Origin of the sequence: Rossellomorea orangium, assembly GCF_019334305.1 — a bacterium.
Taxonomy (GTDB): domain Bacteria; phylum Bacillota; class Bacilli; order Bacillales; family Bacillaceae_B; genus Rossellomorea.
The window spans coordinates 230,687-288,357 of record NZ_JAHWGH010000025.1 but is presented as its reverse complement, the minus strand read 5'-3'; the positions used below and the strand labels follow the sequence as shown (position 1 = coordinate 288,357).

The window sequence follows — 57,671 nt, the reverse complement described above, 5'->3', positions numbered from 1 at the left end:
CCCTGAATGGCTGTCTTTTGCTGTGGGGAAAAAGGTCATCAGGTATTCTCGTTAGGTATTCAGACCGAAATGGACAAAATTTCTTCTACTCTTTCCGACCTCTGCATAAAGTTAACTATTAAATACTTTATATAGGGGTACTGATGATGTCGTATAAGTCTCGAAATAATAATAGCCTAGTCCCACTAGTGTTCGTTTCTATGAAAGCGGTCATCCGGATCATATTGATAGGGATCATCCTCATGTATTTAACGGTTTGGCTGATTTCTTCCACAGCCATTAAATTGAGGGTGGACAGCTTGTTTTATACTTCCGTATCCGAGCTTGTGCCTAAGGAAACATTCCTTATGCTGTTGTCACAGGAAATGACGGGATTACGCATCGAGAACAAGGATGCATTGGATCATGACTTTGATTGGTTGGAAAGCGTAACAAATGTATCACTCCTTGACCCAAGAAGTTTGTTTGGACGTGAGATACCGGGAATTGAGAACTACCATACCCACATCGCAGTTGCTGGTAAAGGAACGGATATTACCAATCTTCCGAACGAGTCGCCTGCGCCAACTGAAGACCAGCTAAAGGATCAGGAAATCGATCAGAATCAAATTGACCAGGCAAATCATAACTCAGGGGATGGAGTGGAAGAAATTGACGAGAAGTCTGTCTTTATCTATCACTCTCACAGTTGGGAAGCTTTCAGCCCTTTGATTAAAAACAATGATTCAAAAGACCCTGCGAGTACAAACGAAAAGGTGAACGTGATTGCAGTAGGATCAAAACTGAAACAAGAGCTTGAATCACGGGGAATCGGAGCTGTTCAGGACAAGACAGATGTAAATCAGGCATTGAAAAATAAATCATGGACCTATTTTGAATCCTATAAGTTAACAAGGGGACTGGTTCAGGAGGCCATCGCACAAGATCAGAACTTAACCTACTTAATTGATATCCATCGGGACTCCCAACCAAGAAATATAACAACCAAGACCATTAGTGGTAAAAACTATGCGCGTTTATTTTTTATCGTAGGCAAAGAAAATAAAAACTTTGAAAAAAATCTGAAAATCGCGAAAGAATTAAATGCTAAATTAGAAGAAAAATACCCAGGTATCAGTCGTGGAGTCTTCGTTAAAACAAAGGCGGAAGGGAATGGGGTTTATAATCAGGATCTAACAGAACGTGCTATGCTCTTGGAATTTGGTGGAGTCGAAAATAATTTGGTTGAATTATATAACTCTACCGAAGCTTTTGCGGAGATCTTTGCTGAATATTATAAGAAAGATGCTGTGGAAGTCAATGCGCAATGACTTTTGTGCATGTAAGGGTGAATAGGCAATAATATAAATAAAGATATGGGAAAGCACCAATCCATTTTCCTGGATTGGTGCTTTTCTGGCTGTTCTTTTAGATTCTTCCAATGGAATGAACCGGTATCACTGTGAGGATGACAATCTTAATGTATAGTAGGATACTCGTCCTCAAGTTCCTGTAAGCTCAGTACGAATAGTTGTTTATCTCCATTTTTAAAGAAGTTATGGACTATTAAATTGTTTACTAAATCATTTCTCAATGCAATGCTTGTGAAATTAGCACAGTGATCTACCGGATAGAATCTCTTGCTGAGTCTTCATCGGGACAGTTCCTCTGTTTTTCTGGATAAGTATTATAGGATGTAATGAAGAATCAGCCTACAAACCGGACCCGCACGAAGTCAGTATTATAAAATAAGAGAGTTCAATTGAACTCTTTTATTTTGTTCCGCTTTAGGATGAACCGATTGATAGAAGCTGCATGATTTTCTATTACATAGACCTACTATGGAATAAATAAAACTTTTTATTAATGTGATTTTTCGTATTTCTGTCAAAGATTTTTTTTGTATTCACTTTGAAACATGATAGTCTGTATACATAAACGCAATTAATGGAGTGAATGGAATGAAGAAAGTGGTCGTCGTAGGTGGGGGGATAACAGGTTTATCAGCCTTATATCACCTGAGTAAAATGTCAAGAGAACATAATTGTGAAATGGAGTTACTATTAATCGAACGGAATCACACGCTCGGTGGTAAGATCAGAACCGTAAAGGAAGGTGATTTCATCATGGAAGCAGGAGCAGATTCTATCGTTGCCCGTAACGAAGGAGTCCTTCCCCTGGTTAATGAACTCCATTTGCATGAAGAACTTGTATACAACGAAACCGGAATATCTTACATATACACAAATGGAGAATTGCATAAGATTCCCATCGATACAATTTTCGGGATTCCTATGAGTGTGGCGGCAGTCAATGAGAGCACACTAATTTCTGAAGAAGGAAAAAAAGCAGCGCTTCTGGATCTGGAGACCATTAATACACATTTCACGAAAGAAAGTTCTATCGGTGAATTTTTGGAAGCGTTCCTTGGAAAAGAAATGGTAGAAAATCAGATTGCGCCGGTTTTATCCGGGGTTTATTCGGGTAACTTGTACAAATTGACGATGGCCTCTACTCTACCATATCTACTGGACTATAAAAATGACTATGGAAGTATCATCAAAGGGTTAGCTGCTAATAAACAGATATTCAAAGGTTCCTCCAATAAAAAATTCATATCATTTAAAAATGGCTTATCTACGATCATTAATCGCTTAGAAGAAAAATGCAGTGATGCTACTATTTTAAAAGGTGCAGAAACGCAGAATCTTCGAAGGGTGGGTAACAAGTACGAGCTCACAGTCAATGGTCATGAAAGCATTCTAGCCGACTACGTCATATTGGCTTTACCCCATGATGTTACTCAGCGCATATTATCACATGAAAAATTAGAGCCTGAGTTCAATAAATTAAAAAATTCCTCCCTTATATCGATCTATCTTGGTTTCGATGTTCCTGATAAGGAATTACCTGCCAATGGTACAGGGTATATCGTCTCTAAAGGCAGTGAAGTAAAATGTGATGCGTGTACATGGACCAGTCGTAAATGGAAGCACACATCCAGGAACGAGAATCTCCTTGTGAGACTTTTTTACAAGAGCTCGAACGGTCATTATGATGAGTTAAAAAAATTGAACGAAGAAGAATTGATGAAAGTGGCACTTGGGGATATTAAGAAGAGCGTAGGAGTCGATGCAAGACCAATCTCGGTTGAAGTGACTGCTTGGGAAAATCTGATGCCCAATTATCACCTTGGACACAATCAATCCGTTCAGTCATTGAATGATGTCCTCTTAACCGAAATGCCTAATGTGAAATTAGCAGGAGCGTCTTACTACGGAGTGGGGATTGGAGCCTGTATTCAAAACGGTAAAAAAACGGCGGAATCCATTCTTGAAGATATTATTATAAAATGAACTCATGAGATTCAGTTATATTAGTTGTACAATGGATTGAAGGATCACAATTAATCGTGATCCTTCTTTTTTGTAGGAATGTAGTGTTGTAAAAAATGGAATCAGGCATGACGATCACATTCCTTCCATTTCGTAATCCTATCCTACACTTTTTGAACGATTTCCATTCCTAATTGATCAAGTGCATGGTTCACACCCTGTTGAAGAAGGGAAAAGCATGGAATGTGATTCATCCGATAACCACTTTGGGTCACTCTAATGCTTAGTTCAGAAGAGATTCCGACGAGTAAACAATTGGTCCCTAAAAGGGAGGCTGCCCCGACGAACTTCTGTATAAATGATAGGGTATAGTCATCGACACGGCTGAGACTTGTCAAGTCAATGATGAGGAACTCAGCCTTATAGCGGGGGAGATTGAGAAGTGTTTTATTCAACAATTCCTCAGCACGTATCTCGTCATAGCGACCAACAAGTGGAACGACAAGAATGGACTCTAGCACTGGAATAATGGGAGAAGAAATCTCTTTAATGATCTCAGATAAAATCTCAGTCCGCTGCTTCGTAACACGCTCTAATTCTTCCTGTGCTGCAATTGTTTGTTCCTCAATAAGAGCGCTGACGTTCAAAGAAGGGGAGATATCCGATGCGAAAAATTCATAAACACTACAATCATCACCCTGTATCTGACTCTTGAGTACCCGATACCACATTTTGGAACCGAATATACCAGTTAATACACCAGCCCAATGGCCAGGCATAAAGGTTCCTTCTATCTCTTTTCCCTGGGCGATGTTTACTTTGTACTCCCAGCCGTTACAGAATTGGACAACGGCTTTTCTCTCTTCAATTGAGTACGATAAAATTTCTGTGATTCCCCATCCGGCAGTTACGTAAGTGTTGGGTAATTTATCAAGAATCTCGTCAGGCTTTCCGATGGAATCAAGGTAAAAGTCACTTACGATAAGTCCTGTACGGTATCCGGCTGTTTCGAGCACCAGTCTCGCTTCCTTTTCGCCAGCGATTTCCTCAATGGAGTCAATTAACGTTTTAAAAGCAGTATTCACCCAAAATAAAACCACTTCGTCATTTTCAAATGTTATGGAACCTTTTTCTAAATCCCAATCAAATAGAGATCCATTCACATCAATATCAAATTTTTGCATGCCCTATACCCCCATCAACAACAGTCTCGAATTTGTTTATATGTACAAATAACTCAAATATGTTTCTTATACCCTGATGTAATGATGAATAAACCCATTCAATAGAGAAATTGAACTTTTTTACGTTTGATTTTGGAATGCTGATAGAACACCTGTCATGATTTCTTTTGTATCTTGTACAATTTTTCTATTTCTTTCGAATTGGGGAGCACGACGAAAAAAGCTCAGGATATATCCTGAGCTTAGAAAATATATTTATCTGGCAGGGAGATGGTCGGTATTATTTTCGTGATCTTTTAGCATAAGGATATAATGGGTCGACCAGACTGAACTCGTAAGTTTCACCATTCACAATCCCTACCACTTTGTCACTGTCATAAAGGTCCAGCATGAATTGTGCCATTTCCTTGGCAGTATGATATTGTGGGACGGTACCATTATATTCGAACTCGTTTACATCAAAGGAGCGTTGAGCAAACTCGGTTTCAGTCGCTGCCGGAGCCAAGACCTTCGCTTTCATATGTGCACCTTTTGAAGAAAGTTCTTGAGCGAGTCCTTCCGTAAAAGCACTTACATAGAATTTTGTTCCGCAATAAGTGACTGCATCTGCGACAATGGTGTACCCTCCTCCTGAAGAAACATTGATGAGCTGTGTGCCGGCTACATTTTCATAGTCCCGTACAAATAGGGAGGATAACACAGTCAATGATTCGATGTTAAGCCTAAGCATGCTTTGGATTTTAGAAAGGTTTTGATCCGCTACGGAATCGAAGTTACCAAATCCCGCATTATTGATAAACGTTTCAATTTCATAAGGTTTTAAGCTGTCATAAAATGAGTAAACGTTGCCGCTTATAGATAGATCTGCCGTTATTGTGACAACATCCACTTCTGGATAAATGGATGATATCGCTTTTTTCAGCTCGTTTAATTTGTCTTCCCGTCTTGCAACAGCAATAATATTTTTCCCACGGGCTGCAAATGCAAGTGCTGCTTCATATCCGATTCCCGAACTTGCCCCCGTAATGACTGTATAATTCATGTTTCATTCCTCCTAACTTGTTATGGTACAATTTAATCCTAAGGGTTAGAGTGGACTCTAAGTCAAGTGTTTATTCATTGGAGGAAACATACATGTATAGTATCAGCGAAGCATCAGAAGTGCTTGGGGTGAATCCACACACGTTGCGTTACTACGAAAAGGAAGGGATTATAACCCCTGACCGCTCCTCGGCAGGGATTAGAAGCTATACTGATTCGCACATAAAATGGTTGAATTTCGTGATGAAGTTAAGGGAAACACAAATGCCAATTTCCGATATTAAGAAGTATACACAATTGTTCCTGGAAGGACCCCAAACAACAAAAGATCGACTAACGTTATTAGAGGATCATCAGAAAAACATACAGGAACAGATTCAAGTCCTACTGTCTACAAATGAAATGTTGAGTAAGAAGATTGATGCATATAAAGGGCTTATTGGTGAGTGAAAACAAGGTTTAATCCCCTGATTTTGTACGGGTTGGGATAATGAAAAAGGAAATATGGCTAAATCATCGTTTACACATGAATCAGAAGGGGAAAATCTATCTGTAAAAGAATAAAGGTAGTGGTGTCAAAAAAATGAACAAAGAAATAGACAAAATGACAACTGATTGGTATCAAGTTATTGAACATTTCGACTGGTTGAACCTATTAATCTTTCTGGTATACGTTGCACTCATTTTCATTATCCGAATGATCATATTATCATTCACAAAAAGGATGAAGAATAGTGATAATAAATTTTTGTTCCAAATGGACTCCCTTGTACGTTATATCTTAAATTGGATCACGACATACGGGATACTGTTATTTATGTTATTTTACTTCTCAAATTCCTCTTGGATGTTTCGTGAAATAGTGTCCGTAGGCAATGTGAAAGTGACGTTCTTTTTACTGATTATTGCCATTCTCATTATTTCTATCGCCAATAGATCCTCTAATATCATGACGAAGTATTTACTTCCTAATATTTATCAACGCTACAACTTGGATAGGGGACTTCAATTCACTTTCGATAAGATCTTTCATTACAGCATTATGGTTTTAGCGATACTCATCAGTTTGACAACGGTGGGGATCGATTTAAGTGCTTTGACTGTATTTGCAGGGATAATTGGAGTTGGGATCGGCTTCGGTCTTCAGAATATCGCATCCAATTTCATATCAGGTATTATTTTATTATTTGAACGTCCCATTAAAGTGGGAGACCGTGTCATTGTTAACGATGTGATTGGGGATGTTGAAAAGATCAATATGAGAGCAACGATTATCAAAACTTTGGATAATGAACATATCATTGTGCCCAATTCATATTTTTTAGAAGAACAGGTAGTGAATCGCTCTTATTCTGATCCGAGACTTCGGTTGGTCATACCTGTCGGAGTGTCGTATGGTAGTGATGTTGAGCAGGTGAGAAATCTTTTATTGAAGGTTGCAGAAGAAGAAGAAATCGAATCCGACACCGTTCTGTTAGAGCCTAAACCTTTTGTGAACTTTGTTGGGTTTGGCAGTTCTTCTTTGGATTTTGAGCTCTTTGTGTGGATTACGAATCCAGATAAAGTCATTTTAATCAAGAGCAACTTACATTTTCGAATATACAAAACCCTTCAGGAACACGAAATTGAGATACCCTTTCCACAACAAGACCTTCATCTGCGGAGTATAGATGAGGAAGTGGTAAATGTATTAAAAAAACATTGAGCTTCCCCATTTTCGAATAAATGCTAATGGTGATGAATGATAGGAGAAGATGCCTTATACCGAAGGCATCTTCTCTTTTTGACTTCCAGTATTTAATCATTGTGGTAGTGAGGAAATAGAAGATGGGCATACTAAGGGCCAGACTAAAAGTTCGGGACAAAGGTAGGATTTGAAATGAAAAACATCTGGCGTATTTTCTCAAGAGATATGATAAATGTATCAAGAAACGGAGTTGCAGCCTTTTTGATAGGTGGATTGATGCTATTACCTTCTTTATATGCATGGTTCAACATCGAAGCTTCCTGGGATCCTTACAGCAAGACGGATAAGCTTCCTGTTGGAATTGTAAATGAAGATAATGGTGCGAAAATTAGAGAACAAGAAATAAATATCGGAAAGGATCTCGTAAAGGAATTGAGGAAAAACGACGACATGAACTGGCAGTTTGTTGATAAGAAGAAGGCGATGGATCGTGTGGAATACGGGGATTATTTTGCAGTTATCATCATTCCAGAAAATTTCTCCAGTAAGTTAGCCACTGTCATCGAGGATCAACCTGAAAAAGCCGGACTGGAGTACTACGTAAATGAAAAAATTAATGCCATCGCTCCTAAAATTACGGAATCTGGAGCAGGTGGTATAGTTGACAAAATCACCAGTTCATTTATTTCAACCGTAAACGGAACTATTTTCGAGTTGTTTAATGAGCTGGGTATCGAGATTGAAAAGGACCTTCCCGATATCAAAAGATTTGAAGAGTACGTATTTAAGATCGATGAGAAGCTACCAGAGATTGGTGACGTCTTAAATGAATCTTTAGCAGATGCCAAAAGTGCCCAAGGAATTATCGATGAAGCACAAAGAGGGATACCGGATGCCAAGCGTTTGACGAATCAAGGACTCGACACGATTGACCAGACAACCGCTTTTCTAAAGAAAGCTGAGGACCGATTAAATAAGGTCGCTCCCGGCATTCAAAAAGATTTGGAAAACGTACAAGATATGGCTGCTAAGGTGAACGACTTCGTCCAGCAGATACAATCATCCGAAATCGACCTTAGTGGAGCAGAAACCATTAATAATCAAATAAAAGAGAGGCTTTCAACTTCAATACAAACAATCGATACGATTGAATCTTCCTTAAAGTCTTTGCAAAATAATGAAGAAAATCAAAATCAGGAACAAATAAAACAAGCTCTCTCCCAGCTCGATATGGTCAAGCAGGAAATACAGACGGTTCAACAAGAAGGGCAGAAACTAAATGCCTTTCTTACAACAAAGCAACACGACGTGGACAATGTAATAACCAGCATCAAAGAACGTGCTGTCAAAACGAAATCTGAAATAGATGCCTTTATAAACGAATATAAACAAACGATTGAACCGGCAGTCCTGGATGAGGTAGCATCAGCCAAGGGAACATTGAATGAAGCAAGAAGGATTCTTCAAGACATCCAGAGTACGATTCCAAAAGTACAGCGCATTCTTTCTAATACAGAAGGTAATATCGATAAAGGAACTGAGACCCTTCAGCGCGTGATGCAACAATATCCCTATGTAAAAGAAAAAATCAGCCAGTTGGCCGATCGTATCAGGGACATTCAAGGAAAAACGGATATTAATGAAATCATTAGTCTCTTACAAAATGATCCAACGCTTGAGAAAAGCTTTTTTGAAGAGCCAGTAGTTCTAAACAAGAACAGTTTATTCCCGATCGAAAATTACGGAGCGGCAATGACACCATTTTATACCGTTCTGGCCATTTGGGTAGGTGCGCTCCTTCTGATTTCCCTTTTAGCTACAGAGGTGTTAGGTGAACATGAATTTTCAGAACCACAAACCTATTTTGGTAAGCTTTTAACATTTCTTAGTATAGGATTAATTCAAGCAATGGTCGTAACAGTTGGTGATATCTATGTTTTAGGAGTGCACATCGCTGAACCAATTTGGTTTATATTATTCGGATTATTCATCAGCTTCATTTTTATGATTGTCGTTTATACGTTGGTGTCTGTGTTTGGTAACGTCGGGAAAGCGATGGCGATCGTGCTGCTTGTTCTGCAAATTGCAGGGGCAGGCGGGACTTATCCAGTGGCTCTTTTACCAACATTTTTTCAAACGATTCATCCCTTTTTGCCATTCTCATATGCCATCGATCTCATGAGGGAAGCCGTAGGTGGTATCATTTGGGAGAGGGCGTATCGGGATATTTTGATACTTGGACTTTTTGGTGTGCTTGCTATACTCTTCGGAGCGTTCCTTAAGGGACCACTAAGTAAGCGTACTAAAGCATTTATGAGAAAATCGAAAGAGTCGGGCTTGTTTCATTAACCTAGAAATATATATGGGTAAACCTTTACTATTTAATAACTCTACTTTCGTTTCATTCCTTATGGAGAAGGATTGCTCTCTTTCCAAATAGGGTATACCTCAATTGAATACATACACAAAGGGAGGAACCATCGTGAAGCAAGCCATGCTCATTGTAAATCCATCTTCAGGGAAGGAACTTGGGAAACAGTATAGTGATCATGCTCTTAAGACCATGAACGAAATGGGATATGAAACAGAAGTACGGGAGACCAAAGGAGAAGGAGATGCTAAGGAATTTGCAAGGGAAGCGTGTGATGGCAAATTAGAATTTGTCGCAGTATTGGGAGGGGATGGAACAATCAGTGAAGTCATTAACGGAATGGCTGAACAGGAGAATCGTCCATTAATTGGCCTAATCCCACTCGGGACGGTCAATGATTTTGCACGTGCACTCAATATTCCAATGAATCCCGAAGAGGCAATTGATATCTTCAAACAGAATCATGTGCAGAGAACCGATATCGGAAAGATCAATGGGCGATTCTTCATCAATATTGTAGCCGTGGGTGCATTGGCTGAGGCTTCGTTCTCCACTCCCATCGAGCAGAAATCAAAGCTTGGTCCACTCGCATATATAATAGAAGGAATGAAGAAAATGAAAGAAAAACAGCCTTTCGAGCTAAGTGTTCAATCCGACCATGACTGGAAAGGAGATTCCCTATTGATGCTAGTGGCCCTCACTAATTCTGTGGGCGGGATGGAAACGATAGCACCAGATGCTGAAGTTAATGATGGAATGCTTCATGTATTTATCATTAAAGATATCGCATTGCCTCAATTCCTTATGCTCATTCCAAAGGTTTTGTCTGGTGAGTTAGCCGATAGTGAGCACGTCCACTATATGAAAACAACCAAACTGGAAGCATCATCCACCTATGAAATGATTGCAAATGTGGATGGTGACGAAGGGGATAAGCTTCCCGTAGAAATTGAGAATTTAAAGCAACATTTAGACATACTCATTCCATTAAAAGAGTAGGAGGAGATTCGAATGGATCTAGAAGTCACTCAGACAGCGAAAAAGAAATTAAACGAAATCCCCGAAGACAAAATCATTCAATTATCATTTGATAAAGGAAGCTGCGACATTGTCGATAATGTCTATGAAATGAAAGTAGTAGAACGAAGAGAACCAGCATCCTATGAAAAAATGATCAATTCCGAAAACCTTGAGTTTATCGTTGACGATCATTTCGAAGAAACATACGACCATGAACTGACGATTGACTTCAGAGATAATTTCTTTATATTTAAAAACAAGAATCAAACATTTAACAATCGTATCGGACTACGTTATTTATAAGGTGATTTTCGCTTTTTTTATCGTTAAGTGCAACGTTGTATAGTAATTCAAACCTTTATATGTTACCATTACCTCTTAGAGCAAACAAAGGACGTGAACATTCATGATTAAGATTCAAATCCCACAAGCGGATATATCCATAACGGAACGCAAACAGCCAAGAGGCTCAGAAGAACCAAAAATCAAAAGCATACAAGGCTTTATCGACCTTCATGAAATTCCAAGAGACAAGGGCGGAATCATCTTATTCTACAATATTAATGATGAGCTTTTATTCGTAGGTAAGGCCAGGAAGCTGAGACAAAGAGTCAAAAAGCATCTTGAAGATACAGTGTCTCCATTACGAAATCATAGAGGCGAAGTCTACCGTATCGATGTAGCCATAGTAGAGGACGCAATGGATCGCGACATATATGAGACATATATCATTAATAAATTACAAGCTAAATATAACGTAGATAAAGTTTTTTATAAGTGAAGAATAAAAAGGGACTCTGGTCTGAGCTAAGACCACGGTCCCTTTTTGAATGTATTCAGCAGGTGTTATTTCTTAATCATTCCACTCAGCATATTGCGGATTCCATTTCACAAGCAACTCTTCTTTCACCCCAAAGTACGTTGTATCCGTCCGATCTGTCACCCCATAATAAACCGTATAACCTTCATCGTCCCAAATGGTGTTGATGGATACGATAACAGAAGATCTCTGCACCCCTGCCACTTCGATATTGACCGACTGATTCAACCCAAATAGCGTTACATAGCTGATTTCAGATCTTCTAATCGAAGGAGGGGATGGGCAATCTTCAATATTCACGTATTTCTTTTTCCCATTAAGTATGTCATAGGTAATTAAAGATTTACCAGGTTTCATCCAATAAACTATCCGTACTATACGCCCAGCCTTCAGGGACGTGCTGTTATCCGTTCCAAGAAAGAGATCATCATACTTTATGACTTCATTCAGCCCAATGGGATTAATGAATCCCTCCACAAGGACACCTCCTAGGTATAACTATTGCATGTACTACAGTTATACTTACTGAAGGAAGGGCACAGATAGAACGAACAAATAAAAAAACAGCGGATAAAGGTTTAATGTTAAAATAAGGATATACCGGCGATTCAGATCAATATAATCTTCTATTAAAATGCTCTGCAGAGTATGATCAAAAAAACCCGTCTAATCGACGGGTCTTCAAGAGTAATTTATTATCTTTTATACGCCATCGAAAGGCTGAGGACATCGTCGGTCATTACAAACTGATGTACCTCTTCCAGTGCTAGTATCAAGGTATTCGACAGCCTGTTTTGGGAATAGGCGCAGACTGAAAGTAAGCCTTCCTGCAGAACATAATCATCAGCCGTTGATTCAAATTCTTTAAGGAGAGCTGTTTCAGGTTCTTTTGAAGTCCATTCGACGTGAGCCCATGTTCTAATAGAAGGATTGAAATTTTTTATAACGGTTAGATCCCTCTGGAAGTTCCTGAGAATATTTTGAGTGTTAAAATCACCATTTAAAAAGTAGTAGTCAAAGTTATCAACTAAGGAGATGGATGATACCTGTTGTGGTGTAAACAACATGTTCATTCTACTTTTAACTTTTGTGATATTCCTCATGCTTTCTATTATCAGCATATGTTGATTATTTTCCAAACCAGCGCGAATAAAAATCATAAGGTTCCGAATATAAGCATTATCTTCCTGAAATTGATAAAAGACATGACCTTTGTGCAACGTTTCCAATTTTTCATTTAACACTTCCATATATCCTCACCTCTCAATCGAATGGAAATCTTGGCCTCAGGGAATCATTTACCTTGTCCTTAAAAGGTTGGTTACATTTAGCATAACATAATCAATTGTCTAACTATACAGGTTTATTGCTGAGTAGTTGCACTATTAACATTCCATCCTTAAGAAAATAGGAGTTGTCAAAAAACCTCTGTTTCACGAACTGCCACTGATGGAAGCTATAGATAAATCAAAAGGAGGTAAAGTGAATGAAAGTTCATTTCAAAAAATTAGTTAATCCTGACACGGAAATCGTCAAGACATTGAATAAGTGGGATAATCATCCGGATTTAATTCACCTCATCCGCCCAAATCGAAACGGGGAGGAACTTGAAAAGCGGTCACATATGACATTGGATGAATTAAGAAGTCGACTGAATTCTCACCATATTTATCTTATATACTTGGGTGATAAGCTTGTGGGAGAAATGAATTACATGATCGATCCAGGTCACCTTCATAAAAAAGTGAAGGGAACTGCTTGGCTGGGCATTACAATCGGTGAACCCGAGGGAAGAGGTAAGGGTATAGGGTTTGAAGCTATCCAATATCTGGAGAATGAGATTAGAAAGGAGGGACTACTCCGGATTGAACTTGGAGTCTTTGAGTTTAATCGTAATGCACACAGGCTGTACGAAAAGCTTGGATACGAGGAGATAGCGAGAATACCTGGCTTTACTTATTGGAATGAAAAAATGTGGGCTGATGTACGCATGGAGAAAGACTTATTAAGATAGCTGAAAATCATGTATAAACAGACCAGGGAACAAGCGTCATTCTTTTATCTTATATAATGTTACGTTTGTGTAACAAATATGACAAAGTAAGAGTCCGATAGATTTTATCTGTCTCATTCAGAATGTCCAGATTGACTCTCAACGAATTAAAGGAAATTTGAATATATTCCCTTCAGCAGTATCTCCTTACTCCATATTGGGTCTTCTGGCTGTTTTAAAGCATAGACATACCTCATCTTTAATCTTGGGATTCTGCCAAATATAACTTTATTGTAAAAACGTCGTAACCTTCCTATTCTTGTCATAAAGTACAATGGAATTAGATTGAAAAGGAGGGAAATACATGCAAGAAACCATTCACCATTATGATGATTTATTGAGAATGCTGGATTCATTTTTACGGGAGCCGGCTCCATTTTGGGATGAGTTTTTTTCTGATCGTGAGAAATCCGTCCCTATATTTGTTAACGCACCAGACGAAAACCTGGCCTCTTATTTAAAGAGCGGAATCATCACCTGTGGCAGGGTACTTGAACTCGGTTGTGGACCAGGAAGGAATGCCATTTATCTGGCAGAAAACGGCTTTGAAGTAGATGCAGTTGACGTGTCAAAGACATCTCTTGATTGGGCTAAGGAACGAGCGGATGAAAGAAATCTTTCCATAAACTTTTTTCACCGAAATATTTTTGATTTTGAAATTGAGAATGGAAAGTACGATTTTATTTACGATTCAGGTTGTTTTCATCATATTGCTCCTCATAGAAGGATAAGTTACATAAACCTTATAGAAAGAGCATTAAGGCCAGAAGGATACTTTGGTATCACGTGTTTTCATCAGGGTGGGAGTTTAGGAGGTTCTGCTATATCAGATTGGGAAGTATATCGAAAAGGTTCTCTTATGGGTGGACTGGGATATACAGAGGGCAGGCTGACAGATGTCTTTCATTCGTTGAAACCCATAGAAATTAGAAAAATGATCGATCAAAACGAGTCAGAAAACCTTTTCGGTGCATCGGACTTACTGACTGGACTTTTTCAAAAAGGAATTAAATAAAGTGTAAAGTATACATTTAAAGAGAAGATATGCTCAGCCCGTTCTGATCATATCTTCTCTTTCTTTTATAACCTGAAACGAGACAGAAAACGTAATAATTCCTTTTGCACTCCATGTTGATATTTTAAGATGGCGTAAGTTTTAGCCACCGGCATGGGAAAAGACTTTGTTTCAACTTCCAAGAGTCTTCCTTCCAGCAGCTCTCTCCTTACTGTAGATGCAGGAAGATAGGAAATACCCAGTCCTTCTGTTATAAATCGTTTTGTGATATGTGTTTGCGACACCTTCATCATCCTGGTTTTTGGATAAAATTGTTTGATCGTATAACAAAGATCATCCCAATAAGCAGGATGATTATGGGTCAACAGGTAATTCGATGCCAATAACTCCTCTTCTTCCAACGGAGGTGCTGATTCAAAATCCCTTCCATCATGGGGAGCCACCATAATGACTTTATCAGTAAACAACAGAGTTTGTTCAAGCTCAGGACTAAAGCAGGGAAGACAGGAAAGACCGATATCGACCCTTTCTTCCAAAACAGCCTTCTCTATTTCATCCGACTCAATGATTTCAACCGATATTTCTACCTGGGGATGATTTTCTAAAAACTGTTTTAAGACAAAAGGTAAAACATTATCAGCAATCAGGGGGGATATAGCCATTTTAAGCGTTTTAGTATATCCCTGACTTATAGATTGCAGAGCAGTAATTCCTTCTTCATAGATTTCAATCAATCTTTTGGCATGTTTAAGATAGCTCCTCCCTGCTTCCGTCAACTTAATCTTCTTTCCTTCTCTTTCAAACAGCTTGACCCCAAGTTTCTTCTCAAGTTGTTTTATATGAACGGTAACCGTCGGCTGAGAGATGTATAATCGCTCAGCCGCTTTTCTGAAATGACTGAATTCAGCAGCGGAAATAAACGTTTTCACTACATTTAAGTCCATGTTTACACCCCCTTGATTCATTAATAACCGTAATCAAATAATTTAAATATATTTAATTTTCATAATTATATATCCATTATACAATAAATGTAACAAAGGAAAAAGGGGATGAAATGGATGTATAGCAAAGGATTAAAAGGTATTATCGCAGCACAAACATCGATCAGTCATATCAATGGCCAGGAAGGTGTCCTCCTATATAGGGGATATGATATAGGAGAAGTCAGTCACTTGTCATTTGAAGAAGCAGCCTTCTTATTATGGCACAGCCATCTTCCGAATGAGGAGGATGCAATGGAGATCCAAAAGGAACTGAGCACATACAGATATTTGACACCTGAGATGAAATCCATACTTCATGCTTTGCCAGAAGATATGGATATAATGAGTGTGTTAAGAACTGTCGTTTCTTCCGAGGGGTCAGCAGAATACAAATGGAAGCCCACGATTGAGCAGGCGATGAGATTGACGGCAGTCATTCCAGCCATTATTGCCTACCGATTTAATATGATAATGGATAGACCGCTAATCGATCCCGATCCACAGCTAAACCATGTAGAGAACTATCTATATATGCTGACAGGGAACAATCCGCCCAAAGCAGTTACAGAGGCATTGGAAGCATACATGGTGTTGACTCTGGAGCATGGAATGAATGCCTCTGCCTTCTCGGCGAGGGTAACAGCTTCAACGGAATCTGATCTAGTTTCAGCCATCACATCTGCCATCGGAACGATGAAAGGGCCACTACACGGGGGAGCACCATCCGGGGTCATTGACTTACTAACCGAAATTGGCACGGTGGAGAAGGCAGAAAATATTATTAGAAGAAAATTACTGAAAGGAGAAAAACTGATGGGATTTGGTCACCGTGTATATAAAACACATGATCCAAGAGCCATTGCCCTAAAAAAGCGACTTGTAGAAAATTCTGGGGATGATCAGTCACTGGATCTGGCACTCCATGTGGAGAAAAAGGCAGTCGAACTTTTAGCTGAACTCAAGCCGGGTAGATCTCTATATACAAATGTTGAGTTTTACGCAGCCGCCATCATGAAGTCGATCCATCTCCCTTCGGATCTCTTCACACCGACATTTACCGCCAGTCGCATCGTCGGATGGACAGCTCATGTAATGGAGCAGGCAGAAAACAATTCAATCTACCGACCGCAATCAGAGTATATAGGTAGACGACTAGGTTGAAAAAACGCTAGTAAAGAAACTGACAGGTAAACGCCTATCAGATAAGAGTGCTACGGTGGGACAAGAGTAAAATTCCTTCTGCAAGAGTATTCGACTTCGGGGAAGATGCTTGTCGTTTTAAAGATAAATAAAATAGCATAAAAAATATAGACAGCCCCAGACGTCATTTGATTTGGGGCTGTCTATATTTTCATTATACCAAATTATTTTACCCGGTGATGTTATTGAGAATCTTATTCGACTATGGTAGGGATGATGCAAATAAAGCACATTCAAGAAAATATCAGATCGATCTCAACAATTGAATGAATTGGAATTTTTTCAGTGTCATGGCTTCGGGTTTGTGTTCGAAGGAACCCCCTGTTTATGAAGGAACGTTCATATATATGGAGGATAATGGGATATTCTGTCGAAATAAATGTATAGGGAGTTATTATAAAAAGAAATATAGAAAAAGGAGAATAGCCTTGTTAAAACTTCAACATATTCATAAATCAATGGATTACAAGAAAGCGTTGATTACTCACCTGGTTGATCAAAAGCAACAATTAGACGAAGGATTGATTCCTGAAAAGTCGATTGTACTCACACAGTGCAGTCTTCAAGTCTTAACTCAAACTGCCTTGATTGAGGGTGAAGTCAATCTATTTGACGGGGACGAAGAGAAGCAGACATTTCTTGAATATGGGCTCGATCGATTCGGGGAAGAACTCCTTGAACTTCCACCTGAGATGAGGGCTGCTAATGTTACGGCTCCTATTCATATTAAAAATGTTCGATTTCGATCTCTTGCTGCCCCCGAATCTATTATGGAGATGCATGAAATGATTGTCTTTTCCGACCAGGTTGTTGGATTAACCATCATTTAATACATGTAAAGGAGAGGTACTATTGTTTGTAACCGAATTAGGAAAACCGAAAAGCGAGACATCCCCATATAAAATGAAGTACAGGACTGCCGTTAAAGCAGTCATCTTTCAAGATCATAACATTCTTCTAATGCATTCGAATCGCGGTGATTATAAATTTCCGGGAGGCGGTGTTGAAGTTGGTGAAACTTTATCAGCTGCCCTTAGGAGGGAGGTGGCTGAAGAAACCGGATTCATACACTGTATAGTGAAAGAGCCTGTTGGAGTCGTAACACAAAGACATATGGACCTATTTGAAGAGGATACGGTATTTGAAATGACGTCACACTATTTTCATTGTGAACTATCAGATGATGATAGAATCCCTCAACAGTTAGAAGGATACGAGAAAGAACTTCAGATGATTCCCAAATGGGTCACCCTGAAAGAAGCCATTGATAGCAATGAGAGGTTGATGGACCGGTTTGAGAACAATCGATGGATTGTAAGGGAGAACTTTGTTTTGGAAGAATTGAAGAAATTATATAAATGATTCCGGGAAGAAACGCTTATCTGAATCTGGATAGGTGTTTTTTTAATATAGTAGAAAGAACTGCAACCTGGAGTTGCAGCTGGGGTATTATTTCTTCACTCATAGAGTTTGTTAATACAGCACTAACCATCAAATTCTTTGGTGGTTCTTAGGGTGATGGTTCCGGTTTATTTAAAAGTCCAATATGTACTTTTTGAGCTCTTCTGTATCATTCGGAAGTATCACATACCCCTCTAGTTTCATATCCAACTTTTCAAGAAGTTTAGAAGAAGAATGATTATCTTTGGTGGTAATCGCTACGATCCGTTCCATTCCTCTTTCTTTTGCAAGATCCATTGTAGCGCTGGCTGCTTCAAATGCATATCCTTGAGATTGATACTCCATTAGAAATGCAAAGCCGATATCAACATCTTCAAGGCCATCACGTTTAATCAACCCACATAAACCGATAGGGATGTGATCATCCTTGCGCTCCACCAGGAACAAACCAAATCCTTCCCGTTCATACATGGCCCGTGGACCATTCTCGATATAATTCAACGCATCATCCATTGTGCGAATACCTTTGTCCCCAATGAATTTAAGCCATCCAGGTTCATTTAATAATCTCATGATAAATGCGGCATCAGTAGGCTCTACCCATCTCAAGACTAGTCGCGATGTTTCTATTACCTTCATGTGGAACACCTCACTTTATATTCTCCTTTCTTATTTTAACTCGAAACATTGCGCATGGGAAATCATACTTTGGAAAGCCACGACCAATTCTGCTTGTTAAGTGATTTCAGCGCGAGACACACCCCTGAAAAAAATCCAAGACTAGTTTTCTTTTTTCTTCATGCTATAGTTTCTTTATACTAAATGATCAGGATAGAGGTGTAAAAATGGGATATACATTTAAAATAGAGGATCCAAAAATTCCAGCGCGCCAAGATACAGCAAATTTCCATGATATCTATTATGATGAAGATCCCTTTCTATCGAATTGTACGGTAGAAAATGCGAGGTTGGATCAGGAACATATCGACCAACTTGTACTATCTAAAGTGACGTTTAAAAATGTTTCTTTCGCAGGTGCATCATTTCCTCGAATTGATATGACAGATGTCGTCTTTGAAAATTGCGACCTGTCGAATGCAAACTTATGTGAGGGAATCATCCATCGGGTCCGCTTCAGTGAATGCAAATTAATGGGGATTGATTTTTCCGGTGCGAATTTAGGAAATGTACATTTTGATGAATGTTTGGCTAATATGAGTGACTTTGTTGACGCTCGAATGAAAAAGGTGAAATTTAACCAAACCTCCTTGCAAAATGCAAACTACTCTGACTGTGAGCTCCTGAAAGTGAGCTTTGATCGATGTGATCTGAATGAAATTGATTTTACCCAGACTGACCTTAAAGGAATTGATATTAGCACCTGCAGGTTTACCCGGATAAATGTTGCCCTTGATAGGCTTTCCGGATGTGAAATTTCCCCTGAGCAGGCGATTGGGTTTGCAGGCTTATTAGGATTGAAAGTTAAAGAGTAGGTTGTAAAGCGTGCAGAGCTGATAAGCTCTGCACGCTTTTAAGATGGCAAGAATATTTCAAGGAGGGCAAATGAATCCATTGTTCATATGTATAAAATGATCCAATCAAACATACTTATGTATCAGGGCCCACTGCTTTCAATTCGAAGGGGGAAACACCATGACCATCTTCATCTGGGTTTTACAAGGATTTTTGGCCGCCATGTTTTTGATGGCTGCAGTAGGAAAACTAACCGGGTCAAGCGTGCAACGAGGAGTATTTGAGCATTTACGATTACCTCAATGGTTTCGGATCGTCACTGGTTTAGTGGAATTATCGGGTGCTGCATTATTGGTCCTTGGTTACTGGAATGAAACGTACATCGTCACTGGTTCTCTCATTCTCGGTGTAACAGCAATCGGTGGAATGCTGGCCCATATTCGTGTAAAAGATGGATTCAAAGATACATCTATGATTGTCCTTCTGGGGATCCTTGCCTTTATATTATTGTATTTAGTTAAGTAAATTCACCAGATAGGAGTAAATTATATATGGCAAAAGGAGTGGATGCCCGGCTGCCACTCCTTTTTCTTTAATTTCTTTACATTAAGTGAAAATATTTCCAATTCAAATTCGTACGATATATTAGCGCCAATGTGATGGAGGAGGTTTATTCATGATTGAGATTGTAAATGTAAGTAAGCAGTATGAAGCTATCCAAGCGCTGCAAAATATCGGTCTAACAATCCCGGAAGGCACATGTTTTGGACTTGTAGGTCCCAACGGAGCAGGGAAATCCACCTTAATGAAAATTTTATCCGGAGTATTACAAAATTTTGAAGGGGATATCATCGTCAAAGGACACTCTGTTATGAAAGATAGAATAAAAGTGAAAAAACTTATTGGGTACATACCTCAGGATATTTGTCTGGAGGAAACACTGACTGCCAAAGATAACTTAAGGTATTTCGGGAGCCTTTATGGACTTAAAGGAAAAGAATTACAGGACCGTTGTGAGAATGTGTTGAAACAGATCGGATTATATGAACGCAAGAAAGATAAGGTCAGTACCTTCTCAGGTGGGATGAAGCGCCGGTTGAATATTGGATGCGCATTACTCCATAATCCTTCTATTATCATAATGGATGAGCCGACTGTTGGAATTGATCCACAATCAAGAAATTCAATATTTTCAATCATTCATGAGTTAAAAGAAAAGGGTAGCACCATTATCTACTCCAGTCACTACATGGAGGAAGTAGAGCACCTTTGTGACAGCATTGCTCTGATTGATAAGGGAACGCTGGTTGAAAGCGGCTCAATGGATGAACTGTTGCAGAAATACAATCGACCATCCTTGTTTATTTCGGGGGAAGGATTAAATGAATCAAGTCTATCTGTCCACGGTGAGCTCGAATCTAAAGGAAATGGATTTCTGCTACATAGTGTTGATCCACTTGTTGCACTGGAAAACCTGATTGTGGATTTCCGGAGCCAAAACATCCTTCCAAGAAGGCTGGAATTATATCAGCCAAAACTGGAGGATATCTTTTTTGATCTAACAGGAACACAGCTTCGTGATTCGTAATACAGGGAGGAATGCACATGTGGGCAATTGCAAAAATGGAATTAAAGAAGAATGTACAGGATAAAGGCTTGTGGTTTTGGACATTTATTTTGCCGATCGTCTTCATTATCGCCTTTGTTTCCATCTTTTCGGGAGATGAGAATACAAGTTATAAAGAAGTTGTGACCCAGATCATCCCAGGATATACGATCATGTTCGCATTTTATATTATGATTTCCATGGTCATCGGATTCGTAAAGGATCGGGATAAAGGAATGGTCGCAAGGATCGCCAGTACACCACTGCCTATCAAGGACTATTTTATAGGAAAGTGGATTCCCTTTATGATGATCGTCTTGATACAGATAGCAGTATTATTCTGTTTTGGCGTCGTCGTTTATGATCTCCCACTAGGGGATCCCCTTGCACTGATTTCCATTTCCTTATCTTTGGCTTTCATTGTAACGGGGTGGGGCATGGCCCTCTCAGTGTTGGTGAAAACGGAGAACATGGGCATTGCCATGACACAGATCGTCGCACTCGGAGGTGCAATGCTTGGAGGGTTATGGCTGCCAGTGGAGCTGATGCCTGAATTTATGCAATCGATCAGTAAGGTTTTGCCTCAGTACTGGGCAATTGAAGGATATAAGGAAATCATTCTCGAGGGTGGATCTGTGGCTGACGTTTTTTTCAATATTTCTATCCTGATATTCTCCGGAGCAGTAGGTGGAATGATTGCCATCGCTCGATATCCACGGTTTCTTCGTTCATCAAAAAGCTAATATCGGGAAAAGCGAATACCTTCTCTAAAACTAGTGAAAACGCATTCCTTTTTGAAATTTATGGTATAATTCAATTATCTGAACATTCCATCCGAATTTGCACTGTTTGAAAGGGGAAACCGATTGAAAGAGAATAGAGTAAGAATTCAAGAACTAAATAAAGAAAATTGGTATGAATGCTGTCAGCTCAAGTTGTCAACAGAGCAGCTGCCATTCATTGAACCTAATTCCATATCCATTGCCCAATCTAAATTCGAGACCACATTAAAACCTTTTGCCATCTATTTTGATAGTATGGTTGTTGGCTTCCTTATGTTCAATACTGTACCAGAAGAACTGGACGGTCATTGGGTATACCGAATAATGGTTGATGAAAGCCATCAGGGTAGAGGAATCGGAAAAGCGGCAACAGATTTAATGTTAATAGAAATGAAAGAGTCACTCGACGTGAATAGAATCGTTGTAGGATATCACCCTGATAATCTGGGTGCACATCACTTATATAGAAGTCTTGGATTTGTCGATCACGGTGACCGATTTGGCAGGGAAATGGCCGTAATTAAAGAAATGTAGTTTAACAAAATGATAGAAATGGAATGGGCCAAGTTCTTCATTTGGTCCTTCAAAGATTTACATTCCTATAAGTTCATCAAACATATAAATGTTTATTTCACCTCTAACATTCCTTTAAGCTTATCTTTCGCTCCTTTCCGCCACTTTTTCACAGCAGATAGGGATACATTCTCCACCTCTGCAATTTCACTGATTGTAAGCATATGCATACACGTATATCTTACCCATTTTCTCTGATTCACCGTCAGACCTTCACAATAGCTGAACAACAATTCTTCTGCTAATCCTCCATTTATATGATCATCTTCTATCATGTTAAAGAATTCCGTTTCTTTGAAAATGTTCTTTTCTTCATTTAGATTATCACTTGTTAACTGCGACAGAATTCTGCCACGTACAAATGAGTATGCGTACGCAGGAAAAGCTCCTTTCTCGGGATCAAAATTCTGATAAGCCTCCCATAGGGCGATGAGGCCGGTTTGATAGTACTCCGATTTATTTTTATAGATGTGCAATGAATGAATAATTTTATGAATCATCCGGTCATATTGCAAATGTAGCTCCTCAAATTTCTCCAATATACTTTCCTTCTGACCGGCGCGCCGTTCTTTGTATTCCTAGGTAGGTTAACCATACAAAGAAAAAGGGTGGTGAACAAACGAGGTTAATTTTAGTTTTAGAGCCACTACATCATTAAAACTTTATGGCATTTCAGCTGTTTCTGAAGGGGAAATAACAAAATAGACCTATAATGAGGAAACATATTAGCTATTTTCCTTAATTAGTAAAAATGGTTGGGAATTAGGCAATACTATAATGAAAGACATACTCCAAGGAGGGTGAAAAATGACAAAGAGTTCTACTTCTATTAAATCCGAAAATGAACAAGTACAGCAGAATGAAACTATCGAAAAGCTGGAACAAATGTTAGCAGCGGTCCTTCACTATCTTTCCGATGATGAAATTGAAGAAATCGATATTGACTACCTCCTTACGAATACTGAAGACCTGCGGGAATGGTGGGAGGGTTACCGCAAAAGAAACAAAAAAAAGCTCGAAAATGAGATTAAAGCTTCTTTAGGCACATTATCACTTGAGGAATTAGAAAAAATCCATGAACAAATTAAAAAACATAAATAATTCCTCTAATAAGTTCTGAGTTCATTGACAAGATGAATAACCATAATATTATTATGTAAACTTTAAACAAATAGGAATTGATAGGGCTATAACCATTCTTTAGGCATAGCGGGAGGGTAGACTCTTTCAATCAATGTCTCAGGCAAAATAAGGAGAAGAAAACGCCCATCATTGAACGTTTTCACTCCTGCACGAACTTCTTTTTAAAGAACCTCCTGAAATAACTGGTGTGCAAGTGTTACAACTCCCACCGGCATTTGATTCACAATAACCGTCGTGAATATTTCATGTTCAGGAAAATAAAGTGTCACAGATTCATACCCATGAATCAATCCATGATGACCGTAAGCAGATATTCCTTTATCAAACGTGTACTTGGCAATTCCCAAACCGTAATATTGACCGGGAACATCCGTCTGATGAACAGCCAGCATTTGTTCAAGTGATTCTTGTGATAAGAGGGTGCCAGTGAACAGGGCCTTCATGAATGTTTGAATTTCTGCAGGGTTTGAAATAAGAGCACCGGCAGTCCACATGATGGAAACATTGAGATCTGTAATGTCTTTCAAATCATCAGATATGTCAGACAAGTCCGGGGTGGCATTCGAGTGCCCTGTTGCAAAGGGGAACTTTAGATCATTCTTTATCGGGAAGTATGTCCTATTCAGTTGAAGCGGTTGAATAATCCATTGGCTGACTGCTTCTTCAATCTTCATGCCTGTACATTTCTCTATGACCATTCCAAGAAGGATATAATCTGTTTGGGAGTCCTTATATTTAGTACCGGGATCAAATTCCAGAGTATGATGGGCGATCAGTCTTATAAGACTTTGAGGGGGGAAGAAGTCATTCAGACTTGAGACCTCATGTTCAATGCATTTCGTACCTGCGACATCCATCCTTAGATAATCCTTTAAGCCCGATCTATGCTGAAGCAATTGACGAACGGATATCCTTCTGCCTTCTTTCAGGATACCGGGAAGGATGGATTCGACGGATTGTTCAAGTGAAAGAAGGCCTTCTTCTTGTAATTTCAAGATCAATGTACTAGTAAACATTTTTGTTAAAGTACCAATACGTTGATGATCGAAAGGATTTAACAATGTATTTTGGACATATCCTTTAACGCCTGCTGCCATAATATAGTCTTCTCCAGAAGAATTAGTCAAGCAGACTGAAATACCAGGCAGCTGGTATGCTTTACGCAGATTTTCGACTGTTTTTTCAATTATAGTGAGATCAATCAAAGAAATCATCCTTTCGAGCTATAGATATCCTACCTGCCTTTAAGAAGATGAGCTTCCAGCTTAAGCAGGATTTTTCAAGATTAGTATAGAAAGTTATTAAGTGCGTTCTGGTGAGCGGTGAAACCATACAGTGGCATAAGTTCGTCCAGTCACACGCATGCCTTTCAAAGAATCTCAGAATAGCATGTTCTATACATATGAACAAATATGCGAAATAGAAGGGAAAATAATCAATGTCAATCCGCAATTCAGCAAAAGCCATCATTATCCAAAATAACAAAATACTTCTGACTAAAAATAAAGATGATGATGGTATTTTCTATCTCTTTCCCGGTGGGGGACAGGAAAAAGGTGAAACACTTCATGAAGCATTAATTAGAGAATGCATAGAGGAGACAGGGGAAGTCGTGGCAGTAGGGGAGCTGGTACATATAAGGGAGTATATCGGTAAAAACCATGAGCATGCGGCTTTCGACTTCAACTTACATCAAGTAGAATTCTATTTTAAATGTACATTTCTCCATGAATGGAGCGATCATCATGCTCCATCGAATCCAGATAGTCACCAAGTAGGGGTGGAGTGGATTGATTTGGATGCACTGAAGAATTATAGATTATATCCTAAAGAAATAGCTTCATATATAGTCGGAAGAAGGTCGAAGGTTTATCTCGGAGATATCAACTAGGATAAAGAGGGGGATAATCGTTGCGTATTCATACGCTTATCTTAACAGGAATAATGGCAGGCATTTACTCTAGTATTTTAGATGGCATTGAACAAGACTACAGTTTCAATACTGTCTTGAGTGCGTGTACTTTAACTGTTTCAACAATAGTGACCGGGCTTTTGCTACACAGATTTTTGAATAAAGAAAAGAATAGTAAAGCCTGAATAGATCTTATGGCTCTGAGAACTATCTCAGAGCCATAAGATCCTTATAACATTCGAACTCATACAGCCTTCAAAACCTGCGTTTCCAAGTGTTTTGTATCAAAGCCCCTCAACCCCGGATGCTACCTTCCTCAGTGTTCCATACCGGCAGGCGATTTGGGTCTTCTGGCCAATTCCCCATTGCAATTCGGACAGATAGAATCATATTTAGCAGTGCAGCCTTCACAATAAGTACACTCATGGACACAAATGTACGCATGGTCATTCAAGCTCCTCCCACACGTCTCACAATTGGTCTTCATTTCTAATCCCATAGCTAACCTTCCTTTCTATCAATCTCTTTCCATTATATTCTAAAATGCGTTAATATAGTGGATATATGGTAAAGTCACTCCTTTGAGGGAAAAATGGCGGAATATATATCATATGGGGGAAATCGAGAGTGAAAATAACATGGAAACAGGAATCATTCATTCCCGAAATCTCACGTGTTACAAGTGTACATGGTTTCTGCTTTAATAATGAAAAACTGCTAATGATCAGAAAGGGGAAGGAAATTTGAACCAATCACTATCGGTTAATAAAAAAAGCTGGGATGAAGTCGCGCCACGTTTCTACGGTAGAAATCCCCTGCCGGAATACGGTCCACTTGCACCAACTGAAGATGAGCTACAGCTGCTTGGGGATATAAAAGGAAAAAGGGTATTGGATATCGGCTGTGGTAGTGGGCATTCACTAAAATATATGAGGGACAATCACGCCTCGGAGATGTGGGGATTGGATTTATCTCACAGCCAAATCAAGGCAGCTGAAGAATTATTGTCAGATGATGATGTGACCTTGTTTGAAGCACCAATGGAAGAGAATCCAGGAATACCCGAGAATCATTTTGACATTGTCTATTCCATTTACGCCTTGGGTTGGACGACAGAGCTGGATCAAACCCTATCCAATGTATATTCATACCTAAAGGATGGCGGCATCTTCGTATTCAGCTGGGAGCACCCTTTATATAATCGTATTCAACAAACAGGAAGAAACCTCATCTTCAGCCAACCCTATCATAGTGAAGGACCCTATGACCATGAGGCGTGGACGCATCCTGCCATCATGCAGCAGTTCAAAGTCAGTACCTATCTGAACACGCTCATCAAGAAAGGCTTCTTGATCGAAAACGTGATTGAAGAGGTGCGTTTATCCCAAGTGGATGTTGAGAGGCATTCCAATAGATGGTATAGCTTTGATAAAGCAAGCTATTTACCAACTACTATAATTGTGAAAGCCAGGAAGGGAATGCGGATCTGATGATAAAAGCTGCCATATTCGACCTGGATGGAACGCTGTTAAATAGGGATGCGTCTGTAAAGGCATTCATCACGGATCAGTATGAACGCCTTTACCATTGCCTTCATCATATTCCGAAAAATGTATATATATCCAGATTCATCGAACTAGATCAAAGGGGATACGTATGGAAAGACAAAGTATATAAACAGCTCATTGAGGAGTTTTCGATTCCTGAGTTAACATTTGAAGCATTTCTCGACGATTACATAGAACGATTTAAATACAGCTGTATCCCTTTTCCTCATATACTTACCATGTTGGATGAATTAAAAGCGGAAGGAATCCGATTGGGGATGATCACGAATGGGTATGGACGATTTCAGATGGACAATATCCTTGCCCTCAAAATAGAACCTTACTTTCAAGAAATACTTGTCTCCGAGTGGGAAGGTATAAAAAAGCCCGATACTGAAATTTTCAAACGGGCAGTAGAAAGATTACAAGTAGAACCTCAAGAATGCATCTTTATCGGAGACCATCCCGAGTATGATGTGTATGGTGCCCAGAAGGCAGGGATGAAAGGTGTTTGGAAGAAGGATGCCCATTGGATAGATGCAAAACATGCAGATGGTGTGATTGATGATTTAGCTGACTTACCATCCTTTATTAAGGCGCTTCAGTCATCACGGTGACTATTTCTGGTAGAATAATTTATAAACATGTTTCCTTTAAATGGTTAGGAGAGACAGTCAATAAATTTTACTCTGTCAGCTGATCAAGTGAATTGAAAACGGGGATAAAAAAACCTTTCGTATTTTTTGATTATTATGAAAGACTGATTTAGAACGATATGCTACTATTCATTCTACGGAATTTCTAGTATAATAGTCTTCTTGATACTACATATTCAGCCTAGGTAATTGAATAAAATCAGGAGGGTCCACTTTGTTTGAATTCAGTGATTTATTTACAGAACCAGTAAAAACCGTCGCTATTAATATAGCGATTGTTTCACTAGTTACCATATCGTTGACTACACTAATATATACGGTACTTAAATTTATTAAGTTACCTGAAAAGTTCATAGAGAACATTATCGGCCTGATCGTAGTGTTTGTTGGAATAGGCACTGTGTATTATTCCCTGAGATGGGATTTGTTCCTTGCATTATGATCGAGCATAGATTGAAAGAAAAAGCATCTAATCAGATGCTTTTTTTTGTTTTTATGACTAATGAATTTTATAACAAATACGCTATGCTTCACTAACGAGAGAAGCTTTCCCCTTGAGTCTCTTAACTTCATTCAAAAGCCTCATATTCCGTTCTTTAAACTTACCATTACATATTATGATTAGGACCATATAGTGCAAATAGAAACTGTTGATATCTTCCCCTTGCTAATATGAAGAAATTTCTTTATATTTAGTAAATACCATTTTGCCAAATGTTGGAGGGGTCTATCTATGAATGACATGAAGAAATTATGCAACTCCATTAATGCTTGTTTAACAAAGAAGGATTCAACTATTAACGAACTTCAAATGGGTGAGATTGTTTATTTGTTTCGAGTGAAATCTCAACTGACTCAAGAAGAGTTAGCATCGAAAGCAAATGTATGCACGCAGACCATCAAAAGACTTGAAGGGTGCAGGGAAAGGGTTAGTGATGTCACTTGCAGGGGAATATTCGAAGCGTTGGGAGTTCATATCACTCGACTGACGAATCTTTTGGACGAATGATAAGACTAGTCAAAGCAGTATAAGCCATAGCCTCAAATATTTAACACTGGGATATTCTACTAGAGGTTTAAAAATGAATATAATATGTCGACGGCTTTGAGTTGAAATGTGGAACGGGCAGATGCTATATTATCCTGAATAAGGTACGATCTCCAATCATACCTTTAAAAGAGTTCAATTGGACGAAGGGAGAGCCTATGGATAATAATTGGGAAGTCGCTCTATCATCTTTAACTCAATTGACCGTGTCTTCTAATGCAAATAATGAACCTGTCACAATCCATGGTGGTAATGAAACATTACGATGCGTGGGAGTCGGGACAGATGCGGCGGTCTTTCAATCTATTAATGTACCTAACTTCGCGTTCAAATTGTATGCTGAAGATAAGAGATCCAAAATAAAAATAGAAGAAAACGTCTATCAAACCATCGGGGATTCTCCTTTTTTCTCTACCTGCTATGCAGCTTATGATACATTACTAGTATTAAGTTATGAAGAAGGACCAACACTCTTTGACTGTCTGTTGCAGGGTATCCCGATTCCATTTCAAGTGGTTCAGGATGTCGAAGCGGCGAGACATTATGTTCGTGAGCGAGGACTAAATCCCCGTGATATCCATTTAAAAAACATTTTATTGCAAAATGGGAGAGCGAAGATCATTGATGTATCAGAGTATGTACATCCTGGAAATGATTTCAGATGGGAGCACTTGAAAAAAGCTTATGAAGACCATTATGACCTTATTGAGGGAAGAGCCTTACCATTTTGGTTATTGGAAACGATACGGAAATGGTACAACTCCTGGAATAAGCACTTTGGATCGTATGAGGAATTTATGAAAAAAGTATCTAAATTTACTTCATTTAAATAGGATGGAAAGTGTTCAAAGCCTTCATTGCTTTGGACGTTTTTTTTGGAGAAGAGAAGAGTTACATTTGAATCAGTTGTACAAACAGCTTCCGTTTGACATAATTTATCTAAGATTAGATCACTGGAGGGGAGAATATGTGGTATCAAAACGATGTAAGTAAGAGTCTGGGGACAAAATACCCCATCATCCAAGCTGGAATGGCTGGAGGGGTCACCACCACGCGCCTGGTTTCCTCTGTCTCGAATTCGGGCGGGCTTGGGACGCTTGGAGCAGGGTATATGCCTGTCGCCGACCTTAAAGAGGCGCTAAAACAAGTAAAAAAACAAACAGACTTACCTTTTGGTGTAAACCTTTTCATACCCGAGAAACCGGAATGCCGAGAAGAACAAGTGAACAGCATGCAAAAATTACTGGACCCCTTCAAAAAAGAAATGAATTTATTGATTGATGGCCAATTCACTATAAATCAAGCAGATTTTGAAAAACAAATTGAATCCATCATTAATGAAAGAGTGCCAGTCTGCAGCTTTACCTTTGGAATTCCTTCAAAGGAAATTGTAAAAGAGTTGAAGAAAGAAGGAATCAAAGTCATCGGAACTGCTACATCAGTAAAGGAAGCGTTAATCAATCAAGAGTGTGGAGTGGATGTGATCGTGGCACAAGGGAGTGAAGCAGGTGGGCATAGAGGTACATTTCTTGGTGCTTACGAAGAATCAATGATTGGGACATTCTCCCTGATTCCACAGGTAGTGGATGCTGTGAAACTACCGGTTATTGCAGCAGGCGGAGTTATGGATGGAAGAGGTATGATAGCCGCTCTCGCTTTGGGTGCAAAAGGAGTTCAAATGGGAACCGCCTTTCTAACCATGAAAGAAAGTGGAGCAAATGCTATCCACAAAAGAGCCATTTTAGAAGCTGAAGAGACAAGCACAACGGTCACATCTGCATTTAGCGGTAAACCGGCCAGGGGCCTTTCAAACACATTTACAAGAACGATGAAGGAGTATGAGAGTCAATTCCTTCCGTACCCTATTCAAAACGAATTGACTAAAGAAATTAGAAAGGAAGCCGGCAATCTGCATAACAAAGAATTAATGTCTTTATGGTCAGGTCAAAGCCCACGACTCAGTAAAGATGTTTATGTACATGAGCTGATTGATTCTATGGTAAAAGAAGTGGAAGAAGGACTACATAAGTTGCACAGATAAACTGTTATTTTGATGATTTCACCACTCTAATCTCATCATTAGTCCCATTTTCACAAATCTTCTTTTCCAAATATTTAACCTTGTAATACTTTCTAGCAAAGGTATAATTTTGATATAAGGTAAGCGCTTTTTTATTTAACTGAAAAATTCTAAATAATGAAAATTCCATTTGTCGAGCTGCATTTTCTAGGAGGTTCACATGAGAGAAATTTTACCTGGATCCGTATTGTCACACATTCAGTACGGTTATCAAAAAGTTCCTAAGAAAGTTAAAAGTCAATGTCCAAGTTGCTCTAAGACCAGTGAATTTGTGTTGAAAGCCAATTTCTATCAAGTGAATAAGACTGGGTTGTTCGCAGAGGCCAACTGTTCGGAATGTAAGAAACCGGCCGTTTTCGTTATTATGTTGAATGACGATTCGATTCATACAAGAGAGGAAGCCGGTCTATATATTTATGATCCTTTAGCCACGAACGGACCCTTGGATCAGATCCAGGGGAATAAACGGATCCCACAGGACCTCGTCAGATCATTTCGATCCGCATTAAACGTCAGCCAGTCGAAGGATAACTCTGCTACAGCCGTTATGTCTAAGCGGGTACTGGAGAGTGTACTGAAGAATTTCAATGGTGATCAATCCACAGGGCAATCTTTGTCGGAACAATTCGATCAGCTTCCGAAAAATGTTGATCTATCAAAGCCGATCCAGGCCCTCAGCCATTTAGTCCATCCCAAGTCTGCTTTCTACGAGATGCTTGAATTGGAACGGGAGATAGATGATGAAACAGCTGGCCTACTCATGGAATTATTGGAAGGTCTGATTGAATACCTGTATGTACTTCCAGAAAAAATAGAAACGTTACAAGAAAGAATTGAAAAGAAATATTAGTAGGGGTAGAGTGTTGTTTCTGGCACTCTACTTTTTTCCAGTTCACTGAATGAAGTATGTATCATCACTTTTGATCGACTGATCATTGTGTATATCATATATCCGAATTTCTCTATCCAATATGCTAAACGGATCCCCTATAAGTCGGGTAGCAAAAAATACACCCAAAACCAATCTTGATCATTCCGCAACATATGAAATCATCGTAAAAAATCAAGATCTTTCATGATTATGAACAGAATTTATTTAAATTTTGCCAAAACTAGTTTATCATTATGAGGTAGATTGTTATTGAAAGTCAGCGGAACTAAAGGAAGGTACACGATGATGACAGAAAACGAAAAGAATATTACCAGAATACATATGGATGGAAAGGAATACATCCTAATCGGGACCGCTCATGTGTCACGACAGAGTGCGGAACAGGTAAAAGATGTGATAGAAGACGAGAAACCGGACACGGTTTGTGTTGAGCTGGACGAACCAAGGTATCAATCAATTGTCGAAGGTGATAAGTGGAGAGATACTGATATTTTTCAAGTGATCAAAGATAAGAAATCCACTCTGCTCCTCATGAATCTTGCCATTGGTTCATTCCAACGCCGGATGGCCAAACAATTCGGCATCAAACCGGGACAGGAAATGATTCAGGGCATCGAATCCGCGAAAGAATTAAATGCGGAACTCGTCCTTGCTGACCGGAACATCCAGGTGACATTTTCCCGGATATGGAGCAGTGTAGGTTTCAGCGGGAAGGCCAAGCTACTGACCCAGATTGTATACAGTATCTTTAGCAATGATACAATTACAGAGGAAGAACTGGAAAAAATCAAATCCCAGGATATGCTTGATTCAATGCTGAATGAATTCACACAAGTGTTTCCTAAGTTGAAAACACCCTTAATCGATGAACGGGATCAATACCTGGCACAGAAAATCAAAGACGCTCCAGGAAATAAGATTGTCGCAGTACTTGGGGCAGCACATGTACCAGGTATCTCTAGAGAAATCTATAAAGAGCATAATCTGGATAAATTGAATGAACGTCCAACTAAATCTAATTGGCCAAAAGTCATCGGGTGGGCCATCCCTGTCATGATCCTGGCCGTCATTGCCTATACGTTCATCTCAAACCCCGATGCAGGGATTCAGCAGGGAATCAGCTGGATTTTGTGGAACGGCGGGTTCTCTGCCCTTGGAGTAGCGATCGGACTGGGACATCCCTTAGCCATTGTAACGGCATTTGTAGCAGCACCCATTACATCATTGAATCCTCTTCTAGCAGCCGGTTGGTTTGCAGGGTTCGTTCAAGCCTATTTCCGCAGGCCCAATGTCGGTGATTTTGATTCTCTGCCTGAGGATGTACTGAGCATTAAGGGATTCTGGAGAAACAAAGTAACCCGAATCCTTCTCATTGTCGTACTTGCAAATTTAGGAAGTACATTGGGAACAGTCATTGGTGGGGCAGACGTAGTAAGATTATTTCTTGAAAATTTATAGGGGAAAAATAAGTTATCCTTCTGGATGGCTTATTTTTTTGGGGGTAAATTGGAATATTATGCTAAAATGGAAGTATCCATAGTTTTGGGAGGGGATTATAATCACAGAGTTTGTCAATCGATACGGCCATTGGTTATTTCTTCTATTCGTAGGATTAAGCATCATGCTGGGAATGACAATCTTCACTTCTTCAGTTCAAGGAATCATCGCAGGAGTATTTGGAATTGTGGGGTTTTTGGGAATTTCGTATCTGGTCATCCAAATCGAGGTACATAAGAGGAAGAAGGATCATTAAAACAGATTCATCAGCTCAATGGAACAGTTTGATTAGTTGAATCGATACAAATGAAAGGAGGATCTACATGATATACGTTATTAGACACGGCCAAACCGATAGAAACAAAGAAGGTAGACTCCAAGGCAGAAATGGTCTCCCATTAAATGAAGCAGGACTCAGACAAGCTTGGGATTTAAAACACCAACTAAGTCACATCAACTTCGATTACGTCTTTTCTTCTCCACAGGAAAGAGCCATTCAAACGGCTGAAATTGTTACAGCTATGTCGTGCAAGGTTGATACAAGACTAGATGTTTATGATTTAGGCGAGGCGGATGGCCTGATAAAAAGCGAGGTGATCATGAATGGTCCATTGCCGGATTCATCGTGCTATGATGGAGTGGAGGATGCTGAGAGTTACATGACAAGGGTTTTACACTTCATGGAAGAATTGACAGCGCTCCATGGAGGAGAAGATAAACATATATTGATTTCCGGTCACAGGTGTACAACCGGTGCAATCGGTGCGTACTTTCATGGCATTCCAAAGGATCAAAATATCTTAAGATTCTCATCCAATAATGGAGAATTTAAGCAGTATGAATTGCATGTAAGAAGCTGAACGTAAGCGATAAAAATGTAACTGAACAGCCACGTTTTCAAAATGAAACTTTGGGTAAATAGTAATTAACCTTTACCCGCGACCTTGTGAGGAGAAAATAATAGGAGCTGTGACGATCGTTGCTCAATATACATGACAGATACTCCATTGTTTTGTATCAAACATATATGGCAAGAAACCAGGCTTCCCGTACTTCTCAGAAGATTACGATTCAAATGCTTTCTCAGTACACAGGATTCTCTGAGGAAATTATCCTTGAAGCACTCGAATTCGGAACGTTATCACCTGATTTATCTTTAAGATAATCACCTACGTGTAAAGGTCTAAGAAAATTATTTTCTCCTCCAAGGTTGACCTAAATTCGTTTAGTAATAGGATTGATTCATTTTTGTTACATAATTAATTTTTGAAGAATATATTGAAAAAACAAGCCTATATTTATTATAATAACAGAAAGGATTTATAGAGGAGGATCTAATGGACACCCACAGGAGTAAAAGAATCTCAAAGTTATACAGAAAGTTAATTACTTCTGATGCAACACAAGCTTTCCTTATTTATAAAGGCCTAGATGAGACAACGAAAGCAGAATTACTTGATTTAGTGGCAGAAATGGGCACTCAGCACTCAGAAAAATTGTTGAATAAAATAAGCTAATATACATGTACCAAGTTCAAGACCTGGAGAGATGAATTCTCCAGGTCTTTTTCTTATTATAGCTAAGTACAGGCTAACGTGGTGATATTTTAAATAGGGAAAGTTAGGTTATCAGCAAACCGTAATTAAAATACTTCTTGTCATCAATCAATTTGGTAATGAAAAATTATCCTGAGAGTTTCATTTTGACTAAATACATTGGAATATATCACCATAATATCTATATGTCATATGTCCTCCGTCAAATACTTAAATTCAATGAAATATGACAGGCCCACGAACAAAAGAGCGCGGTGTGATTTTCATTATAAAATCCATCAGATTATTAATCTCAATCAGAATTGATGATTCTAATTAACTACTTTTCCTTCCTGGACAGAGAAAGATCCTAATGAATGAAATAAACCATGGTTCAATATTCCTTATTTTATGAGAATAGGAATATATTCCTTTTTATTCAAAAAAATGTTGAAATCACCCGAATTAATAATTATAATATTAAGAAAATTTAATAAATAATACCCATGAAAGGAGGTGCGATTTATGAACGTGTATATGTCCGTTGATATGGAAGGTATTACGGGTCTTGTGGATCATACTCATGTGTCATCGAATAAGCATAATTATGAACGTGGAAGAATCATTATGACCGATGAAGCGAACGCCGTTGTGACTGCAGCCTTTGATTCAGGTTGCAAAGAAGTACTTGTGAATGATAGTCACTCACAAATGAATAATTTGTTGATTGAGAGGCTGCACCCTGAAACGAAGCTGATATCTGGTGGAGTGAAACCATATTCCATGGTTCAAGGACTGGATGAAACGTTTGATGGTGCTTTTTTCGTTGGTTATCATGCCAGGGCTTCCATGAAAGGGGTAATGTCCCATTCCATGATATTCGGTGTCCGACACATGTATATCAATGATGTGGCAGTTGGTGAAATGGGATTTAATGCATACGTTGCCGGGTACTATGGAGTACCTGTGTTAATGGTTGCCGGGGACGATCAGGCAGCATTAGAGGCAGAATCATTGATCCCCAATGTGACGACCGCAGTCGTAAAGGAAACCATTTCCCGTTCTGTTGCAAAAAGTCTCACGCCGGAAAAATCAAGACGACTATTAATGAAAAGAACGGAAGAAGCAATACATAATAAGGGAAATGTACAACCACTCACTCCGCCTGAACATCCTATTTTACGGATTGAGTTTGCCAATTATGGACAGGCGGAGTGGGCGAGTCTTATGCCGGGAACCGTACATGAAACAGGGACAACGACGGTGAGATTTGCTGCTAAGGATATCCTTGAAGCCTATAGAGCCATGCTTGTCATGACTGAGCTCGCGATGAGAACAACATTCTGTTAGAAAGTGTGAGAACAATGAGTACATATTTATTGAAGAGGCTTTTGGCCATGGTCATTACCCTATGGCTGATTGTCACATTAACGTTTTTCCTGATGCATGCCATACCGGGTTCCCCGTTTAATGAAGAAAGAAATACAAGTGAGATGGTGCAACAAAATCTAGAAGCTCATTATCACTTGAATGAGCCATTGATGGTTCAATATTTTCTATATTTAAAATCACTTATTTCATTGGACTTTGGCCCTTCTATCACTCAGCCATCCCAAACAGTGAACGATTTGTTGGGAAGGGGATTTCCAATTTCATTTGAACTGGGGATGACAACCCTCGTGATTGCAGTTCTTTCCGGCATTATCCTGGGGGTGCTCGCGGCCCTTAGACATAATGGAATCATCGACTATATGGCGATGACATTTGCGGTCCTTGGAATTTCAATCCCGAACTTCGTAATGGCGACTTTATTGATTCAACAAGTGGCGGTCACGTGGGGGATCCTTCCTGTTGCCACATGGACAAGCTGGCGACATATGATTCTTCCTACACTCGCATTAGCAACGGGACCAATGGCAATCATTGCCCGTCTCACGCGCTCAAGCATGTTGGAAGTGTTGACACAGGATTATATTAGGACAGCACGTGCTAAAGGATTGTCACCAGTGAAGATTGTAGTGAAACACGCTTTAAGAAATGCATTGCTTCCGGTTGTCACGGTACTTGGAACCCTGGCCGCAGGGATATTAACGGGTACTTTCGTCATAGAACAAATCTTTGCCATTCCAGGAATGGGTAAGTATTTCGTTGAGAGCATCAATCAGCGTGATTATCCCGTCATCATGGGAACGACTGTATTTTATAGTGCGTTTCTCATTATCATGTTGTTCTTAGTCGATTTGGCATATGGTTTCCTGGATCCGCGGATTAAGCTACATAAGAAGGAGGCGAAATAATGGGGATTCCACAACAACAAGAGCCACTCGATACTTCAGACGTCAAGGATGAATGGTTTACACCGAAGAAGAGAAAAGAAACTGATGCGGAAGCGGTGGTGAGACCGAGTCTTTCCTATTGGCAGGATGCCTGGAACCGTCTAATGAAAAATAAGCTCGCTATGCTTGGGTTGGTATTCTTAACCGGATTAGTTGTGATGGCAGTCATCGGACCCATCATTTCTCCACACGATGTAACGAAGCAAACACTCTCCAACCAAAACCTGCCACCTTCTGGTGAACACTGGTTTGGTACAGATGATATGGGGAGAGATGTATTTACCCGAACCTGGTATGGCGCACGTATATCCCTATTTGTTGGATTCATGGCAGCACTTATCGATTTTGTGATTGGGATTGTCTATGGTGGCATTGCAGGGTATAAAGGTGGTAAAACGGATAATGTCATGATGCGAATTGTGGAAATTTTATACGGATTACCTTATTTGCTTGTCGTCATTCTCTTAATGGTGGTCATGGGTCCGGGCCTCTTGACCATCATCGTTGCCCTGACGGTAACTGGATGGATCGGTATGGCGAGAATTGTAAGGGGACAGGTACTCCAGATAAAGAATTACGAATTTATCTTAGCTTCTAAAACGTTCGGAACGAAAACGGCGAGGATTATTCGAAAGAACCTTCTTCCTAATACCATGGGACCGATCATTGTACAGATGACACTGACTGTTCCAAGTGCTATTTTTGCGGAAGCTTTCCTAAGTTTTCTTGGCCTTGGAATTCAGGCACCCTATGCTAGCTGGGGCGTGATGGCAAATGACGGTTTATCTACGATTCTATCAGGTTACTGGTGGCGTTTATTCTTCCCGGCACTATTCATTTCATTGACGATGTTTTCATTCAATGTGTTGGGTGACGGATTACAGGATGCACTTGATCCGAAACTAAGGAGGTAATCATCATGAGCGAAATTTTATCTGTGCAGGATCTCCACGTCTCATTCACGACATATGGGGGAGAGGTAAAGGCGGTCAGGGGTGTAAGTTTTGATTTACATAAAGGTGAAACCCTGGCGATTGTAGGGGAGTCGGGCTGTGGAAAGAGTGTCACATCACAGAGTATCATGAGACTGATACCGAATCCACCAGGTCGTATAACAGAAGGAAAGATCTTGTTTAAGGGAGAGGATCTCTTGGGCAAATCAGAAGCCCAAATGAGAAAGGTACGTGGAGCGGATATTTCCATGATCTTTCAGGATCCCATGACAGCACTCAATCCGACCCTGACCATTGGCGATCAAATCATGGAGGGGATTCTGCAGCACAACGATGTTTCCAAAAAACAGGCTAAACTAAAAGCGATTGACATGCTGAAACTCGTCAGTATTCCGAATCCAGAAGAGAGGTTAAAGCAGTATCCACATCAATTCAGCGGGGGGATGCGGCAGCGGATCGTGATCGCCATGTCACTCGTATGCGAACCGGATGTATTGATTGCCGATGAGCCTACAACTGCCCTGGATGTTACCATTCAGGCTCAAATACTGGAATTATTCAAAGAAGTCCAGAAAAAGACAGGTGTCTCCATTATTCTGATCACACATGATTTAGGAGTCGTGGCACAAGTTGCGGATCGAATAGCTGTCATGTATGCAGGGAAAATAGTAGAGGAAGGGAACAGAAGAGAAATCTTTTACCACTCCCAACACCCGTATACTCAAGGGTTACTGAGATCGGTTCCAAGGCTTGATCTTGATGGGGAAGACCTGATTCCGATTCCAGGTTCACCGCCTGATCTCTTCTCACCGCCTATCGGATGCCCTTTTGTTCCAAGATGTGAAATGGCGATGGAAGTATGCGACCGTGTGTATCCCGTCAAAACGCAGATATCAAAAGAACATCATGTGGACTGCTGGCTACAGGATAAAAGAGCCAAGGAAATGCTTTCAACGGTCAGTTTAACGATTCGATAAGCTGATTGTTTGATAGATAAATAGTGAAAGAGGGGGAAAATCATGAAAAAAGTAATATCCGTTCTTCTAGTGGGAATGCTCCTGTTCGTGCTGGCTGCCTGTACGGCCACGAAAGACGCAGGCAGTGAATCAAGTAGCGGAGACAGCAAGAAAAAAGAAGAAGGCAAAGTGCTTCATTTGAACAACGGGGCAGAGCCCACATCGTTTGATCCACCGATCGGCTTTGATTCATATTCATGGACTGCATTGAACAACTTAATGGAAGGGATGACCCGACTAAATGCCAATCACGAGCCTGAAGCGGCCATGGCTGAAAAGTGGGACGTCTCGGAAGATGGCAAAGTGTATACCTTCCACATTAGGGACAATGCCAAATGGTCTAATGGTGATGATGTCACAGCCGGGGATTTCGTATTCGCCTGGAAACGCCTTTTAAATCCGGACACAGGTTCTCCGGCTGCTTTCCTTGGATACTTCATCGAAGGTGGAGAGGCATTCAACACAGGAAAGGGATCAGCCGAGGATGTGAAAGTAGTGGCAAAGGATGAGAAAACATTTGAGGTTACACTGACAAGTCCTCAAGCGTATTTCTTAAGCGTGATTGCGAATCCGGCATTTTTCCCGATCAACGAAAAGGTTGCTACAGAAAATCCGGAATGGTTTGCCGAAGCGGATAGTTTCGTCGCTAATGGACCGTTCAAACTGACTGAATGGGAACATGACAGCCACTTCGTCATGGAAAAGAATGATCAATATTGGGATAAAGATTCAGTGAAATTAGATAAAATTCACTGGGCTATGGTAAACGATACAAATACGGATTATCAATTATACAAAACCGGTGAACTTGATACAGCTGACGTACCGGCGGATTTAAGTAAACAGTTATTCGAAGAAGGCAAAGTAAATGTAGAAGACCAGGCTGGAACGTACTTCTATCGTTTCAATTTAGAAAAAGAGCCTTTCCAAAATCAAAACATCCGTAAAGCATTCGCCATGGCGGTGGATCAGCAACAAATGGTTGACTTTGTTACCAAGAACAAAGAAAAAGCAGCTTACGGATTTGTGTCGAAAGGGTTTAAAGACCCTTCTGGGAAGGACTTCCGTGAAGCAAATGGAGATTTGGTGAAAACAGATGTGGAAGAAGCAAAAGCTCTCTTGAAAAAAGGGATGGAAGAGGAAGGATACGATAAACTTCCGGAAGTCACTTTAACATACAGCACAAGTGATACTCATCAAAAAATTGCTGAAGCTCTTCAACAAATGTTCAAGGAAAACTTAGATGTTGACGTTAAATTAGCCAATATGGAATGGAACGTATTCCAGGATGAACAGAAGGCTTTGAAATTCCAATTATCACGTAGCTCATTCTTAGCAGACTACGCAGATCCGATCAACTTCCTTGAAAATTTCCAAACAGGGCATTCCATGAACCGTACAGGCTGGAGTAACGAAAAATATGACACCCTAATCAAACAAGCGATGAATGAAGCCGATGAAGCGAAGCGATTTGACATGATGTATGAGGCGGAGAAAATCCTGATGGATGAAATGCCGATCATTCCGATACATTTCTATAATCATGTGTACCTTCAAAATGAAGATGTATCAGGTATTGTCCGTCACCCTGTCGGCTATATGGAATTAAAATGGGCAGATAAAAAATAGTGGATTGAAAACAGGATGAGTGGAGGGACCCAAAGCCGCACTTTTGGCCGCGCGTCCACTCCCTCTTTTTCTACGAAAGGGGTCCGGTATGTGTCATGAAGAAACCTGCGAAACTGAATAAAGGAGATCTGGTTGGAGTCATCGCTCCTGCAAGCCCTCCGAAAACTGAACCTTTACAAAAAGCAATACGTTTTCTTGAAGAAGAATTGGGATTAATCGTTAAAATAGGAAATTCTGTAGATAAGAAGTATGGTTACCTGGCAGGTGAAGACAGTGATCGAATAGAAGATATTCATAGAATGTTTGAAGATCAAGACGTGAAAGCCATTTTTTGTGCATGCGGAGGTTTTGGTACAGGCCGAATCGTTTCAAAATTAAATTTCGAATTGATACGCCAAAATCCGAAAATTTTTTGGGGATATAGTGATATTACTTTTTTACATACTGCCATTCACCAACAAACCGGTCTTGTCACCTTCCATGGACCGATGTTAAGTTCTGACATCGGACTCTCTGACGTTCACAACGCCTCAAAGGATTCGTTTCAGCAGCTTTTCCATACAGAAGACATAGTCTATACGTATGAGAAATCCAAACTTGAAACGGTCGTAGAAGGAGTAGCAAACGGTCCCGTCATCGGAGGGAACCTCACTCTATTGGTCAGCACCTTGGGAACACCTTTTGAAGTAAATACAAAAGGAAAACTTCTATTTATTGAGGATATTGATGAAGAACCATATAAAGTGGATCGAATGGTGAATCAGTTAAAAATGGCTAATAAATTCAATGAAGCTTCCGGGATTATCATCGGTGACTTCAAGAACTGTGTACCTGAGAAACCTGAACGTTCCCTGACTCTTGATGAGGTACTGATGGAACACATTGCAAGTGCAGGTAAGCCCGTACTAAAAGGGTTTCATATCGGGCATTCATCCCCAAGTATTGCCATTCCGGTAGGCAGCATAGGAAAGCTGGATACACGGGACCATACGTTTACGATTGAAACCGGAGTTCGCGGGGGTGGTAATGAATGAATATTCATCAGCTTGAGACATTCAGGACTGCGGTCCCATTACACACCCCATTCAAGACTGCATTGAGGACGGTGAAAGTGGCAGAAGCCGTCGTCGTAAAATTAATATGTGACAACGGGATCATCGGCTGGGGTGAGGCACCCCCGACCGTGGTGATTACGGGTGATAGCCTATCAAGCATAGAGTCTGCCATACAACAAGTGATCAAACCCGCATTGTTGGGTAAAAGTCTGTTGAACTACGAATATATATTTCAACAACTCCATTCTTTAATTGTACATAATTCAAGCGCAAAGGCAGCTGTGGACATGGCCATATATGATTGCTTGGCACAAAGATGTAATTTACCACTCTATCAGTTCCTTGGGGGATATCGGCAGGAGCTAGAGACGGATTACACAGTAAGTGTGAATAGTGCGAAGGAGATGGCTGAGGACGCAGCCACCTATGTAAAAAAGGGATTTGACGTATTGAAGATAAAAGTCGGTAAAGATGATATCTCTACAGATATCAAAAGGATCCAGCGAATTCGTGAACGTATAGGATATGATATCAAAATCCGATTGGATGCCAATCAAGGATGGGAATCTAAAGCAGCTGTAAAAGCAATACGAAAAATGGAAGACCTTGACCTCCAAATTGAATTAGTCGAGCAGCCTGTGCCTGCGCATGATATCAGAGGGTTGAAAAGAGTAACGGATGAAGTCGAAACACTTATTATGGCAGATGAAAGTGTCTTCTCCCCACATCAAGCCTTCGAAGTGTTAGAAACCAGGAGTGCGGATTTGATCAACATTAAGCTCATGAAAGCCGGTGGGATTTATCGGGCTCAGAAGATAAGCGATATGGCAGAATTGTTCGGTGTCGAATGCATGGTGGGGAGTATGATTGAGACACGCTTGGGGATAACTGCCGCTGCTCACTTTGCCGCGAGCAGGAAGAATGTCACACGATTTGATTTTGATGCTCCACTTATGCTGGCAGAAGATATTGTTGTGGGGGGAATAGTGTACAACGGAAGAAGGATTTCCATGCCGAAAAGTTCCGGCCTTGGAATAGAACGAGTATCAGTATCAATCGAGGGGGAAGGAAATTGACGACTAAAGCACTTATAGCCGTACCTGTTGCGACCGTATGGACCAATCCTGATTCGGTACGTGAGGTAGATGAACCTGCCGTTGTGAATCCTGTCAAGATATCAAAATGGTTGGAGACTTTAACACATGAAAGTCGATTGGCACTCTGTGATGAAAACCGTATACAATCTCAAGCGTTATTCGGACAGGAAGTACTCGTTACGGAAGAGCGGAAAGGGTGGTCCCATGTCATTATTCCAGATCAGCCTTCCTCTAAAGACAAGCGCGGATATCCCGGTTGGATTCCAAGTGCTCAGCTTACACCAGGTGAGCTCTCTCCTTCTGATTCTTATGCTATAATAATCAGCGAATTCGCGGACTTAATTAACAAAAATAACGAGGCTGAACTAAAACTAAGCTTTCAAACCATTTTGCCGGTTGTGAAAGAGCATGATGAGTCAATTGAAGTAGAGACTCCGATAGGTACCCGATTCGTAAAACAAGCAGATGTGATGATATCCAATAACAAAGTCAACGATCGAAAAGGAAGTGGTGCGGATATTGTCACTTCAGGAGAATCTTTTCTTAACCTTCCCTACCTATGGGGAGGGATGTCAAGCTTCGGGTTTGATTGCTCTGGTTTCAGCTACACGATGTGTAAAGCCCAAGGATACCTGATTCCCCGTGACGCAAATGATCAGGCGAGAAATGGTACGGATGTACCCCTGGATCGTTTATTGCCTGGAGACCTGTTGTTTTTTGCTTATGAGGAAGGAAAAGGGAGTATACATCACGTAGCCATATATTACGGAGACGATAAAATGATTCATTCGCCAAATACGGGTAAATCGATTGAGATTTTGTCATTGAAAGGCACTTATTACGAAAAAGAGCTGTGCGTGGCCAGACGTTACTGGGTAGAAGAGGGGGAATCATCATGACGAATCAGAAGTTACTCGAAGTAAAAGAATTAAAAAAATACTTTCAGCTGGATAAAGGAAAAACCTTGAAAGCAGTGGATCGTATTTCATTTGATATTTACAAGGGGGAGACCTTTGGATTGGTGGGTGAATCAGGATGTGGAAAATCCACTACCGGACGAACCATTATCGGACTATATGACCGCACGGAAGGTCAAGTGCTGTATAACGGCAAGGATGTCCATGCCCTCTCGGAAAAGGAAAAGCTGTCATTTTACCGGAACATGCAGATGATATTCCAGGATCCATATGCATCACTCAATCCCCGGTCGACGGTTAGGGAAATCATAGCTGAACCGATGGAAGCACACAATTTATATAATGATAAAAAAGAGCAGATGAATCGGATTTATCAGCTCTTGGAAGATGTGGGGCTAAATCGCGATCACGCAAATCGCTACCCACACGAATTCAGCGGGGGACAGCGTCAAAGAATTGGGATTGCACGGGCACTTGCGCTAAATCCTGACTTTATTATTGCAGATGAACCGATTTCTGCACTAGATGTATCAGTCCAGGCTCAAATTGTAAATCTATTGACTAAACTTCAAAGAGATAAAGGATTGACCTTTTTATTTATTGCACATGACCTTTCAATGGTCAAACATATCAGTAATCGTATCGGTGTTATGTATTTAGGACATATTGTTGAACTGACTGAAAGCAAGGAGCTATATAAAAAACCTCTTCACCCATACACCCAGGCATTGCTTTCCGCCATTCCAATTCCTGATCCGGATGTAGAGGATGCACGGGAACGGATGATCATTCAGGGAGAAATCCCAAGTCCAATCAATCCGCCCAGTGGCTGCGTTTTCAGGACGCGCTGTCCTGCAGCCATGGAAACTTGTGCCACTCATAAACCTGAATGGCAGGAAGTGGAGGAAAAACATTTTGTTGCCTGTCACCTTTACGATAAGAAAATTGTAGGAGATCCTGCTGAAGTGGCAGTAACGAAATAAAGATATTTATGATGAATTCTTTAGAACAAAACATACGGGATGTCGTTATGTGTTCCAATGGAAGAGTCAGTGTCGCCGTCGAACTCCCAACCCAATTTATTCAAATCAATGGTCATCAATCTTATCCTGCAGCGAGTTTGATCAAGATCCCCATTTTACTGGAGGGTTTCCGCCAGGCAGAAGAAGGGAAGATCTCCCTTCTTGATAAAGTTTCAATCCCTATAGAAGGAAGAGTCGGAGGGGCAGGTGTCCTTGCATCACTTTCTGAGGAAATATCTTTGAACATTGAAGATCTTCTCACTCTTATGATCATCGTATCAGATAACACAGCATCAAATTTTCTTATTGACTGTCTTGGTTCAAGTGCCATACAGGGGCTATGCGATTCTTTGAACTTAAAGCAGACGAAGCTACTGAGGAAGTTCATGGATTTTCAAGCAATAGAGCAGGGATACAATAACCATACTTCCGCAATGGACATTCTTACATGCTTAAAGCTGATCGACAAAAGTCCAAATTACAGTTTCAATAGCCGTGGGAAAATGCTGAATATTCTACATCACCAACAATTTAAAGATAAACTACCTTCACTGATGGACCAGGAAATGGTATTTGTGGCAAACAAAACAGGGGAGCTCCCAGGTGTCGAGCACGATTGCGGTATACTGAAGTATGGAAACCAACACGCATACATAGCAGTATTAATTGATGAACTAGAAGATAATGAATCTGGAAAAGGTACGATCGCAAAGATTGGAAAGTTCATATACGATTTTTTAATAAGAGATACAAATTAAAAAGCAGGTGCACCGTCCTCATTATAGGCGGAGCATCTGCTTTAAACGTATTATTTGTTGATCAGGACTTTATGGCAAATGCTACTTAAACAGTTTATTCCGGTCCTCCATACTCGGGGGTTGCTCCATCCATCCATTTTTAGCCATGATTTTGCCACCTTCATGTCCATAAGCCAGTATGTCCTTTGCAGTTACAGCAAGCTTGACCGGTAAATCGCTGCGTAAACTGAAAGCAGTACCCAGTGCATTACTCCCTAAACCGAAATTGGTGAAGAGGGATGTGCAATACATCATAAGTTTATCTGAAAATGGTGAAACGGTGGAATCTGTGGCTTTCGCTCCAGAAGTGGAAGGGGCGTGGATATCACTTTGCATCAAGACATGGGTATAGTCACTAACGATTTTCTTTGATAATTCTTTCCCTTTAATGAAGTATTTCTTTACTTCGGGTTCGGTTGCTGCTTGAGCAAACCCTGTCATCATCTGCATTCCCAGCGTATTTGTTTCAATTCCAAAATAAAGATAAGCTACTTCAACAGTATTCAAAGTCCTTTTATCCGAAAAAATATTAAAACCTGCCATATAATTCGGGCTTTGTGCGAATTCAATCGACTTCGGAACCGTCACAGCAGGAGGCCCTGGTAATACATCCTTTTCTCGTAGGTAATCCATACATTTCTCATAAACCGTTTGAGTGAATCCGGTTAACTCTTTGTATAACAGGATAAGATCCTTTCTATAGGACATATTGAGATGCAGAGTGTGTAATCCCATACTGGTGGCTTTTAGATTTCTTAAAAACATAATGTCAAATTTGTGATCAAAGAGCTTAGGTACGCCTATATTGACATCTTCCTCGGTAAAACCGATTGGGATGACGCATCCTTCATTCTCGAATAAACCGATAAGTCTGCCAATATAATCTTTTACATTAGAGTGAGTGTACAAAAGAATTTCTTTTGCCTCTTCATCATGGGCCTTTTCTATAAAATACTCCAATATTCGTTGAATCATGGTTTTTTGTTGATATGTCATCCATAATGTAGCAAGCTCACTTGAACTTAAGGCCTTCTTCTTTTCACTCATACATTTCATCCTTTACGCTCATTTTACTCCCCCACACTTTGAGGTGAAAGCTGATACAGGGGAAATTCTATCTTTATTTTTTCGAAGTACGGCAGAAATTATTCTCGAGCTTAGAACTATTGAGCGTATTGTTACGACAAAAAGTAAAAACCCCCTTAATGACCAAGGGAGCTTTTGAATTTCTGCAAATGAATCAGTGCTGTATGAAGACTCGCAAAAGTCGGGATGTGGTTGATGAAAATGCCAAGATTCACCATTGTTTGTGCAATCTCTGGTCTTATTCCTGTCAGGATTGCTTGAATTCCTGTTAACTTGAGGGCAGCCACTATTTTAAATAACTGATCTGCCACCATCGTATCGACTACATTTACACCTGATAAATCTATGATGAGATATTGCAGCCTTAAGGCAGATCCTTTAGTTAGAGCCCGTTCCATTAAGTCCTTTGTACGTTGTGTATCAATGTCTCCGATAAGGGGCAAAATGGCAATCGAATCAGTCACCTTCACGATGGGTATGGACAGTTCTCTGCTGATCGAATCCGAAAGCGGGTGATTAAAGGCGATTGAAATCCTGAAAATGGCCTGATCCACTCCAGAGTGAAAGCGAGAAATCAGGTCATAAAAGGAATCTATTAACAGTTCTTTCACGATAGCCTCTGATTTTATCACTGCTCCGATTTCATTGCGAAAGTACTGTATATCACTAATTGCAACTTCAAGCGAAACGTCTAACTGCTTGAAAAGCGTCACAGAAGAACATGCCCATTTTTCGATGACGGCATCGTGTGCATTTGGCTTTTCCAATGAATTAGCCAACACCTCTATGCAATCGCCCCTCCATTTTCTAAGTGAACCAGAAACAGTATTAGAATAAGAAGGGTCGTTGGTCGATCTTTCCTGAATCACTCCTGATTTTGTTTCATTGATACGATTAATGAAATCAAGATACTTGTCATTACCCTGAACGGCCTTCGTTGTCATATGATATCCTCCTTCTGAAATCAACTCTGCAAGTCGTCAACTTATGTAAATATATTTGGAAAAAAGAATAGAGGTAACGCTGGATTCTATGTTATGATTTTTAATAAAGGGTACGAAAGTTTTGATGCTATATGGGGAAGTAAGGATATCTCAAAAAGAGGTCAATAAATGAAATGGTATAAGAAGTTCATTAAAAATATTCCTACAATTCTATTATATCGAATATTCCCACTTGTAAAAGTGTCTGTTTAGACACTTTCATGAATGAAGCATACATTTGCTTTTCTGCCATTTAGATATAGAAGGGGGGATGAGGGTTGAAAAAAAGAACTTGGCTTATTAAGTTAAGAAAGCGAAAAAAAATGACACAGCAGGAAGTGGCCTCAAAAGCCTTTATAGAAAGATCCTACTACGCCCAAATTGAGAGTGGAATCCGAAAGCCGAGTCCTGAGGTAACCATCAAGCTGGGTGAAGTCCTTGACTTTCACGCATCGAGTTTTAATCTGGAGGAAAATCCATTTTCCATTGCCTTAAAGAATGCTCCTGTCATACTTGCTCATTGTGATACCCAATTACGATATACCTGGATCTTCAATACTCCGGATCTTATTCCGGAAGACCATATCGGGAAAACAGACCTGGAGCTTAGTGAAAATGACGGAAACCGTGCGCTGATGGAGCTTAAACAAGATGTTTTGGATCGAGAGACGCCCATCAGCCGAGTGATTTCCATTCCCTTATCCTCTGGAGAAATCGCTTATAATGTATATGCACATCCCTTATTGAATGAAGAGGGTACCATCATTGGGGTGGCCACCGCTTCCACTGAAATACATAACAATAGACCGGATGATGTTCTTGAAGGGCATTAGCCGTTAGTGTATATTTCATTTTGAATTACGTGTTCAGAGAATCCATCGTATGAAAACAAAAAAGAGAGAGCGATGGGCTTATAAGCCTATCCCTCTCTTTTTTTTATAGTTATCGGTCTGTTTCTCTGAAGTTTATATCAATCAGTTTCTCGCTGTCTGTTTCGAATTTAATATCTACAAATACACCAAATTCTTTCCCGTCTCGCTTTAACCAAAGCTTAAACTTCTCAGTCGAAACTTTTGTTCCATATTCCTTTCCTATATGAAGATAATCTACAATAGATGCATCAGGATATCTTTCTTTCGTTTTCCTCACTGCAAGACTACCCCACTTTGCATATGAAGGTATCTCCTGTTGGGCATGAAGGAGTGCACCATCACTGATTACGAGGTTTGTAATAAAAATCATACAAAGAACGATTGTAACAAGTCGAATCATTTTCATTAAGATTACCCTCTTTTTATCTTGTAGGGTTGTCTTGCAGACATAAAATTATTCCTATTACCCATTTTCGATAGTATTGCTAAAGGAGTAAAAATCTTTCGTGTAGTTAGAATATTCTTTACTTCATGATCATAAAATCTTAAACTGTGGATGTGGGAAGAAAATCTTTCCAACAAAATGAAAGGAGGCGATGACGATGATTCCAATCGTCTATGCAATTCAAAATAACAATGATTATGAGGTTCTTTCACTCAAAACTTAGCGTAGGAGGAAATTATGAAAACAACTTTGGAGCAAGTGAAGATCGTAGAATATCACGAAGGTTTAGCTAAAGGAATTGCTAAAATGTGGAATGAAAGCCGCGAGAACTGGGGTGGGGATTCTACTATCACAACCGAACAGGATGTAAAGGACAAGGAAGCCAATTCCACAAATCTACATTTATTTTTAGCAATGGTCGGTGAAGAAGTAGCAGGTTATTGCGGACTTTCCGAATATCGTGAAGATGAAGGAGCTCTGTACATTCCCTTATTAAATGTACATCCCGCATTTCAAGGAATGAAAATCGGAAAAAAACTCGTCTTAAAAGCGATTGAAAAAACAGTTGAATTGCAATGGCCCAGGCTTGATTTATTTACATGGCCGGGAAATACAAAAGCCGTGCCACTTTATAAAAAATGCGGGTTTTTCTGGGAAGAGCGTGATGATGCCGTTCACTTAATGAATTTCATTCCGTCGGTGCTTCAGATTGATCTTCTAAAGCCATTTTTCAACAACCATGACTGGTATGAAACCAGTCAGCGTGTGATAGAAATTAAACCGGATGCGTTAAAGGTGAACGATCATACCTATTATGAGTATAAGTGGGAAGCCGGGGATGAATTCGTTCGCATCCAATTTGAGCGAACGGGTCGAGGTATTCGCTTGATTGAAACACAGGATATATTAGTGGAAATGAATCTGCCTGAGTTCAAGCTATTGGAAAATCAAGATCATATTCTAACCTATCATGTGGAGAATCGAAGCAAGGAACCTGTTGAGGTTTCCATAAAAGGTGCATCTTCATCCATTATAAAGCATGATTTAGAAGATACCTTCTTGTTGGAAAATAAATGGGTAAAGGATGTACCGGCAAGGGTCTCCATGCCCGCGAATGAACCAAGCCCATGGAAAACCCATCCAACTGTAGGGGCAGAGATTGAGATAAATAAAAAAACTGTTTCTTTGAAAATGGGTGTATTTCCTAAACAGGCTGGCAAACTTCACTTGAGATCGTTAAAAAAGAATTGGAAGCCCCAAAGCAAGGGGACTATTTATCTTGATATTGAAAGTCAGGTAGGAGAAAATACGATTTGGACCGTCAAGCTGCCTCAGAATAAAGTGGTATCCTGGGAAAACCCTGAAGTGATGGAGCGGATAGCAGGATTTGGGAAGGTTTCCGTCCCTATTTCTGCAGAGCTTATAAAGAATGGTTTTCTTTCAGAAGAAATTGGGGTTACAGTTGAATGGGAGAATGGAAGACGTGCTACTTTTACAACATTACTCAGAATAGCACTCCCTGGATACGGTGCAAAATTTGGTGGGGAAACAGACGAGCATTGGATTGGATTCAATGGACCACACTATGTGGAAATTGAAAAAAGAAATCACACCGTCAAAATAGGATCCACTGTGCTCTCTCGGGATCCCATTTCCTTTTTTACACCTAAGTTAGGAAAACCTTATAGTGATGAGTTCGCAAAGAAAGAAGCTTCATCCGTTGAGTTTATTGAATTGCCGGAAGCTCTGGTGATTAAGACATCACTCCTTTCAGAGTCGTTCGATTCTATTCTACTCAATACGTATTTCAAAATGTATGGAGATGGATTGGTTGAAATCAAGCATGAAATAGTGAACAAGGGGACGATGGAGAAAGAACGACTTTCTTTGATACAACCTGCCTTTTTCAGTTTTGAAGGCATAGCGATCCCTCAGAACGATGGGATCTTGATCGGTACTGAATCACTTGTCCCCTTCATGGAATACATTGATGATAAAGCCATTTCAGAGAGGTGGTTGTTTATCGAATCTTCAAAGGGTGAATCAATCTCTTTAGCGTGGCCAGCACAAGCCCTTGGGAGAAAAGATGATTGGCGATTTGCTCTGGAATATCAGGTGGAAAATCTTAGACCAAATGAAGAGATCTGCCTAGGTCCCATTCAAGTAGGGATCAATACATCCAATCACTGGTCGAAATGGCGTGAATTACTTGGATACGAAGAAAGTGAGCTGCAGGAATTACCACTGTATGCATTTGAGAAAGCAAAAGGGGATTCAGTTTCACCAGTTAATGAAGTGATAAATTTCTGTTTCAGATCATTGATGACCCCATATATCCATGGAACATTCACTGTACAAAACGGACATGATACCATCCTGAAAGATGTTCAGAAAGACCAGGGAGTTACTCAGTTGGATCTTCAACTTACACATTCTTCGCCTGGTGTAAAGATGGTTTCTGGAGAATTTGTTTCCACCAATCAATTGGCAAAGGTTGATTCCCTTCAATTCGTATATGGAGTTAAAGAAGTAACCATCGAGCAAAAAGATGACAACTGGGTTGTTGATAATGGTGTGATTTCATTTCAAGCGTGTGCCAATTATTTTCCTGGAATCTATTCATTGAAACTACAAGGTAATGAAGCACTCGATCATCAATATCCAAAACCCGGTCCCCGTGCATGGTGGAATCCATGGGGAGGAGGTATTGCCTACTCCTTCCAATCAATCAGTGCCTATTCTCTGTTGAAAGAGGAGACGACGATTGAACAGGTGACTAGAGTAGATCGTTTCGGGCATCAATGGAGTGGAATCTGTATATCAACAGCGTTCAGTAAGCACGACAAGATGAAAGGGGTCACACTGCGTCAATACGCTTTGACTCTTCCTGAAGTGCCTGTTCTTGCTGTCTGTGCTGAGATCCATCAGAACTCCGGACAGACGATAGTGAAGGAACTTCTGGATTTAGATGCTTTCTTCAAGACAGGAGAGACTTTACAATCCAGTTACGTAAGCCTTCCTACTGAAGGAGTGGTCCATAAATACTATGCAGGAACGGAAGAGTTCGTTTTAAGAGATTCACCGTATGCGGTATTGGGCTGCGATGAGCATGAGGAAACCATCTCGTTCATCCACCCTACTAATAGAAAGCAATCTGAAGCTTATGTAAATCAGGATGCACTCCTAGTGGCTTCCACAAACGAATGGTCTGCAGCTGATGGAGAAACCATCAAAATCGAACCAACTATTCTCTTCTATGGAGAAATCAAGGATACAAACAGCATCAGAACATTACACAACATACAATTCAGATAACCCCCACGCGAACCCGCATTCCCCGCAGGTTCGCGTTTTTCCAATTATGATGGAGGGACGGACCTTCAAAGGTTGGCCAGTTTAGAGTAATAAAGCTTGATCTAATGGGGTTTTCTATGGAAATGCGGGAAGTTTGAAGGTCCGTCCCTGAACAAATTGCCTGAGAGGTGGCGAGAATTTGAATCAGAGTGAGCTTAGTAAGATAAATAAGGCAGGATGGAATGATGGTGCTTACCAGGCATGGGTGAATCGGTATGGATTGCCAAAGGATTATGCAGTGACACTCTCTGGGGATCCCAGTCGAAAAGTTTCGGAATATTTGACGATTACGGGAGATGTTAAAGGAAAGAGGATTGCGAATTTATTAGGATCAAAGGGAAATAAAGCCGTATCATTTGCATTATTGGGGGCAGAGGTCACCGTGGTTGATATTTCGAGTGAAAATAGGCGATATGCCATGGAATTAGCCGAAGCGGCAGGTGTGAACATTCATTATATCGTATCCGATTTGTTGGAAGTTCCTTTGAAAGAAAGCTTGAAGAAATTTGATATCGTCATACTGGAACTTGGAGTTCTTCACTATTTTATTGATTTAGCACCTGTGTTTGAAATGGTCAGAAACATACTAATAAAAGGCGGGACTTTCATCTTGAGGGATTATCATCCACTAGTATCAAAGTTATTAGAGGTTGATGATAGTAAAATGGTAGCGGCAGGAGACTATTTTAATAATGGAGAGAGTGAAGTGGACGTTGCCTTTCGGAAGTTATTAAAGCCGGATGACAAGACTCATTCAAAAAAGAACAAGATCCGCAGGTGGACTTTGGGGGAAATCATCACATCTCTTGCCCGCTCAGACTTGCACATCCTTCAATTAGTAGAGGAACAAGGCATAAGATGGGCATTCCCATCAGATGCACCTACGGGAATTGAAGATAAGGTACCAGGCTTATTCACGATTATTTCGCAGAAAAGATGAATCGGTCTTAAATACATATGAAGGGATTTATAATGAGGGACGGACCTCCAAATGGAAAAAAAAGACTATTTTCTCCATTTTTGAAGGTCCGTCCCTCATTGATATTTCTCCCTAATTAGCTTTGATTATTCTTTCTTATATTGTCGTTCTCTTCTTCTTTATTCTGTTCATCTTCGTCCATTAATCCACTTACGGCCTTTTTGAACTCTCTTAGGGACGTGCCTGCTGCTTTTCCAAGTTCAGGGAGTTTGCTAGGTCCAAAGAACAAGAGTGCCACAAACAAAATAATCGCTATTTCACCGAAACCAAGATTCATTTATATTTCCTCGCTTTTTAGTAGTGTCGTTTTAGATCACTTTGAATGATGGATCTTATTTTAAGTCGAATATTTCTACGATATCTTCCCATTTAATCATCATGTCCCAGGAGAATCGCGGGAAAGAAGAAAAAATCCTTTGGCCACTGATTTCTGCAGAGATCTCAATAAGCCCGAAAAAGCATACCAGGAATAGGGAACAAAAGACATAACAAGCTATGGTTTCCTTACGATAATCATAATCTTTCATATTGAGTAGCCTCCACTATGGATAGATGCAAGACAAATAAACTTTTTTCCCACTGAAAAAAGTGATCTTCAAGAATGATTTATGAATGTAAGGTTCAGAGGTAATTGGAATGGGTCCTGACCACTTCAAGGAAGCCAAATGAATCCGGATAAATCTCAAGACAAATTGAAGTTCGCCGGAATGGCTTCAACTCAAAATGCAAGTCAGGGGGAAGGGTGATTTTACTTTGGGGGATACCCTCTTGTTTGTGAACAAGGGAAGGCACCGCATCGACAATCATCGAGGCGTCTGTCAAATACAGATGAGCTGAAATAGTTGCCTCTTTATCAAAATTGGTTGAGAAAGATTGATGTGATTGCTGTTGAACCGGATTCGATACAAACGTCAAACAGAACAGCATCATCAACACAAATCTCGCCATAGACCTTCACCTCCCATGATAATATCAAATTTAATTATAGCCATATTTCACCCGTTGTCTATAAAAATTCTGAGGGACGGACCTCCGTAAGAGAAGCGAATTTCCCTAGATTTATCCTATTGGAGGTCCGTCCCTCCAGGTGGGAGGGGTTTACTGATTGGAAATGGGGGTATAAAGGATTGAATATGTATATTTATGGAAGGGGGATTAATGATGGAAGAGAAGGTTGTTCATTTTCATGAATCCAAGTGGAAGTTGGGATTGATAGCGGCAGGCAGCATTATGTTTGTTTTCTTGTGTGTGTTTTTATCGTATGAGTTTTTCTTTGTAGATGTCAATTATCTGATAGGGGCAGTCGTTGTGTTGGGAGGGGTGTTTTTTCTCTTTTGTAGTATTCTGATCTTTAAGAAGATCTCACACGATGCTCCTCATGTCAGCATGACGCAGGATCATCTCATTTTGTATGTACTGCCGGACGAACCAGTTCATATCAAGTGGGAAGATATAGAGGGCTATATACCTTATAAAATTTACCGTAATGCTTTTATTGGCCTCGTTCTGATTGATGAAGAGAAGTACCGGGATAAAATGCCCGATAAGCTGAAACGAATGTCTAAGATGAATGTGAAAATGGGGTACCCCCAATATAATATTGTTCAGGGCAATCTTAAAGATCCAAAAGGTTTGCTTGGAGAATTGAATAAGCGTATCCCTCACTCAAAAATGGTTACTGATGAAGGTGTATCTGCTACAAACTCATGATCATAAAAAATATAAAATGAAAAAAGGTGAGCAATCAATGCCCACCTTTCAACCTTTCTCCTTTAGTATACCTTATCACCGTTAAAGATCGAATTCTTGACGACAACATAATCCACTGTACGGATTGACTCAAGCTTCGTTCCTCCTGCATAGGAAATTGAGGATTGTAGATCCTGTTCCATTTCGATAAGGGTATGCTCTAAAGATCCTTTATGCTCAACATACATTTTCTTTCCTTCAACATTCTTCTTTTCACCTTTTTGAAATTCTGAAGCTGATCCGAAGTATTCTTTGAAGAGTTTTCCGTCTTTTTCAATGGTTTCACCTGGAGATTCTTCATGGCCGGCAAATAAGGATCCGATCATCACCATGGTCGCTCCAAATCGGATGGATTTTGCAACGTCACCATGGGTACGGATACCACCATCAGCAATGATTGGTTTAGTAGCTGCTTTAGCACACCATCTCAATGCAGCCAGCTGCCATCCACCTGTACCAAAGCCTGTTTTGATCTTTGTAATGCACACTTTACCCGGTCCGATTCCAACCTTGGTAGCATCGGCACCTGCATGTTCCAATTCTCTTACTGCCTCAGGTGTACCGACGTTTCCGGCAATAACAAAGCTATCGGGTACGTGTTTTTTGATATGCTGGATCATGCTGATGACAGCATTGGAATGTCCATGGGCGATATCGATCGTGATGTAATCCGGAATCAGTTTTTCTTCCGCCAGCTGCTCAACGAAGGCATATTCATCTTCCTTTACACCTACAGAAATAGAAGAAATCAACCCACGGGACTTCATATCCTTAATAAATGATATACGTTTCTCCGGTTCAAAACGATGCATGATATAGAAATAATTATTTTCAGCCAAGTAGACTGCGATTTTTTCATCAATAATGGTTTGCATATTAGCAGGGACTACAGGCAATTTAAACGTGTGTCCACCAAGGGTTACACTCGTATCACATTCAGAACGGCTGTTAACCACACACTTCGCAGGAATTAATTGAATATCTTCGTAATCAAATACATTTTCCATTATTACACCCCTAAACACGAATATTAAAGTTTGTTTATTTTATAAATGTTCGTCCATAAGGTAATTTACATCATATTCTTATCGATGTCAAAGGTTTTTAATAAATCTCTTCAGAGGATAAAAATATTCATGCTTAAGATCATTAAGCGTTTACATCAAGTCAATCAAGTATGAGACTGTGTTACAGTGTAAGGAAGTGGCAGATGAATAAATACGTATATTATGAAAGGTGGTTTACTATGTATTGGGTAATTGCTTTATTCGATGACGCAACGGAAGAGCGGATCAGGGAAATTTGGAAAGAACTCAGGGCTAAGGATATTTCTTATTATGAAGAAGAAATCAACGATGCCCGCCCTCATCTTACAATTGGTAGTTATACCGATCTAAATAAAGAAGAATATATAAAATCGTTAAAAATGTTTTATCAAGATGATCGAGCACTTAAGGTTGTGTTTAATACAGTAGGTTCATTTCTAAATTTCGGCACCCTTTTTCTTTCTCCGACTGTTACGAGGGAACTCCTGGATTTTCACACTTATCATCACGATCACTTTCAAACCTTCAATGAGTCTGCAAATCCACTCTATCTTCCTGGTAATTGGATACCTCATTGCACATTGGCAAATAAGCTTAGCCCGGAGAAATTAGCGGATGGATTCCAACATTGCTTAGAGCGTGGATACAAGATTGAGGCAGAGATTACCGATATAGCTCTAATTGAATTAGTTGACGATTCCAAGGATTGTGTGGATGCACCTATTGTATTTTCACAATCTTTAAAAAGATAAATCTTAAATTCAGAAACACCCAAAGCATGTTCCTTTACGCCAATTGGTGTTTTGGTGTAGAGACATATTTAATCATTAATCATTGACGGGAAGACTCTTGCAACGTCCACATTAAAGGAAGGGTCAGAGCTGAACTGATATTATTTATTATTTTCCTCGAACGATTCTCCAGTCATCACCGTCATAAACCTCTTGAAGAACAATCCATAATCAAAGGAAAAGGCGATTCGGTGCTTATTTGCTTTTTCTTCGAACTGAATATATGGCCTGATATCGGCTATGCTCTGTCCCCGATGGATACCTGTGCTCGAGGTGACGATATGAACAGGCAGTTCTCGAAATGAAAACATATCCTCGCATATTGTTGCCATGATGGTTATCGCATCGTGGACCGGACTCCCTTTTATAGACGGATTCCTATTTTTATAAAACGCATAATAATAATCTAACAGGGGCTTGACCAATTGGGTACGTCCTTTATGATGGATGTAATTCACCATATCGGGTGTCACAATAGCATGATCAGTAACATTCAGCGGGATGATGGTAAGATTCTTTGCATATGTCGTCACGATTTTTACTGCAATCGGATCAGAGTGAAAATTCGCTTCTGACACCGCCGTCACGTTTCCTGGTACCCAGAATGCCCCGCCCATAATATAAATCTTCTTTATTTTATTCATAAGACTTTGATAAAGGATGAACATGTTGGCAAGCGAAGTAAGTCTTCCCACATTCACAATGATA

The 57,671-nt window shown here is 40.0% G+C and carries 63 protein-coding genes (1 of these 63 cut by a window edge); 46 read left to right on the top strand and 17 right to left on the bottom strand.

Annotated elements, in window-relative coordinates:
- Nucleotides 1-143: 143 nt before the first annotated feature.
- Complete coding sequence (gene spoIIP, locus KYJ26_RS22660; protein WP_219170258.1) at nt 144-1,310, top strand: stage II sporulation protein P; 1,167 nt, start codon at nt 144-146, stop codon at nt 1,308-1,310.
- Between the two features lie 146 nt (nt 1,311-1,456).
- Here the strand turns inward: spoIIP and KYJ26_RS22655 are convergent, their stop codons facing one another.
- A complete protein-coding gene (locus KYJ26_RS22655; RefSeq protein WP_257475191.1) occupies nt 1,457-1,573 on the bottom strand; it encodes a Fur-regulated basic protein FbpA in 117 nt (38 codons plus the stop codon).
- A 367-nt stretch (nt 1,574-1,940) separates the two neighbouring features.
- Between KYJ26_RS22655 and KYJ26_RS22650 the strand changes: the two genes are divergently transcribed.
- On the top strand, nt 1,941-3,335 hold the full coding sequence (locus KYJ26_RS22650; RefSeq protein ID WP_219170256.1) for a protoporphyrinogen oxidase: 1,395 nt from the start codon (nt 1,941-1,943) through the stop codon (nt 3,333-3,335).
- Nucleotides 3,336-3,478: 143 nt separating this feature from the next.
- Here the strand turns inward: KYJ26_RS22650 and KYJ26_RS22645 are convergent, their stop codons facing one another.
- Nucleotides 3,479-4,498, bottom strand: a complete 1,020-nt coding sequence (locus KYJ26_RS22645) for an STAS domain-containing protein (protein ID WP_219170254.1) — start codon at nt 4,496-4,498, stop codon at nt 3,479-3,481.
- A 280-nt stretch (nt 4,499-4,778) separates the two neighbouring features.
- Nucleotides 4,779-5,540, bottom strand: coding sequence for an SDR family NAD(P)-dependent oxidoreductase (locus tag KYJ26_RS22640; RefSeq protein ID WP_219170252.1), 762 nt, complete (start codon nt 5,538-5,540; stop codon nt 4,779-4,781).
- Between the two features lie 92 nt (nt 5,541-5,632).
- Between KYJ26_RS22640 and KYJ26_RS22635 the strand changes: the two genes are divergently transcribed.
- The 6 genes from KYJ26_RS22635 to KYJ26_RS22610 all read left to right on the top strand — a co-directional run bounded on the left by KYJ26_RS22635 (nt 5,633) and on the right by KYJ26_RS22610 (nt 11,398).
- Entirely contained in the window at nt 5,633-5,989 is a 357-nt protein-coding gene (locus KYJ26_RS22635) for a MerR family transcriptional regulator (RefSeq protein WP_219170250.1), read from the top strand.
- 133 nt (nt 5,990-6,122) lie between these two features.
- Nucleotides 6,123-7,244 carry a mechanosensitive ion channel family protein gene (locus tag KYJ26_RS22630; RefSeq protein WP_219170248.1) on the top strand — a complete coding sequence of 374 codons (1,122 nt, stop codon included), beginning with the start codon at nt 6,123-6,125 and terminating at the stop codon, nt 7,242-7,244.
- 174 nt (nt 7,245-7,418) lie between these two features.
- Complete coding sequence (locus KYJ26_RS22625) at nt 7,419-9,575, top strand: YhgE/Pip domain-containing protein (protein ID WP_219170242.1); 2,157 nt, start codon at nt 7,419-7,421, stop codon at nt 9,573-9,575.
- 133 nt (nt 9,576-9,708) lie between these two features.
- Nucleotides 9,709-10,596, top strand: a complete 888-nt coding sequence (locus KYJ26_RS22620) for a diacylglycerol/lipid kinase family protein (RefSeq protein WP_219170240.1) — start codon at nt 9,709-9,711, stop codon at nt 10,594-10,596.
- Nucleotides 10,597-10,608: 12 nt separating this feature from the next.
- Nucleotides 10,609-10,920, top strand: a complete 312-nt coding sequence (locus KYJ26_RS22615) for an iron-sulfur cluster biosynthesis family protein (RefSeq protein WP_219170238.1) — start codon at nt 10,609-10,611, stop codon at nt 10,918-10,920.
- A gap of 103 nt (nt 10,921-11,023) precedes the next feature.
- Nucleotides 11,024-11,398 carry a nucleotide excision repair endonuclease gene (locus tag KYJ26_RS22610; RefSeq protein ID WP_219170236.1) on the top strand — a complete coding sequence of 125 codons (375 nt, stop codon included), beginning with the start codon at nt 11,024-11,026 and terminating at the stop codon, nt 11,396-11,398.
- A gap of 72 nt (nt 11,399-11,470) precedes the next feature.
- Here KYJ26_RS22610 and KYJ26_RS22605 read toward each other — a convergent pair whose 3' ends face one another.
- Together KYJ26_RS22605 and KYJ26_RS22600 are read right to left on the bottom strand one after the other, a co-directional pair.
- Complete coding sequence (locus KYJ26_RS22605; protein WP_219170234.1) at nt 11,471-11,914, bottom strand: hypothetical protein; 444 nt, start codon at nt 11,912-11,914, stop codon at nt 11,471-11,473.
- A gap of 218 nt (nt 11,915-12,132) precedes the next feature.
- The gene (locus tag KYJ26_RS22600; RefSeq protein WP_219170232.1) at nt 12,133-12,687 is read right to left on the bottom strand and encodes an MEDS domain-containing protein; all 555 of its coding nucleotides are present in this window, start codon (nt 12,685-12,687) and stop codon (nt 12,133-12,135) included.
- A 236-nt stretch (nt 12,688-12,923) separates the two neighbouring features.
- On the opposite strand from KYJ26_RS22600, the gene KYJ26_RS22595 reads away from it, so the two are divergent.
- Entirely contained in the window at nt 12,924-13,451 is a 528-nt protein-coding gene (locus tag KYJ26_RS22595) for a GNAT family N-acetyltransferase (protein WP_219170230.1), read from the top strand.
- Nucleotides 13,452-13,794: 343 nt separating this feature from the next.
- Nucleotides 13,795-14,505, top strand: a complete 711-nt coding sequence (locus tag KYJ26_RS22590; protein WP_219170228.1) for a class I SAM-dependent methyltransferase — start codon at nt 13,795-13,797, stop codon at nt 14,503-14,505.
- Between the two features lie 65 nt (nt 14,506-14,570).
- Here KYJ26_RS22590 and KYJ26_RS22585 read toward each other — a convergent pair whose 3' ends face one another.
- Nucleotides 14,571-15,449 (bottom strand): LysR family transcriptional regulator, encoded by an 879-nt coding sequence (locus tag KYJ26_RS22585; protein ID WP_219170226.1) that lies wholly within the window; start codon nt 15,447-15,449, stop codon nt 14,571-14,573.
- A gap of 117 nt (nt 15,450-15,566) precedes the next feature.
- On the opposite strand from KYJ26_RS22585, the gene KYJ26_RS22580 reads away from it, so the two are divergent.
- The 3 genes from KYJ26_RS22580 to KYJ26_RS22570 all read left to right on the top strand — a co-directional run bounded on the left by KYJ26_RS22580 (nt 15,567) and on the right by KYJ26_RS22570 (nt 18,053).
- A complete protein-coding gene (locus tag KYJ26_RS22580; RefSeq protein ID WP_219170224.1) occupies nt 15,567-16,652 on the top strand; it encodes a citrate synthase/methylcitrate synthase in 1,086 nt (361 codons plus the stop codon).
- A 305-nt stretch (nt 16,653-16,957) separates the two neighbouring features.
- Nucleotides 16,958-17,521, top strand: coding sequence for a hypothetical protein (locus KYJ26_RS22575; protein WP_307514222.1), 564 nt, complete (start codon nt 16,958-16,960; stop codon nt 17,519-17,521).
- A gap of 22 nt (nt 17,522-17,543) precedes the next feature.
- Nucleotides 17,544-18,053 (top strand): NUDIX hydrolase, encoded by a 510-nt coding sequence (locus tag KYJ26_RS22570; protein ID WP_307514221.1) that lies wholly within the window; start codon nt 17,544-17,546, stop codon nt 18,051-18,053.
- 171 nt (nt 18,054-18,224) lie between these two features.
- Here the strand turns inward: KYJ26_RS22570 and KYJ26_RS22565 are convergent, their stop codons facing one another.
- Complete coding sequence (locus KYJ26_RS22565; RefSeq protein ID WP_219170220.1) at nt 18,225-18,731, bottom strand: GNAT family N-acetyltransferase; 507 nt, start codon at nt 18,729-18,731, stop codon at nt 18,225-18,227.
- A gap of 206 nt (nt 18,732-18,937) precedes the next feature.
- Here KYJ26_RS22565 and KYJ26_RS22560 point away from each other — a divergent pair, with 206 nt between their 5' ends.
- From KYJ26_RS22560 to KYJ26_RS22540, 5 genes are all read left to right on the top strand, one after another.
- Nucleotides 18,938-19,585 (top strand): pentapeptide repeat-containing protein, encoded by a 648-nt coding sequence (locus tag KYJ26_RS22560; RefSeq protein WP_219170218.1) that lies wholly within the window; start codon nt 18,938-18,940, stop codon nt 19,583-19,585.
- A 160-nt stretch (nt 19,586-19,745) separates the two neighbouring features.
- Nucleotides 19,746-20,090, top strand: a complete 345-nt coding sequence (locus KYJ26_RS22555; RefSeq protein ID WP_219170216.1) for a DoxX family protein — start codon at nt 19,746-19,748, stop codon at nt 20,088-20,090.
- Nucleotides 20,091-20,241: 151 nt separating this feature from the next.
- The gene (locus KYJ26_RS22550; RefSeq protein WP_219170214.1) at nt 20,242-21,153 is read left to right on the top strand and encodes an ABC transporter ATP-binding protein; all 912 of its coding nucleotides are present in this window, start codon (nt 20,242-20,244) and stop codon (nt 21,151-21,153) included.
- A 17-nt stretch (nt 21,154-21,170) separates the two neighbouring features.
- Nucleotides 21,171-21,914, top strand: coding sequence for an ABC transporter permease (locus tag KYJ26_RS22545; RefSeq protein ID WP_219170212.1), 744 nt, complete (start codon nt 21,171-21,173; stop codon nt 21,912-21,914).
- 123 nt (nt 21,915-22,037) lie between these two features.
- Nucleotides 22,038-22,487, top strand: coding sequence for a GNAT family N-acetyltransferase (locus KYJ26_RS22540; RefSeq protein ID WP_219170210.1), 450 nt, complete (start codon nt 22,038-22,040; stop codon nt 22,485-22,487).
- Nucleotides 22,488-22,579: 92 nt separating this feature from the next.
- Here the strand turns inward: KYJ26_RS22540 and KYJ26_RS22535 are convergent, their stop codons facing one another.
- Entirely contained in the window at nt 22,580-23,065 is a 486-nt protein-coding gene (locus tag KYJ26_RS22535) for a sigma-70 family RNA polymerase sigma factor (protein WP_219170208.1), read from the bottom strand.
- A 268-nt stretch (nt 23,066-23,333) separates the two neighbouring features.
- Between KYJ26_RS22535 and KYJ26_RS22530 the strand changes: the two genes are divergently transcribed.
- Nucleotides 23,334-23,627, top strand: coding sequence for a hypothetical protein (locus KYJ26_RS22530; RefSeq protein ID WP_219170206.1), 294 nt, complete (start codon nt 23,334-23,336; stop codon nt 23,625-23,627).
- A 203-nt stretch (nt 23,628-23,830) separates the two neighbouring features.
- On the opposite strand, the gene KYJ26_RS22525 is transcribed toward KYJ26_RS22530, so the two are convergent.
- Nucleotides 23,831-24,874 (bottom strand): serine hydrolase domain-containing protein, encoded by a 1,044-nt coding sequence (locus KYJ26_RS22525; protein WP_219170204.1) that lies wholly within the window; start codon nt 24,872-24,874, stop codon nt 23,831-23,833.
- Between the two features lie 233 nt (nt 24,875-25,107).
- Between KYJ26_RS22525 and KYJ26_RS22520 the strand changes: the two genes are divergently transcribed.
- Both KYJ26_RS22520 and KYJ26_RS22515 read left to right on the top strand, forming a co-directional pair.
- Nucleotides 25,108-25,560 carry an NUDIX domain-containing protein gene (locus KYJ26_RS22520; protein ID WP_219170202.1) on the top strand — a complete coding sequence of 151 codons (453 nt, stop codon included), beginning with the start codon at nt 25,108-25,110 and terminating at the stop codon, nt 25,558-25,560.
- Between the two features lie 20 nt (nt 25,561-25,580).
- The gene (locus KYJ26_RS22515; RefSeq protein WP_219170200.1) at nt 25,581-25,766 is read left to right on the top strand and encodes a hypothetical protein; all 186 of its coding nucleotides are present in this window, start codon (nt 25,581-25,583) and stop codon (nt 25,764-25,766) included.
- Nucleotides 25,767-25,897: 131 nt separating this feature from the next.
- Here KYJ26_RS22515 and KYJ26_RS22510 read toward each other — a convergent pair whose 3' ends face one another.
- Complete coding sequence (locus tag KYJ26_RS22510) at nt 25,898-26,080, bottom strand: DUF1272 domain-containing protein (RefSeq protein WP_219170198.1); 183 nt, start codon at nt 26,078-26,080, stop codon at nt 25,898-25,900.
- 244 nt (nt 26,081-26,324) lie between these two features.
- Here KYJ26_RS22510 and KYJ26_RS22505 point away from each other — a divergent pair, with 244 nt between their 5' ends.
- The 20 genes from KYJ26_RS22505 to KYJ26_RS22415 all read left to right on the top strand — a co-directional run bounded on the left by KYJ26_RS22505 (nt 26,325) and on the right by KYJ26_RS22415 (nt 45,619).
- The gene (locus KYJ26_RS22505; RefSeq protein ID WP_219170196.1) at nt 26,325-27,071 is read left to right on the top strand and encodes a class I SAM-dependent methyltransferase; all 747 of its coding nucleotides are present in this window, start codon (nt 26,325-26,327) and stop codon (nt 27,069-27,071) included.
- Nucleotides 27,071-27,745: an HAD family hydrolase gene (locus KYJ26_RS22500; protein WP_219170194.1), complete on the top strand. Its 675-nt coding sequence runs from the start codon at nt 27,071-27,073 to the stop codon at nt 27,743-27,745. The genes KYJ26_RS22505 and KYJ26_RS22500 overlap by 1 nt, the downstream gene beginning before the upstream one ends.
- Nucleotides 27,746-28,517: 772 nt before the next feature.
- Entirely contained in the window at nt 28,518-28,793 is a 276-nt protein-coding gene (locus KYJ26_RS22495) for a helix-turn-helix transcriptional regulator (protein ID WP_219170192.1), read from the top strand.
- A 197-nt stretch (nt 28,794-28,990) separates the two neighbouring features.
- The gene (locus KYJ26_RS22490) at nt 28,991-29,665 is read left to right on the top strand and encodes a serine/threonine protein kinase (protein WP_219170190.1); all 675 of its coding nucleotides are present in this window, start codon (nt 28,991-28,993) and stop codon (nt 29,663-29,665) included.
- A gap of 134 nt (nt 29,666-29,799) precedes the next feature.
- Nucleotides 29,800-30,873, top strand: coding sequence for an NAD(P)H-dependent flavin oxidoreductase (locus KYJ26_RS22485; protein WP_219170188.1), 1,074 nt, complete (start codon nt 29,800-29,802; stop codon nt 30,871-30,873).
- Between the two features lie 199 nt (nt 30,874-31,072).
- Nucleotides 31,073-31,762 carry a hypothetical protein gene (locus tag KYJ26_RS22480; RefSeq protein ID WP_219170186.1) on the top strand — a complete coding sequence of 230 codons (690 nt, stop codon included), beginning with the start codon at nt 31,073-31,075 and terminating at the stop codon, nt 31,760-31,762.
- Between the two features lie 327 nt (nt 31,763-32,089).
- Complete coding sequence (locus tag KYJ26_RS22475; protein WP_219170315.1) at nt 32,090-33,262, top strand: TraB/GumN family protein; 1,173 nt, start codon at nt 32,090-32,092, stop codon at nt 33,260-33,262.
- A 163-nt stretch (nt 33,263-33,425) separates the two neighbouring features.
- The gene (locus KYJ26_RS24150) at nt 33,426-33,557 is read left to right on the top strand and encodes a hypothetical protein (RefSeq protein ID WP_257475189.1); all 132 of its coding nucleotides are present in this window, start codon (nt 33,426-33,428) and stop codon (nt 33,555-33,557) included.
- 67 nt (nt 33,558-33,624) lie between these two features.
- On the top strand, nt 33,625-34,161 hold the full coding sequence (locus tag KYJ26_RS22470; RefSeq protein ID WP_219170179.1) for a histidine phosphatase family protein: 537 nt from the start codon (nt 33,625-33,627) through the stop codon (nt 34,159-34,161).
- Between the two features lie 119 nt (nt 34,162-34,280).
- Entirely contained in the window at nt 34,281-34,466 is a 186-nt protein-coding gene (locus tag KYJ26_RS22465) for a hypothetical protein (RefSeq protein ID WP_219170177.1), read from the top strand.
- 895 nt (nt 34,467-35,361) lie between these two features.
- Nucleotides 35,362-36,186, top strand: coding sequence for a M55 family metallopeptidase (locus KYJ26_RS22460; RefSeq protein WP_219170174.1), 825 nt, complete (start codon nt 35,362-35,364; stop codon nt 36,184-36,186).
- A 14-nt stretch (nt 36,187-36,200) separates the two neighbouring features.
- Nucleotides 36,201-37,133, top strand: a complete 933-nt coding sequence (locus tag KYJ26_RS22455) for an ABC transporter permease (protein WP_206848754.1) — start codon at nt 36,201-36,203, stop codon at nt 37,131-37,133.
- Nucleotides 37,133-38,086 carry an ABC transporter permease gene (locus KYJ26_RS22450; protein WP_219170172.1) on the top strand — a complete coding sequence of 318 codons (954 nt, stop codon included), beginning with the start codon at nt 37,133-37,135 and terminating at the stop codon, nt 38,084-38,086. The genes KYJ26_RS22455 and KYJ26_RS22450 overlap by 1 nt, the downstream gene beginning before the upstream one ends.
- Nucleotides 38,087-38,091: 5 nt before the next feature.
- The gene (locus tag KYJ26_RS22445) at nt 38,092-39,102 is read left to right on the top strand and encodes an ABC transporter ATP-binding protein (RefSeq protein ID WP_219170169.1); all 1,011 of its coding nucleotides are present in this window, start codon (nt 38,092-38,094) and stop codon (nt 39,100-39,102) included.
- A 42-nt stretch (nt 39,103-39,144) separates the two neighbouring features.
- The gene (locus tag KYJ26_RS22440) at nt 39,145-40,770 is read left to right on the top strand and encodes a peptide ABC transporter substrate-binding protein (protein WP_219170167.1); all 1,626 of its coding nucleotides are present in this window, start codon (nt 39,145-39,147) and stop codon (nt 40,768-40,770) included.
- A gap of 95 nt (nt 40,771-40,865) precedes the next feature.
- Nucleotides 40,866-41,804: a S66 peptidase family protein gene (locus tag KYJ26_RS22435; RefSeq protein ID WP_219170166.1), complete on the top strand. Its 939-nt coding sequence runs from the start codon at nt 40,866-40,868 to the stop codon at nt 41,802-41,804.
- Nucleotides 41,801-42,901 (top strand): mandelate racemase/muconate lactonizing enzyme family protein, encoded by a 1,101-nt coding sequence (locus KYJ26_RS22430; protein ID WP_219170165.1) that lies wholly within the window; start codon nt 41,801-41,803, stop codon nt 42,899-42,901. Before KYJ26_RS22435 ends, KYJ26_RS22430 begins: the two co-directional genes overlap by 4 nt.
- The gene (locus KYJ26_RS22425; RefSeq protein ID WP_257475188.1) at nt 42,898-43,821 is read left to right on the top strand and encodes a C40 family peptidase; all 924 of its coding nucleotides are present in this window, start codon (nt 42,898-42,900) and stop codon (nt 43,819-43,821) included. Before KYJ26_RS22430 ends, KYJ26_RS22425 begins: the two co-directional genes overlap by 4 nt.
- Nucleotides 43,818-44,822: an ABC transporter ATP-binding protein gene (locus tag KYJ26_RS22420; protein ID WP_219170163.1), complete on the top strand. Its 1,005-nt coding sequence runs from the start codon at nt 43,818-43,820 to the stop codon at nt 44,820-44,822. Before KYJ26_RS22425 ends, KYJ26_RS22420 begins: the two co-directional genes overlap by 4 nt.
- A gap of 47 nt (nt 44,823-44,869) precedes the next feature.
- Nucleotides 44,870-45,619 carry a serine hydrolase gene (locus KYJ26_RS22415; RefSeq protein WP_219170161.1) on the top strand — a complete coding sequence of 250 codons (750 nt, stop codon included), beginning with the start codon at nt 44,870-44,872 and terminating at the stop codon, nt 45,617-45,619.
- 81 nt (nt 45,620-45,700) lie between these two features.
- On the opposite strand, the gene KYJ26_RS22410 is transcribed toward KYJ26_RS22415, so the two are convergent.
- Nucleotides 45,701-46,705 (bottom strand): DUF3231 family protein, encoded by a 1,005-nt coding sequence (locus KYJ26_RS22410; RefSeq protein ID WP_219170159.1) that lies wholly within the window; start codon nt 46,703-46,705, stop codon nt 45,701-45,703.
- A 155-nt stretch (nt 46,706-46,860) separates the two neighbouring features.
- Nucleotides 46,861-47,688 carry an STAS domain-containing protein gene (locus KYJ26_RS22405; RefSeq protein WP_219170157.1) on the bottom strand — a complete coding sequence of 276 codons (828 nt, stop codon included), beginning with the start codon at nt 47,686-47,688 and terminating at the stop codon, nt 46,861-46,863.
- A 317-nt stretch (nt 47,689-48,005) separates the two neighbouring features.
- On the opposite strand from KYJ26_RS22405, the gene KYJ26_RS22400 reads away from it, so the two are divergent.
- Nucleotides 48,006-48,560 (top strand): helix-turn-helix domain-containing protein, encoded by a 555-nt coding sequence (locus KYJ26_RS22400; RefSeq protein ID WP_206848798.1) that lies wholly within the window; start codon nt 48,006-48,008, stop codon nt 48,558-48,560.
- Between the two features lie 109 nt (nt 48,561-48,669).
- On the opposite strand, the gene KYJ26_RS22395 is transcribed toward KYJ26_RS22400, so the two are convergent.
- Nucleotides 48,670-49,005 (bottom strand): DUF3889 domain-containing protein, encoded by a 336-nt coding sequence (locus KYJ26_RS22395; protein WP_219170154.1) that lies wholly within the window; start codon nt 49,003-49,005, stop codon nt 48,670-48,672.
- Between the two features lie 276 nt (nt 49,006-49,281).
- Between KYJ26_RS22395 and KYJ26_RS22390 the strand changes: the two genes are divergently transcribed.
- Nucleotides 49,282-52,359 (top strand): GNAT family N-acetyltransferase, encoded by a 3,078-nt coding sequence (locus KYJ26_RS22390; RefSeq protein WP_219170152.1) that lies wholly within the window; start codon nt 49,282-49,284, stop codon nt 52,357-52,359.
- Between the two features lie 178 nt (nt 52,360-52,537).
- Complete coding sequence (locus tag KYJ26_RS22385; RefSeq protein WP_219170150.1) at nt 52,538-53,338, top strand: class I SAM-dependent methyltransferase; 801 nt, start codon at nt 52,538-52,540, stop codon at nt 53,336-53,338.
- Between the two features lie 115 nt (nt 53,339-53,453).
- On the opposite strand, the gene KYJ26_RS22380 is transcribed toward KYJ26_RS22385, so the two are convergent.
- Nucleotides 53,454-53,654 carry a twin-arginine translocase TatA/TatE family subunit gene (locus KYJ26_RS22380; protein WP_219170148.1) on the bottom strand — a complete coding sequence of 67 codons (201 nt, stop codon included), beginning with the start codon at nt 53,652-53,654 and terminating at the stop codon, nt 53,454-53,456.
- A gap of 344 nt (nt 53,655-53,998) precedes the next feature.
- On the bottom strand, nt 53,999-54,325 hold the full coding sequence (locus tag KYJ26_RS22375; protein WP_219170146.1) for a hypothetical protein: 327 nt from the start codon (nt 54,323-54,325) through the stop codon (nt 53,999-54,001).
- A gap of 210 nt (nt 54,326-54,535) precedes the next feature.
- On the opposite strand from KYJ26_RS22375, the gene KYJ26_RS22370 reads away from it, so the two are divergent.
- Nucleotides 54,536-55,087 (top strand): STM3941 family protein, encoded by a 552-nt coding sequence (locus tag KYJ26_RS22370; RefSeq protein WP_219170144.1) that lies wholly within the window; start codon nt 54,536-54,538, stop codon nt 55,085-55,087.
- A 62-nt stretch (nt 55,088-55,149) separates the two neighbouring features.
- Here the strand turns inward: KYJ26_RS22370 and guaC are convergent, their stop codons facing one another.
- On the bottom strand, nt 55,150-56,133 hold the full coding sequence (gene guaC, locus KYJ26_RS22365; RefSeq protein WP_219170143.1) for a GMP reductase: 984 nt from the start codon (nt 56,131-56,133) through the stop codon (nt 55,150-55,152).
- 239 nt (nt 56,134-56,372) lie between these two features.
- Here guaC and KYJ26_RS22360 point away from each other — a divergent pair, with 239 nt between their 5' ends.
- A complete protein-coding gene (locus KYJ26_RS22360; protein ID WP_219170142.1) occupies nt 56,373-56,924 on the top strand; it encodes a 2'-5' RNA ligase family protein in 552 nt (183 codons plus the stop codon).
- A 140-nt stretch (nt 56,925-57,064) separates the two neighbouring features.
- On the opposite strand, the gene KYJ26_RS22355 is transcribed toward KYJ26_RS22360, so the two are convergent.
- Nucleotides 57,065-57,671 carry the 3' portion of a nucleoside hydrolase gene (locus tag KYJ26_RS22355; protein ID WP_257475187.1) on the bottom strand. The gene runs 350 nt beyond the window's last position, so the window shows 607 of its 957 coding nt (coding positions 351-957); the start codon falls outside the window, past its right edge; the stop codon is at nt 57,065-57,067.

Coding starts and splice junctions, on each gene's coding strand:
- spoIIP (WP_219170258.1), top strand. CDS start 144: ATGATGTCGTATAAGTCTCGAAATAATAATAGCCTAGTCCCACTAGTG.
- KYJ26_RS22650 (WP_219170256.1), top strand. CDS start 1,941: ATGAAGAAAGTGGTCGTCGTAGGTGGGGGGATAACAGGTTTATCAGCC.
- KYJ26_RS22645 (WP_219170254.1), bottom strand. CDS start 4,498: ATGCAAAAATTTGATATTGATGTGAATGGATCTCTATTTGATTGGGAT.
- KYJ26_RS22640 (WP_219170252.1), bottom strand. CDS start 5,540: ATGAATTATACAGTCATTACGGGGGCAAGTTCGGGAATCGGATATGAA.
- KYJ26_RS22635 (WP_219170250.1), top strand. CDS start 5,633: ATGTATAGTATCAGCGAAGCATCAGAAGTGCTTGGGGTGAATCCACAC.
- KYJ26_RS22630 (WP_219170248.1), top strand. CDS start 6,123: ATGAACAAAGAAATAGACAAAATGACAACTGATTGGTATCAAGTTATT.
- KYJ26_RS22625 (WP_219170242.1), top strand. CDS start 7,419: ATGAAAAACATCTGGCGTATTTTCTCAAGAGATATGATAAATGTATCA.
- KYJ26_RS22615 (WP_219170238.1), top strand. CDS start 10,609: ATGGATCTAGAAGTCACTCAGACAGCGAAAAAGAAATTAAACGAAATC.
- KYJ26_RS22610 (WP_219170236.1), top strand. CDS start 11,024: ATGATTAAGATTCAAATCCCACAAGCGGATATATCCATAACGGAACGC.
- KYJ26_RS22600 (WP_219170232.1), bottom strand. CDS start 12,687: ATGGAAGTGTTAAATGAAAAATTGGAAACGTTGCACAAAGGTCATGTC.
- KYJ26_RS22595 (WP_219170230.1), top strand. CDS start 12,924: ATGAAAGTTCATTTCAAAAAATTAGTTAATCCTGACACGGAAATCGTC.
- KYJ26_RS22590 (WP_219170228.1), top strand. CDS start 13,795: ATGCAAGAAACCATTCACCATTATGATGATTTATTGAGAATGCTGGAT.
- KYJ26_RS22585 (WP_219170226.1), bottom strand. CDS start 15,449: ATGGACTTAAATGTAGTGAAAACGTTTATTTCCGCTGCTGAATTCAGT.
- KYJ26_RS22580 (WP_219170224.1), top strand. CDS start 15,567: ATGTATAGCAAAGGATTAAAAGGTATTATCGCAGCACAAACATCGATC.
- KYJ26_RS22575 (WP_307514222.1), top strand. CDS start 16,958: ATGAATTGGAATTTTTTCAGTGTCATGGCTTCGGGTTTGTGTTCGAAG.
- KYJ26_RS22565 (WP_219170220.1), bottom strand. CDS start 18,731: ATGAAGGTAATAGAAACATCGCGACTAGTCTTGAGATGGGTAGAGCCT.
- KYJ26_RS22560 (WP_219170218.1), top strand. CDS start 18,938: ATGGGATATACATTTAAAATAGAGGATCCAAAAATTCCAGCGCGCCAA.
- KYJ26_RS22555 (WP_219170216.1), top strand. CDS start 19,746: ATGACCATCTTCATCTGGGTTTTACAAGGATTTTTGGCCGCCATGTTT.
- KYJ26_RS22550 (WP_219170214.1), top strand. CDS start 20,242: ATGATTGAGATTGTAAATGTAAGTAAGCAGTATGAAGCTATCCAAGCG.
- KYJ26_RS22545 (WP_219170212.1), top strand. CDS start 21,171: ATGTGGGCAATTGCAAAAATGGAATTAAAGAAGAATGTACAGGATAAA.
- KYJ26_RS22530 (WP_219170206.1), top strand. CDS start 23,334: ATGACAAAGAGTTCTACTTCTATTAAATCCGAAAATGAACAAGTACAG.
- KYJ26_RS22520 (WP_219170202.1), top strand. CDS start 25,108: ATGTCAATCCGCAATTCAGCAAAAGCCATCATTATCCAAAATAACAAA.
- KYJ26_RS22510 (WP_219170198.1), bottom strand. CDS start 26,080: ATGGGATTAGAAATGAAGACCAATTGTGAGACGTGTGGGAGGAGCTTG.
- KYJ26_RS22500 (WP_219170194.1), top strand. CDS start 27,071: ATGATAAAAGCTGCCATATTCGACCTGGATGGAACGCTGTTAAATAGG.
- KYJ26_RS22495 (WP_219170192.1), top strand. CDS start 28,518: ATGAATGACATGAAGAAATTATGCAACTCCATTAATGCTTGTTTAACA.
- KYJ26_RS22490 (WP_219170190.1), top strand. CDS start 28,991: ATGGATAATAATTGGGAAGTCGCTCTATCATCTTTAACTCAATTGACC.
- KYJ26_RS22485 (WP_219170188.1), top strand. CDS start 29,800: ATGTGGTATCAAAACGATGTAAGTAAGAGTCTGGGGACAAAATACCCC.
- KYJ26_RS22480 (WP_219170186.1), top strand. CDS start 31,073: ATGAGAGAAATTTTACCTGGATCCGTATTGTCACACATTCAGTACGGT.
- KYJ26_RS22475 (WP_219170315.1), top strand. CDS start 32,090: ATGACAGAAAACGAAAAGAATATTACCAGAATACATATGGATGGAAAG.
- KYJ26_RS24150 (WP_257475189.1), top strand. CDS start 33,426: ATGCTGGGAATGACAATCTTCACTTCTTCAGTTCAAGGAATCATCGCA.
- KYJ26_RS22470 (WP_219170179.1), top strand. CDS start 33,625: ATGATATACGTTATTAGACACGGCCAAACCGATAGAAACAAAGAAGGT.
- KYJ26_RS22460 (WP_219170174.1), top strand. CDS start 35,362: ATGAACGTGTATATGTCCGTTGATATGGAAGGTATTACGGGTCTTGTG.
- KYJ26_RS22455 (WP_206848754.1), top strand. CDS start 36,201: ATGAGTACATATTTATTGAAGAGGCTTTTGGCCATGGTCATTACCCTA.
- KYJ26_RS22450 (WP_219170172.1), top strand. CDS start 37,133: ATGGGGATTCCACAACAACAAGAGCCACTCGATACTTCAGACGTCAAG.
- KYJ26_RS22445 (WP_219170169.1), top strand. CDS start 38,092: ATGAGCGAAATTTTATCTGTGCAGGATCTCCACGTCTCATTCACGACA.
- KYJ26_RS22440 (WP_219170167.1), top strand. CDS start 39,145: ATGAAAAAAGTAATATCCGTTCTTCTAGTGGGAATGCTCCTGTTCGTG.
- KYJ26_RS22435 (WP_219170166.1), top strand. CDS start 40,866: ATGAAGAAACCTGCGAAACTGAATAAAGGAGATCTGGTTGGAGTCATC.
- KYJ26_RS22430 (WP_219170165.1), top strand. CDS start 41,801: ATGAATATTCATCAGCTTGAGACATTCAGGACTGCGGTCCCATTACAC.
- KYJ26_RS22420 (WP_219170163.1), top strand. CDS start 43,818: ATGACGAATCAGAAGTTACTCGAAGTAAAAGAATTAAAAAAATACTTT.
- KYJ26_RS22415 (WP_219170161.1), top strand. CDS start 44,870: ATGTGTTCCAATGGAAGAGTCAGTGTCGCCGTCGAACTCCCAACCCAA.
- KYJ26_RS22410 (WP_219170159.1), bottom strand. CDS start 46,705: ATGAGTGAAAAGAAGAAGGCCTTAAGTTCAAGTGAGCTTGCTACATTA.
- KYJ26_RS22405 (WP_219170157.1), bottom strand. CDS start 47,688: ATGACAACGAAGGCCGTTCAGGGTAATGACAAGTATCTTGATTTCATT.
- KYJ26_RS22395 (WP_219170154.1), bottom strand. CDS start 49,005: ATGAAAATGATTCGACTTGTTACAATCGTTCTTTGTATGATTTTTATT.
- KYJ26_RS22390 (WP_219170152.1), top strand. CDS start 49,282: ATGAAAACAACTTTGGAGCAAGTGAAGATCGTAGAATATCACGAAGGT.
- KYJ26_RS22380 (WP_219170148.1), bottom strand. CDS start 53,654: ATGAATCTTGGTTTCGGTGAAATAGCGATTATTTTGTTTGTGGCACTC.
- KYJ26_RS22375 (WP_219170146.1), bottom strand. CDS start 54,325: ATGGCGAGATTTGTGTTGATGATGCTGTTCTGTTTGACGTTTGTATCG.
- KYJ26_RS22370 (WP_219170144.1), top strand. CDS start 54,536: ATGATGGAAGAGAAGGTTGTTCATTTTCATGAATCCAAGTGGAAGTTG.
- guaC (WP_219170143.1), bottom strand. CDS start 56,133: ATGGAAAATGTATTTGATTACGAAGATATTCAATTAATTCCTGCGAAG.
- KYJ26_RS22360 (WP_219170142.1), top strand. CDS start 56,373: ATGTATTGGGTAATTGCTTTATTCGATGACGCAACGGAAGAGCGGATC.